Origin of the sequence: Acinetobacter sp. YH12218 (assembly GCF_013417925.1) — a bacterium.
Taxonomy (GTDB): Bacteria; Pseudomonadota; Gammaproteobacteria; order Pseudomonadales; family Moraxellaceae; genus Acinetobacter; species Acinetobacter amyesii.
Genome location: NZ_VPDB01000018.1, coordinates 1 through 54,083, shown reverse-complemented (window position 1 = coordinate 54,083; position 54,083 = coordinate 1). Strand labels below are relative to the sequence as shown.

Annotated in this window: 51 protein-coding genes, 4 tRNA genes, 1 other RNA gene and 1 pseudogene; 29 read left to right on the top strand and 28 right to left on the bottom strand. The window is 40.7% G+C overall.

Annotation, left to right across the window (positions count from 1 at the left end; all coding sequences use genetic code 11):
• The 7 genes and pseudogenes from FTV03_RS07275 to FTV03_RS07245 all read left to right on the top strand — a co-directional run.
• Positions 1-121 (top strand): annotated as a pseudogene (locus FTV03_RS07275) (IS30 family transposase); the annotation flags it as partial.
• A gap of 403 nt (positions 122-524) precedes the next feature.
• A tRNA-Glu gene (locus FTV03_RS07270) sits at positions 525-600 on the top strand.
• A gap of 125 nt (positions 601-725) precedes the next feature.
• The gene (locus FTV03_RS07265; protein ID WP_180040731.1) at positions 726-2,144 is read left to right on the top strand and encodes an amino acid permease; all 1,419 of its coding nucleotides are present in this window, start codon (positions 726-728) and stop codon (positions 2,142-2,144) included.
• A gap of 109 nt (positions 2,145-2,253) precedes the next feature.
• Complete coding sequence (locus tag FTV03_RS07260) at positions 2,254-3,159, top strand: alpha/beta fold hydrolase (RefSeq protein WP_180040730.1); 906 nt, start codon at positions 2,254-2,256, stop codon at positions 3,157-3,159.
• Between the two features lie 132 nt (positions 3,160-3,291).
• Positions 3,292-3,367, top strand: a tRNA-Glu gene (locus FTV03_RS07255).
• Between the two features lie 24 nt (positions 3,368-3,391).
• Positions 3,392-3,467 (top strand) — tRNA-Glu (locus FTV03_RS07250).
• 58 nt (positions 3,468-3,525) lie between these two features.
• Positions 3,526-3,601, top strand: a tRNA-Glu gene (locus FTV03_RS07245).
• 66 nt (positions 3,602-3,667) lie between these two features.
• Here the strand turns inward: FTV03_RS07245 and FTV03_RS07240 are convergent.
• From FTV03_RS07240 to FTV03_RS07210, 7 genes are all read right to left on the bottom strand, one after another.
• Positions 3,668-4,267 (bottom strand): YiiX family permuted papain-like enzyme, encoded by a 600-nt coding sequence (locus FTV03_RS07240; RefSeq protein ID WP_180040728.1) that lies wholly within the window; start codon positions 4,265-4,267, stop codon positions 3,668-3,670.
• Between the two features lie 88 nt (positions 4,268-4,355).
• Complete coding sequence (locus FTV03_RS07235; protein ID WP_180040726.1) at positions 4,356-5,600, bottom strand: NADH:flavin oxidoreductase/NADH oxidase family protein; 1,245 nt, start codon at positions 5,598-5,600, stop codon at positions 4,356-4,358.
• A 112-nt stretch (positions 5,601-5,712) separates the two neighbouring features.
• On the bottom strand, positions 5,713-7,314 hold the full coding sequence (locus FTV03_RS07230; RefSeq protein WP_180040735.1) for an ABC transporter ATP-binding protein: 1,602 nt from the start codon (positions 7,312-7,314) through the stop codon (positions 5,713-5,715).
• Positions 7,289-8,302 carry an ABC transporter permease gene (locus FTV03_RS07225; protein WP_180004178.1) on the bottom strand — a complete coding sequence of 338 codons (1,014 nt, stop codon included), beginning with the start codon at positions 8,300-8,302 and terminating at the stop codon, positions 7,289-7,291. Before FTV03_RS07225 ends, FTV03_RS07230 begins: the two co-directional genes overlap by 26 nt.
• Positions 8,302-9,369 (bottom strand): microcin C ABC transporter permease YejB, encoded by a 1,068-nt coding sequence (locus FTV03_RS07220; protein ID WP_180004177.1) that lies wholly within the window; start codon positions 9,367-9,369, stop codon positions 8,302-8,304. The genes FTV03_RS07225 and FTV03_RS07220 overlap by 1 nt, the downstream gene beginning before the upstream one ends.
• A gap of 33 nt (positions 9,370-9,402) precedes the next feature.
• Positions 9,403-11,247: an extracellular solute-binding protein gene (locus FTV03_RS07215; protein ID WP_180004175.1), complete on the bottom strand. Its 1,845-nt coding sequence runs from the start codon at positions 11,245-11,247 to the stop codon at positions 9,403-9,405.
• 26 nt (positions 11,248-11,273) lie between these two features.
• Entirely contained in the window at positions 11,274-14,600 is a 3,327-nt protein-coding gene (locus FTV03_RS07210; RefSeq protein WP_180004172.1) for a LysM peptidoglycan-binding domain-containing protein, read from the bottom strand.
• A 206-nt stretch (positions 14,601-14,806) separates the two neighbouring features.
• Between FTV03_RS07210 and dnaQ the strand changes: the two genes are divergently transcribed.
• From dnaQ to nudC, 3 genes are all read left to right on the top strand, one after another.
• Positions 14,807-16,210 carry a DNA polymerase III subunit epsilon gene (dnaQ, locus tag FTV03_RS07205; RefSeq protein WP_180040724.1) on the top strand — a complete coding sequence of 468 codons (1,404 nt, stop codon included), beginning with the start codon at positions 14,807-14,809 and terminating at the stop codon, positions 16,208-16,210.
• A gap of 128 nt (positions 16,211-16,338) precedes the next feature.
• Entirely contained in the window at positions 16,339-17,985 is a 1,647-nt protein-coding gene (locus tag FTV03_RS07200) for a chemotaxis protein (RefSeq protein WP_180040722.1), read from the top strand.
• On the top strand, positions 17,985-18,758 hold the full coding sequence (nudC, locus tag FTV03_RS07195) for an NAD(+) diphosphatase (protein ID WP_078192931.1): 774 nt from the start codon (positions 17,985-17,987) through the stop codon (positions 18,756-18,758). The genes FTV03_RS07200 and nudC overlap by 1 nt, the downstream gene beginning before the upstream one ends.
• Before the next feature lie 84 nt (positions 18,759-18,842).
• Here nudC and FTV03_RS07190 read toward each other — a convergent pair whose 3' ends face one another.
• Genes FTV03_RS07190 through FTV03_RS07175 form a run of 4 tightly spaced genes read right to left on the bottom strand, consistent with a single transcriptional unit; the run spans position 18,843 to position 21,898 of the window.
• A complete protein-coding gene (locus FTV03_RS07190) occupies positions 18,843-19,715 on the bottom strand; it encodes an alpha/beta hydrolase (protein WP_180040720.1) in 873 nt (290 codons plus the stop codon).
• A 25-nt stretch (positions 19,716-19,740) separates the two neighbouring features.
• Positions 19,741-20,439, bottom strand: a complete 699-nt coding sequence (locus FTV03_RS07185; protein WP_180004165.1) for a BON domain-containing protein — start codon at positions 20,437-20,439, stop codon at positions 19,741-19,743.
• 60 nt (positions 20,440-20,499) lie between these two features.
• Positions 20,500-20,907 carry a YraN family protein gene (locus tag FTV03_RS07180; protein ID WP_180040734.1) on the bottom strand — a complete coding sequence of 136 codons (408 nt, stop codon included), beginning with the start codon at positions 20,905-20,907 and terminating at the stop codon, positions 20,500-20,502.
• Positions 20,908-20,953: 46 nt separating this feature from the next.
• Positions 20,954-21,898: a penicillin-binding protein activator gene (locus FTV03_RS07175; protein WP_180024160.1), complete on the bottom strand. Its 945-nt coding sequence runs from the start codon at positions 21,896-21,898 to the stop codon at positions 20,954-20,956.
• A 10-nt stretch (positions 21,899-21,908) separates the two neighbouring features.
• Here FTV03_RS07175 and rsmI point away from each other — a divergent pair, with 10 nt between their 5' ends.
• Complete coding sequence (gene rsmI / locus FTV03_RS07170) at positions 21,909-22,751, top strand: 16S rRNA (cytidine(1402)-2'-O)-methyltransferase (RefSeq protein WP_078189168.1); 843 nt, start codon at positions 21,909-21,911, stop codon at positions 22,749-22,751.
• A 104-nt stretch (positions 22,752-22,855) separates the two neighbouring features.
• Complete coding sequence (locus FTV03_RS07165) at positions 22,856-23,278, top strand: hypothetical protein (protein ID WP_180040718.1); 423 nt, start codon at positions 22,856-22,858, stop codon at positions 23,276-23,278.
• Between the two features lie 133 nt (positions 23,279-23,411).
• On the opposite strand, the gene FTV03_RS07160 is transcribed toward FTV03_RS07165, so the two are convergent.
• From FTV03_RS07160 to ubiH, 3 genes are all read right to left on the bottom strand, one after another.
• Positions 23,412-23,660 (bottom strand): hypothetical protein, encoded by a 249-nt coding sequence (locus tag FTV03_RS07160; RefSeq protein WP_078189169.1) that lies wholly within the window; start codon positions 23,658-23,660, stop codon positions 23,412-23,414.
• A 174-nt stretch (positions 23,661-23,834) separates the two neighbouring features.
• Complete coding sequence (locus tag FTV03_RS07155; RefSeq protein WP_180040716.1) at positions 23,835-25,079, bottom strand: FAD-dependent monooxygenase; 1,245 nt, start codon at positions 25,077-25,079, stop codon at positions 23,835-23,837.
• Positions 25,076-26,284 (bottom strand): 2-octaprenyl-6-methoxyphenyl hydroxylase, encoded by a 1,209-nt coding sequence (gene ubiH / locus FTV03_RS07150; protein WP_180040714.1) that lies wholly within the window; start codon positions 26,282-26,284, stop codon positions 25,076-25,078. The genes FTV03_RS07155 and ubiH overlap by 4 nt, the downstream gene beginning before the upstream one ends.
• Positions 26,285-26,472: 188 nt before the next feature.
• Here ubiH and FTV03_RS07145 point away from each other — a divergent pair, with 188 nt between their 5' ends.
• Positions 26,473-26,640, top strand: coding sequence for a hypothetical protein (locus FTV03_RS07145; protein ID WP_180040712.1), 168 nt, complete (start codon positions 26,473-26,475; stop codon positions 26,638-26,640).
• 524 nt (positions 26,641-27,164) lie between these two features.
• A complete protein-coding gene (locus FTV03_RS07140; protein ID WP_180040710.1) occupies positions 27,165-27,839 on the top strand; it encodes a HEPN domain-containing protein in 675 nt (224 codons plus the stop codon).
• A gap of 96 nt (positions 27,840-27,935) precedes the next feature.
• On the opposite strand, the gene pepP is transcribed toward FTV03_RS07140, so the two are convergent.
• On the bottom strand, positions 27,936-29,258 hold the full coding sequence (pepP, locus tag FTV03_RS07135; protein ID WP_180040708.1) for a Xaa-Pro aminopeptidase: 1,323 nt from the start codon (positions 29,256-29,258) through the stop codon (positions 27,936-27,938).
• A gap of 102 nt (positions 29,259-29,360) precedes the next feature.
• The gene (locus FTV03_RS07130; protein ID WP_180004153.1) at positions 29,361-29,978 is read right to left on the bottom strand and encodes a UPF0149 family protein; all 618 of its coding nucleotides are present in this window, start codon (positions 29,976-29,978) and stop codon (positions 29,361-29,363) included.
• A gap of 64 nt (positions 29,979-30,042) precedes the next feature.
• Between FTV03_RS07130 and FTV03_RS07125 the strand changes: the two genes are divergently transcribed.
• The 3 genes from FTV03_RS07125 (at position 30,043) to ssrS (ending at position 31,166) form a co-directional block, all read left to right on the top strand.
• On the top strand, positions 30,043-30,594 hold the full coding sequence (locus tag FTV03_RS07125) for a hypothetical protein (protein WP_180012162.1): 552 nt from the start codon (positions 30,043-30,045) through the stop codon (positions 30,592-30,594).
• A gap of 2 nt (positions 30,595-30,596) precedes the next feature.
• On the top strand, positions 30,597-30,884 hold the full coding sequence (locus FTV03_RS07120; protein WP_168378082.1) for a cell division protein ZapA: 288 nt from the start codon (positions 30,597-30,599) through the stop codon (positions 30,882-30,884).
• A 99-nt stretch (positions 30,885-30,983) separates the two neighbouring features.
• Positions 30,984-31,166: non-coding RNA, 6S RNA (gene ssrS, locus FTV03_RS07115), on the top strand.
• A 145-nt stretch (positions 31,167-31,311) separates the two neighbouring features.
• Here the strand turns inward: ssrS and FTV03_RS07110 are convergent.
• The 5 genes from FTV03_RS07110 to FTV03_RS07090 form a co-directional block, all read right to left on the bottom strand.
• The gene (locus FTV03_RS07110) at positions 31,312-31,794 is read right to left on the bottom strand and encodes a hypothetical protein (RefSeq protein ID WP_180040706.1); all 483 of its coding nucleotides are present in this window, start codon (positions 31,792-31,794) and stop codon (positions 31,312-31,314) included.
• An 85-nt stretch (positions 31,795-31,879) separates the two neighbouring features.
• Positions 31,880-33,079 (bottom strand): YncE family protein, encoded by a 1,200-nt coding sequence (locus FTV03_RS07105; protein ID WP_257220712.1) that lies wholly within the window; start codon positions 33,077-33,079, stop codon positions 31,880-31,882.
• A 261-nt stretch (positions 33,080-33,340) separates the two neighbouring features.
• Complete coding sequence (locus FTV03_RS07100; protein ID WP_180012168.1) at positions 33,341-33,685, bottom strand: type I secretion C-terminal target domain-containing protein; 345 nt, start codon at positions 33,683-33,685, stop codon at positions 33,341-33,343.
• Complete coding sequence (locus FTV03_RS07095) at positions 33,666-35,225, bottom strand: hypothetical protein (RefSeq protein ID WP_180012170.1); 1,560 nt, start codon at positions 35,223-35,225, stop codon at positions 33,666-33,668. The genes FTV03_RS07100 and FTV03_RS07095 overlap by 20 nt, the downstream gene beginning before the upstream one ends.
• Positions 35,222-36,022, bottom strand: a complete 801-nt coding sequence (locus FTV03_RS07090) for a cadherin-like domain-containing protein (protein WP_180040702.1) — start codon at positions 36,020-36,022, stop codon at positions 35,222-35,224. Before FTV03_RS07090 ends, FTV03_RS07095 begins: the two co-directional genes overlap by 4 nt.
• On the opposite strand from FTV03_RS07090, the gene FTV03_RS07085 reads away from it, so the two are divergent.
• The 4 genes from FTV03_RS07085 to lon all read left to right on the top strand — a co-directional run bounded on the left by FTV03_RS07085 (position 36,003) and on the right by lon (position 40,187).
• The gene (locus FTV03_RS07085; protein ID WP_180040700.1) at positions 36,003-36,626 is read left to right on the top strand and encodes a hypothetical protein; all 624 of its coding nucleotides are present in this window, start codon (positions 36,003-36,005) and stop codon (positions 36,624-36,626) included. The two genes, FTV03_RS07090 and FTV03_RS07085, sit on opposite strands and share 20 nt — an antisense overlap.
• Before the next feature lies 1 nt (position 36,627).
• Positions 36,628-36,888: an OmpA family protein gene (locus FTV03_RS07080; RefSeq protein ID WP_180040698.1), complete on the top strand. Its 261-nt coding sequence runs from the start codon at positions 36,628-36,630 to the stop codon at positions 36,886-36,888.
• 137 nt (positions 36,889-37,025) lie between these two features.
• Positions 37,026-37,613 (top strand): 5-formyltetrahydrofolate cyclo-ligase, encoded by a 588-nt coding sequence (locus tag FTV03_RS07075; protein ID WP_180040696.1) that lies wholly within the window; start codon positions 37,026-37,028, stop codon positions 37,611-37,613.
• A gap of 147 nt (positions 37,614-37,760) precedes the next feature.
• Positions 37,761-40,187, top strand: a complete 2,427-nt coding sequence (gene lon / locus FTV03_RS07070; protein WP_180020702.1) for an endopeptidase La — start codon at positions 37,761-37,763, stop codon at positions 40,185-40,187.
• 416 nt (positions 40,188-40,603) lie between these two features.
• Here the strand turns inward: lon and FTV03_RS07065 are convergent, their stop codons facing one another.
• Entirely contained in the window at positions 40,604-41,566 is a 963-nt protein-coding gene (locus tag FTV03_RS07065; protein ID WP_373685131.1) for a M20/M25/M40 family metallo-hydrolase, read from the bottom strand.
• Between the two features lie 152 nt (positions 41,567-41,718).
• Between FTV03_RS07065 and rlmH the strand changes: the two genes are divergently transcribed.
• From rlmH to FTV03_RS18165, 4 genes are all read left to right on the top strand, one after another.
• Entirely contained in the window at positions 41,719-42,201 is a 483-nt protein-coding gene (rlmH, locus tag FTV03_RS07060; RefSeq protein WP_180040694.1) for a 23S rRNA (pseudouridine(1915)-N(3))-methyltransferase RlmH, read from the top strand.
• A 136-nt stretch (positions 42,202-42,337) separates the two neighbouring features.
• Positions 42,338-43,114, top strand: coding sequence for a dioxygenase (locus tag FTV03_RS07055; RefSeq protein WP_180040692.1), 777 nt, complete (start codon positions 42,338-42,340; stop codon positions 43,112-43,114).
• A gap of 168 nt (positions 43,115-43,282) precedes the next feature.
• The gene (locus tag FTV03_RS07050; RefSeq protein ID WP_180040690.1) at positions 43,283-44,059 is read left to right on the top strand and encodes an META and DUF4377 domain-containing protein; all 777 of its coding nucleotides are present in this window, start codon (positions 43,283-43,285) and stop codon (positions 44,057-44,059) included.
• Between the two features lie 44 nt (positions 44,060-44,103).
• On the top strand, positions 44,104-44,640 hold the full coding sequence (locus FTV03_RS18165) for an META domain-containing protein (protein WP_180040732.1): 537 nt from the start codon (positions 44,104-44,106) through the stop codon (positions 44,638-44,640).
• Between the two features lie 46 nt (positions 44,641-44,686).
• Here the strand turns inward: FTV03_RS18165 and gdhA are convergent, their stop codons facing one another.
• The gene (gene gdhA, locus FTV03_RS07040; protein ID WP_227591817.1) at positions 44,687-46,033 is read right to left on the bottom strand and encodes an NADP-specific glutamate dehydrogenase; all 1,347 of its coding nucleotides are present in this window, start codon (positions 46,031-46,033) and stop codon (positions 44,687-44,689) included.
• 330 nt (positions 46,034-46,363) lie between these two features.
• Here gdhA and FTV03_RS07035 point away from each other — a divergent pair, with 330 nt between their 5' ends.
• Both FTV03_RS07035 and nth read left to right on the top strand, forming a co-directional pair.
• Positions 46,364-47,158: an RnfABCDGE type electron transport complex subunit B gene (locus tag FTV03_RS07035; RefSeq protein WP_180040687.1), complete on the top strand. Its 795-nt coding sequence runs from the start codon at positions 46,364-46,366 to the stop codon at positions 47,156-47,158.
• A gap of 2 nt (positions 47,159-47,160) precedes the next feature.
• Positions 47,161-47,850, top strand: a complete 690-nt coding sequence (nth, locus tag FTV03_RS07030) for an endonuclease III (RefSeq protein ID WP_180040685.1) — start codon at positions 47,161-47,163, stop codon at positions 47,848-47,850.
• Positions 47,851-47,906: 56 nt separating this feature from the next.
• Here nth and FTV03_RS07025 read toward each other — a convergent pair whose 3' ends face one another.
• From FTV03_RS07025 to FTV03_RS07010, 4 genes are all read right to left on the bottom strand, one after another.
• The gene (locus FTV03_RS07025) at positions 47,907-48,104 is read right to left on the bottom strand and encodes a hypothetical protein (protein ID WP_180003963.1); all 198 of its coding nucleotides are present in this window, start codon (positions 48,102-48,104) and stop codon (positions 47,907-47,909) included.
• Between the two features lie 86 nt (positions 48,105-48,190).
• Complete coding sequence (adk, locus tag FTV03_RS07020; protein WP_078189866.1) at positions 48,191-48,850, bottom strand: adenylate kinase; 660 nt, start codon at positions 48,848-48,850, stop codon at positions 48,191-48,193.
• 84 nt (positions 48,851-48,934) lie between these two features.
• The gene (locus FTV03_RS07015; protein ID WP_078189867.1) at positions 48,935-50,251 is read right to left on the bottom strand and encodes a hypothetical protein; all 1,317 of its coding nucleotides are present in this window, start codon (positions 50,249-50,251) and stop codon (positions 48,935-48,937) included.
• 64 nt (positions 50,252-50,315) lie between these two features.
• Positions 50,316-50,834: a hypothetical protein gene (locus FTV03_RS07010; protein WP_180040683.1), complete on the bottom strand. Its 519-nt coding sequence runs from the start codon at positions 50,832-50,834 to the stop codon at positions 50,316-50,318.
• Between the two features lie 234 nt (positions 50,835-51,068).
• Between FTV03_RS07010 and mrdA the strand changes: the two genes are divergently transcribed.
• Positions 51,069-53,111, top strand: coding sequence for a penicillin-binding protein 2 (mrdA, locus tag FTV03_RS07005; RefSeq protein ID WP_180040681.1), 2,043 nt, complete (start codon positions 51,069-51,071; stop codon positions 53,109-53,111).
• 3 nt (positions 53,112-53,114) lie between these two features.
• Complete coding sequence (gene rsmD, locus FTV03_RS07000; protein ID WP_180040679.1) at positions 53,115-53,666, top strand: 16S rRNA (guanine(966)-N(2))-methyltransferase RsmD; 552 nt, start codon at positions 53,115-53,117, stop codon at positions 53,664-53,666.
• 56 nt (positions 53,667-53,722) lie between these two features.
• Here rsmD and FTV03_RS06995 read toward each other — a convergent pair whose 3' ends face one another.
• Positions 53,723-53,884: a hypothetical protein gene (locus FTV03_RS06995; RefSeq protein ID WP_180040677.1), complete on the bottom strand. Its 162-nt coding sequence runs from the start codon at positions 53,882-53,884 to the stop codon at positions 53,723-53,725.
• Positions 53,885-54,083 lie beyond the last annotated feature (199 nt).

Sequence of the window (54,083 nt, the reverse complement as noted above, 5' to 3'; positions counted from 1 at the left end):
GTCAAACGAACAAATAGAGCAGATAGAATTTGCACTCAACCATCGTCCTAGAAAAACACTAGGTTGGTATACACCGAGTGAAGTTATGGCTGGTTTTTATACTGTTGCACTTGCCGCTTGAATCCGCTATTTAAAAAAGCTCTGGATATCTAAAAAATAATGAGAATCATCTAAAGATTTAAGGTGATTGTACGTAATTCTACTTTCCCCATCTAAATCCCTAAATAAAAGTTAATCAATAATTCTTTCAAACTCTGATTTACTAATATACGAAGAAAAATTATTTGTATAAATTTCAAACCAATGCAAATAATTCAATAAAACTATATAGAATCTTTCATGGACTTTGCCCACATTAAATTGATTGATTTCAAATAAAATTCCAGAAATAAACTCATTAAAATTATTTTTCATTAAAAAAATTCTGTTTTTGTTTTATTTATATACATTTAGAATATAACAATGAAACTCTATTTTGACAAATATAGATGGGCTATGTACTATATATACACCCACCTCAAAACGTCCCTATCGTCTAGAGGCCTAGGACATCGCCCTTTCACGGCGGTAACCGGGGTTCGAATCCCCGTAGGGACGCCAATTCTTCTGTCAGCTCTGAGACAAACTTAAAGTTTATTTATCTATAATTTATATTAATTGATTGCATCATCATTGCATTCTTCTCTACAATTACTCGCTTCATTATTTGATTCTCCTTTTTCTCTATGCAGTCATCACATTCTCCGAATGATGCTTCGCATCAGGGCAATTCTGCGCCGTTAAAACGCGCTATGAGTACTCGACATCTGGTGATGATTTCGCTTGGCGGCGCAATCGGTACTGGTTTATTTCTTGGTTCGGGTGAAGTCATTGCACAAACGGGGCCTGTAGGTGCCATTATTTCGTATTTTTTAGGCGGTATTATCGCCTATATGGTGATGCTTTGCTTAGGCGAGCTCGCTGTACATATGCCAGAATCTGGTTCATTTGGCGCTTATGCTAAACGCTATATCGGACCTGGTACGGGTTATACCATCACTTGGCTCTATTGGCTGACATGGTCAGTAACGCTAGGAACTGAATTTACCGCTGCTGCACTTTTAATGCAGGAATGGTTCCCAGACAGCTCTATGTGGATGTGGACCTTAATCTTTGGTGCTTTTGTATTCTGCTTGAATATGATTTCAACCAAATGGTTTGCTGAATCTGAATTTTGGCTAGCTTTAGTCAAAGTGATTACCGTTGTAGCCTTTATTATTTTAGGTCTATTGGCCATTTTTGGTGTTTTAGGCTATCAAGGCTATGAAGCTGCACCGCTGTTTAGCAACCTCACTGCACAAGGCTGGTTCCCTGAAGGTTTGTTCCCAATCTTCGCTACAATGTTGATTGTTAACTTTGCATTCTCAGGTACTGAACTGATTGGTGTTGCTGCGGGTGAAACCAAAGATCCAGCGAAAAATGTGCCTAAAGCCATTAACACGGCGATTTTCCGCTTATTGATTTTCTTTGTGGGTACCATTGTTGTTATTACTGCACTATTACCACACCAAGAGGCCGGCTTATCTGCCGAAGGTGTAAGTAGTTCACCTTTCGTAACGGTATTCCAGCACATTGGTATTCCTTATGCAGAAGACATTATCCGCTTTGTGATTATCACAGCCCTACTTTCTGCTGCAAACTCAGGTTTATTTGCTGCATCTCGAATGATGTGGTCATTGTCCTATAGTAAGCAATTACCTGCAGTGTTCTCTAAAGTGAACTCGCGCGGTATTCCTTATGTTGCCGTGATCGTGACCATGATCGGTGGTATGCCGGGCTTACTGTCTGAACAATTCGCTCCAGAAACCATCTTCAAAAACTTGTTAGGTGTCGCGGCATTTACCATGGTGGTGGTATGGATGAGTATTTGTTTAAGCCAATTCAACTTCCGCCGTCAGTGGTATAAAGAAGGTAAAACTGCAAAAGATTTAGCTTTTGCTGCACCACTCTTCCCAATTGTGCCGATACTCGGTTTTGTATTCTGTCTTATTACCTGTATTAGTATGGTATTTGACCCAGAAATGTTAACTGGCTTTATCTGCTGTATGATCTTCATTGTGGCGTGTTATATCAGCTACTACACCTTGTATCACAACAAAGATTGATCTGCGTTGTCATACCAAACACGATAAAAGAGTAACTTCGGTTGCTCTTTTTTTATGGCTATATTTTAATAAAAGTAGAATAAAAACTGGTCCGTCGATGAGGTGCAATATGCAGATCATCTTTATCCATGGCATGAATCAACAACAACAAACTGCACGTACGCTCGAACAGCATTGGCTTGCACTGTTGTCTCAAGGCTTAAAGCAAAGCCATCAAGAGACTTTTTTATCGTATATACAGCACCATATGCGCATGCCTTTTTATGGAGACTTACTCACGCGTTATCATTTGCAGAATATGCTTCAAGCCAGCACCTTGACACCTCAAACGTGGCCACATTTTCCGTTTATCCATCGCACTGAACTCCCAGAAAAATCACCAAAAGTACTTGAGCATCATGCTGTACAAAATAATCTACCTGACATCACCCTCAATGATGCTATTGGATTAAGCCAATCATTCAAATCGATCACTGCACTTGGCAAAGATCTTGTCCTACGCGATTTTGCAGTTTTAATGAATTATTTCCCAAAATTACATGCCACACTTTTGCATAAATTTTTGGTCGAAACTTATCTCTATTTATCCAATCCACACTTTATTCAGGCAGTTCATACTCGTCTGCATGAGCAATTACATCAAACGAAACCCACCCTGTTGATTGCACATTCGCTAGGTAGCGTGATTGCGTATCATTTTTTACTGTTACATCCTGAACTCAACATACAGCGCTTTATCACCTTGGGCTCACCTTTGGCTTTTCGTGTCATCCAAGCCCACTTACCTCAGCCTTTACAGCGACCTGATGCAATTTCAGGCGATTGGTTAAACTTTTATTCACATGATGATTTTCTCAGCGCTTTTCCACTGAGTCAGGCACCATTTGATTTTCAACCCGCCATTATCAACCAGCAAATTCAGACATCGATTGAACACCCACACGATATTGCTGGATATTTAACGCATCCAGAAGTTATTGCTACAATCTTACAAGTGTTGAAAAAACCGACATAAATAATGTATTTTTCAAACATTTTTAGCAAATTGTTTTAATTTTATGCACTCAACAACAAAAACTGAATTTATTTATAGAAAAGCGTTTGACACCCCCCGATTTTCACCCTAATATACGCCCACCTCTGAAACGTCCCTATCGTCTAGAGGCCTAGGACATCGCCCTTTCACGGCGGTAACCGGGGTTCGAATCCCCGTAGGGACGCCAATTTTCAGAAGTACATTTTATTAAGTCCCTATCGTCTAGAGGCCTAGGACATCGCCCTTTCACGGCGGTAACCGGGGTTCGAATCCCCGTAGGGACGCCATTATTTAGTCTAAAAACTTAGACTGAAATAAACGGTTTTAAAATTTGCTTTCTGTACTGTCCCTATCGTCTAGAGGCCTAGGACATCGCCCTTTCACGGCGGTAACCGGGGTTCGAATCCCCGTAGGGACGCCATATTCGAGTTGGTTTTAATCACTCATTAAAAAGCTCAAGCATTGCGACTTGGGCTTTTTTATTGCCTTAATTTCTAAATATTTCTTTTAAAAGTTTTGAATCATAAATGGCCTTAGGGGCAATCACCTGCTCATTCAGCGGAATATTTTGACCATAGCGCTGCCGCATTAGACGCTGGACTTCATTTTGTTTTAAATCAAATTGTTTCAGTTGTTGTAATGGAGAAAGTTCGATTCCTAAAGCATGCTGATAAGCTTTCCAAACAATTTCAGAACAGTAAATTGCACGGTCATCCCATTCAAAATATATATCATAGGGTTTGCCCAAGTACTTTTCTGCATGTTGTACCAACTTCGTTTTCTGCGGCACATTTAAGGGTTGTTTGAGCCTTTTTACGACATAGTGAGCATTCTCCCCACGCGTGATCCATTGATTTAAAGCGGTATATTGCACAGGTTGAATAGCTTCGAGCACCCAGGTTTGGTTATTTTTATTTACGATCATGCCCATGTGACTATAGGGCGAATGTGTGGCCTTTTGAATGCTTAAACTTTGCTGTGACTTTGAGATATGAAAAATGATATCCCCCGTCTGAAATACGGACTGGGCATAGAGGGCAGAACTGAGCCCCGAAAGAATGACTATTAATATTAAAATTTTAGACATTTTTATTGTAAGCAATATTGATATGAATAAAGGCAACCATAACATGGATGTATGCCGATTGCCCTTATTCTAATAATTCAATGATTGATTAAGCCGACTTACGTGAATTGACTTGCCCTTTAATGACCGCTGTTAAATTTCCTTTGAGATATTTAAAAAACACTTTTAACGGTGAAAGTTTAGGATTTGGCTGTTTGCCTTCACCAATCGATTTAAACTGAGCGGCATACCAAATAATTTCCATAATCGCCATTTTATCAATCATCGGTATGCCAGTTTTAATTTTGTCCACACCGTAACGAACATCCTGCCCCGCCAATAAACGATCAGCCAAATCGACTTCTACAGCGAAAGGACGTGCAATACCAATAAAATCACAAGCTCCACTGTCTAGTGCAGCATTCATGCCTTGCACGGTTCTAAACCCGCCGGTAACCATTAACGCGCATTTCACTTCTTTACGGATATTGTCCGCAAAATCGAGGAAATAAGCTTCACGAGCAATGGTACTGGCTTTACGTTTTTCTTCTTTAGCACCCGCCATCGCTGGCGCTTCATAGGAACCACCCGAGATTTCAATCATATCAATCCCTGCGGCATCGATTGCCTTAAAGACCTCAATCACATCTGCTTCGCTAATTCCGCCGCGTTGGAAATCAGCAGAATTCAGTTTGACCGAAATGATAAAATCATCGGTCGTCGCTGCGCGAACTGCCTTATAGATTTCAAGCAAAAAGCGCATGCGATTTTCATTTGAACCGCCCCACTGATCTTGACGTTTATTGGTCAGTGGCGACAAAAACTGACTAATTAAATAACCATGCGCACCATGCAATTGCACGCCTTCGAAGCCTGCCTTTTCACAAATGTGTGCGGCACGTGCAAAACGCTGAATGATATCTAAAATTTCATCTTCACGAAGTTCGCGCGGTGTTCCAAACGTTGTGGCTAACATCGGACTAAATGGCACAGCAGACGGTGCAACCGTTTCTTTATTTAAACCTTTAGGACATTGACGACCCGGATGTGAAAGTTGAACCAATTGCACCATGCCGTGCTTCTTGCCTAGCTCAGCCCACTGTGTTAACTGCTCCAAATCTCGCTCTGTTTCAGCGACAACAACCCCCGGCTCATTTTTAGCACGAAAATCCACCATGACATTACCCGTAATGGCACAGCCTAAACCACCTTTCGCCCAAGCTTCATATAATCCAAAATGTAAGTGATTGGGTTGGCCTGCGGTATTGGCCAATGCTTCACTCATTGCACCTTTAATGATGCGATTTTTAAATGTGGTATTACGAATTTTAAAGCTTTCAGCTAAATGGCTCATGGCAATGTCCAAAATGAAATAATAAGTCCTGAGTATTTACTCTAATTATTATTTTCTAAAGGTCAAGGATATTTTGACAATGACACTTGTCAAAATATCCATAAGTTTGATTTTAGTATTGGCTGGCTTCAATTAATTTACGGGTATAGTCCGTTTGTGGTCGCGCAAATAGATCTGCGGTGTCTTGAAACTCCATGACTTTGGCATGTCGCAGTACCAACACTTTTTGGCACAAGGCTTTGACCACGTGTAAATCATGACTGATAAATAAATAACTCATATTAAATTCTTGCTGCAAACGCCGTAGCAGCTTCACGATGGCTTTTTGTGTCGTCCGATCTAGTGCCGATGTGGGTTCATCGAGAATCAGCAGTTTAGGACGTAATACCAACGCACGTGCTAAGGCGACTCTTTGCCGTTGCCCACCGGATAACTCATGTGGATAACGCTGCTTGAATGAGCTTGCTAATTCGACTTTCTGCAAAGCTTCATCTATACGCTGTACAATTTCATTTGCAGATAAATGCTGTAAGGCCAGACCTTCGCCAATGGTTTGCTCTACATTGAGCCGTGGATTTAAACTACTGAATGGATCTTGAAAGACGATTTGAAATTCACGACGTAAAGGTCTGAGCTGTTTTTCTGAAAGTTGATTGATGGCGTGTTGATTTAACATAATTTCGCCATCACTTTCTATGAGCCGAGCAATAGCCAGTGCTAAAGAGCTTTTCCCTGAACCACTCTCTCCAACAATACCGATCGACTCACCTTCAGCCATTGTTAAATCCAAAGCTTCTACCGCAACGACATAATTTTTAATGCGATTCAATAAGCCTTGTTTGACTGGGAACTTCACTCCTAACTGGCGTAATTCTAAAAGTGTTTGAGTTTGCGAAACCTGTATTGCTTTACCAAAATCATGGTCTAATAAATTTTGGGTATACGCCTGCTTCGGCTGCTCAAAAATTTCCTGAACACCACCTTGCTCCACCACTTGCCCACGATTCATCACAATCACATATTCTGCATAGCGCTTGACCAAATTCAGGTCATGGCTAATTAATATCATCGCCATATTACGCTGCTGTTGTAGCGACTTTAATAAATTTAAGATTTGCGCTTGCAATGTGACATCTAAAGCCGTGGTTGGCTCATCAGCGATTAAAATATCAGGATCTAAGGCCAATGCCATGGCAATCATGACACGTTGACGCTGCCCGCCTGATAACTCATGTGGATAGCGTCTTAACTTATCTTCAGCATCAGGAATACCCACATCATTTAATAATTCTATAACGCGCTGTCGTGTTTTTGCCTTCGACCATCCCTGTAACAACAATGACTCACCAACAATCTTTTCCACACGATGTAAGGGATTTAAGGCCGTCATCGGCTCTTGAAAAATCATGGCAATTTTCTGTCCACGAATGTTTCGATGCTGCTCAGGACTCAGTCCAAGAATATTCTGTCCATTCAGGCTGACGCTGCCTGTGACCTGCAGATCACTTGGCAACAAACCGAGTATAGCTAGGCTGCTAATCGATTTACCAGAACCGCTTTCTCCAACAATGGCTATCGTTTCACCTGCATGCAAATTAAAATTCAGGTCTTCAACCAAGACCTGTGCTGCATGGGAAATATGTAAATGTTCAACCGCTAATACGATGGGAGGTACATTAACTTGATGATTATTGACGTCTAGGATCGAATGCATCACGTGTCGCCTCCCCAATGTAAATCAATAAAGACAGCACGATCGCTAAGGTAAAAAACCCCGATAAGGCAAGCCATGGTGCATTCAGATTGTTTTTCCCTTGAAGCAATAACTCACCTAAGGACGCGGCATCAGGCGGTAAGCCATAACCTAAGAAATCTAAGGCTGTCAGTGCCGTAATATTTGCCGTGAGCATGAAAGGTAGCTGTGAAAGACTGGAACTCATCGCATTTGGTAAGATATGCCGAAACATAATGGTGCTATCTGTAACGCCAAGACTCCGTGCTGCACGGACATAATCAAAATTACGAGCACGCAAAAACTCTGCACGAACCAAGCCGACCAAAGTGGGCCAGCCAAACAGCAGCATAATGACAAAGAGCCAATACACACTCGGAGTAAACATGCTGACCAAAATCATCACCATGAATAGCATCGGTAGTCCGCCCCAGACTTCTAAAATCCGTTGACCAATGAGGTCTACCCAGCCACCATAATAGCCCTGTATCGCCCCAACCATGATGCCCAATATGGCTGAAGCAAAAGTTAATGCAAAACCAAACAAGAGCGACACACGTAGTCCATATAAAATACGTGCGAGCACATCACGCCCTTGGTCATCGGTACCGAGCCAATTTTGTGCAGTCGGTGCAGATGGCACAGGCACAGCCAACTCTAAATTCGGTGTTTGATAGGAAAATTTAATCAGTGGCCATACAGCCCATCCTTTATCATCAATCAGTTGCTGTACCACAGGATCTTTATAATCTGCCTCAGTTTCAAATACGCCACCGAAAGCAGTTTCTGGATAACTTTTTAATACGGGAACGTATAAAGAATCATCGTATTTGACCAAGAGCGGTTTATCATTGGCAATAAACTCGACAGCTAATGACAACATAAAAATCAAGGCAAAGCTGATAAAGCATGTAAAGCCTAATTTATTTTCTTTAAAACGTTGAAAACGTGCTTGCATGATCGGAGACATTATTTTGCCCCCTGCGAATCAAAATTAATTCGTGGATCAATCATTTGATACATGACATCACTGATTAATCTTAATATCAGCCCCATCAAGGTAAAAATAAACAAGGTGCCAAAAATCACTGGATAATCACGCTGTACAATGGCTTCAAATCCTAATAACCCCAGACCATCTAGATTGAAAATAATTTCAATAAATAGATTTCCCACAAAGAAGATGCCAATTAATGCTTCTGGTAGACCAGCAATAACAATGAGCATTGCATTACGAAATACATGCCCATACAGCACACGTGATTCGGTCAAACCTTTAGAACGAGCAGCAAGAACATATTGCTTATTTAATTCTTCCATAAAAGAGTATTTGGTCAGATAAGTTAAGCCAGCGAAACCACCAATTACCATAGCAAACAAAGGCAACACCATATGCCAAAAATAATCTGAAATTTTGCCAAATACACTTAACTCAGCAAAATTCTCTGAAACTAAACCTTGTAGAGGAAACCACTGAAAATATGAACCACCTGCAAAAAATACAATGAGTAAAATGGCAAAGGCAAAAGCAGGAATGGCGTAGCCGATAGCCAATAAAATAGACGTACTTTTATCAAATAACAGACCATGTTGACGGGCTTTTTTAATGCCTAATGGAATAGACACCATATAGATCAGCAAGGTACTCCATAAGCCAAGGGATAAGGATACAGGCAGCTTTTCCCAAAGTAGCTGGGTCACAGGCTTATCTTTAAAGAAACTGGTACCAAAATCTAGCGTCACATAGCCCTTTAACATGAGCCAAAAACGTTCGAATAATGGTTTATCGAAACCATATTGCGCTTCGATTTTTGCCACCATTTCTTCACTGAGGCCTTTAGCACCTTGGTATTTACTGCCTGTCGTCGCAGTTTCACCACCACCTGTGTTTCCCATACCTTGAAAGGACTCAGCTTGCTGTATGGCTTGTTCAACAGGTCCTCCCGGTGCAATCTGAATCACGACAAAGTTAATCAGTAAAATGAAAAACAATGTTGGAATAATCAGGAGCAATCTTTTTAAAATATATGTGCCCATGTTGCTTTAACATTCCCTGTCATTCATTAGTATTTATTGTTGGCGCAAATAGTTTGCAACTTTTTTCGATTGCGCTTCATTACTCCACCAATAATCAATACCTGTTGATAATTTTGGTTTTACTTTTGGCTGTTGATACATATTCCAATACGCAAACCATTTTTCACCTTTACCATAGGTTGGAATTTGATAATACCCAGCTCTTAATAATCGATCCAATACTTTGGTACGCACCACCAATTGTTCACGATTTGGTGCCCGAATCACCTGTTGTATGACTTCATCAATGATCGGACTTTTAATGCCAGCATAGTTGTAATTGCCAGGCTGATCTGCCGATGCACTTCCCCAAAATTGCGCTTGCTCATTACCCGGATTGAGCGACTGTGGCATAACATTTGTTGTCATATCAAAGTCTTTCGAACGCATCCGTTCTATATATTGAGGCACGTCCACTTGGCGAATGTTTACAGTCACACCTAAACGTTTCATATTGCGCACAAAAGGCATTAATGTTCGCTGTAAGCCATCTTGGTGAATGAGAAATTCAATACGAATGGCTTGACCATGTCGGTCTAATAATTGACCATTTTTAAATCGATAACCAGCATTTATTAATAGCTGACGAGCAGTCAATAAATTATTTCGATTAAATCCACTAGCATCCGAAACGGGATATTTCCAGTTTGATAACACCCCTTTACGCTCTAAAGGGGTTAATTTCGTTAACAATGGTTTTAAAATTTGCATTTCAGCATCTGAGGGTACCCCTTTAGCTTCTAACTCACTATTTGAAAAATAGCTTTGTAGGCGCTGGTATTGACCATAAAACAGAGCTTTATTTTGCCATTCAAAATCATAAGCATAGGTTAAAGCTTGTCGAAAACGAATATCATTAAACGGCGATCGACGCGTATTAAATACAAAACTTTGAGTTGCAATTGGATTTTCATGCTTATCACGATACTTCACCACCATTCCTGCAGTGATGGACGGAAACTTATATTCCGTCACCCATTTTCGTGCTGTAAATTCCTCATGCAAAGTATATTGGCCAGACTTAAAGCCTTCAAAAGCAACATCTAAATTTCGGTAATAGACATATTTCAAATGATCAAAATTATATCGTCCGCGATTAATCACTAAATCACGTCCCCAATAATTAGGATTGCGCTTAAAACTAATACTACGGCCAGAATCAATTCGATCAAGTAAATACGGGCCAGAACCTAAAATCGGCTGCATAGTAATTTTAGTAAAATCTTTTTTTGCCCAATCTTTTTTGGAATAAATCGGCATTTGCGCCAATATTAATGGCATTTCAGCGTTATTACCCGACTTAAAGGTCATTTTGACTTCATATTTAGATAACACTTGGGTTTTATCTAAATCTGCCAAATACATTTGTAAACCTGGGTTTGACTTGGTCTGAAAAGTATCAAAACTAAATTTAACATCTTCAGCAGTGAGTTCTGAACCATCACTAAATCGTGCTTTTGGATTTAAGTGATAAATGACAAAATTCGTATGATCGGGGTCGAACGTTACCTTCTCAGCTAATAATGGATACATCACGCCAGGTTCATCTAAAGAGCTATCCATAAGGGAGTCAAATAAATAATTTACCCCCTCAGCCGCACTGCCCTTACCATTCATACTGTTTAAATTGTCAAATGTCCCATTTGATGAAGTACTTAAATATCCACCTTTGGGTGCAGAAGCATTGGCATAAGGCATGACTTTGACAGAGTCATATTTGGGTGTGCTATGAATCGCAATATAAGGCGTGGTCTGTATCGCAGACCACACACTTTGACCGAACAGAGTAAGCACACAAATCCCAATAGCTTGATGTGCTGATTTGAACGACACCAACATCACTGACAACTCCCTGTAGTCGTTGCTTAATTCGGTACTTTAATCACGTCACCAATACGTAACTGAGCAGACGGTTGCATATCATTCATTTCAGCGAGTTTTGATGTATCAAGTCCATAACGACTTGCTAAACCAATCAGCGTATCGCCGCGTTTAATACGGTATTCACTAATAGTTTTAGGGACTTGTAAATTTTGACCGACACGCAGTCCTGCACGCGGGTTCAAGTTATTTAATTCAGCCAATGCTGCCACAGTTAAACCTGTCCGACTAGCAATCGAATTTAAAGACTCGCCTGATTTCACAGTATAGCTTTCAGTATTTGTTGGTTTCACATTGCTCGTAGAGGATTTAGCTTCCGTTTTTTTGGTTTCAGTTGCTTTACTAGCTACATCAGCAGGTAGTTCACCATCTACTTTTAAACGCTGCCCTACACGAATCGCACTATTGGTATTTAGGCCATTTAATTCAGCTAAATAACGTAATTGAAGATGATATTTCTTCGCAATCACACCCAATGTTTCACCTGATTTCACCACATGAATATCGGTCGCATCAACGGAATTCGTTCGTGTATTGGTTTTGCTTTCAATTTTGGTCGCCTCAGCTTTGGTTTCTACTTTAACCGGTGCGACATCACCTGTTAATTTTAATTTCTGCCCAACGCGTAGACCAGAACTACGCTCTATACCATTTAAATTTGCGACATAGTCCATGCCTAAATCATAGCGACTAGCAATGCCTGTCAGTGTATCGCCAGACTGCACCACATATGTATCCGGAACAGTTGAACTTGCAGGAACTTTAATGCTTTGCCCAGCCATCAGCCCACTATTTACCGACATATCATTTAGACTCGCCAATTCTGACAAACTGATTTTTGACTGCGTCGCAATGCTGTAAAGCGTATCACCACGCTGCACTTTATAGCTTTCAACTTTATACGCAGGATCAACTTTGACATTTTCAATGCGATTCACGACTTTGCTTTCGAGCTTCTCAACTTCTGCTACAGCTTGTAATGGCACATTAATTTTTTGCCCCACCATCAAGCTACTGCCAGCCGTTAAGCCAGTTGTTAAATCTGCCAACTCTTGATTTGACAGCGCATAACGATCTGCAATGAGTTTTAGATATTCACCACGTTTTACCGTGTAGGATTTGGTTTGAACTTTTGCAGGTTTTTCGACAACTTGAGCGGCTTTCTTATCAGCTTCCAATTTTGCTTTCGATGCAGGCGTTTCTTTTAGGGATAATTTCTGTCCAACATATAAACCACTCGTGGTGGTTAAACCATTGTAGTCGGCGAGTTGCTTCGTACTTAAACCAAATTGACTCGCAACAGCTGTAAGACTGTCATTTGCTTTCACCACATAGCTATCTGCGATAGGCTTAGCTTTCGATTCTTCATTATTTTGCACAATCGGTTTCGCATCATATAAATAGATGGTCGTACCGACATACAAGGTCGAATCTGGCGAAATTTGGTTCCAAGCTGCAATATCACGCCAATTCACGCCATTTTTCATCGCGATCAACGCTAATGTGTCGCCCGCTAAAACTGTATAAGTACTGCGTTTACCTTTAGGTGGTACAACTACAATTTCAGAATCTGTACGAATGACATTTTTACCTTGGTTGCGTTTGGCTTCTTCGGAATCTGCACCTGTATTTTCAGCCACGCTTTTCGGGTAAGAGAACCCTTTGGTCAGTTCTTTACCTTGTTGATCTGCAATCGACTGGCTGGTCTGAATCGCAGTCAACTTAATCTTGCCATCATAAGGATCGACAATTTCAGTGCCTTTCGGCGCAATAGCTTTAATTTCCTGAACGACTTCTTCTTGTTCTGCTTTAGTCGCTACTGGTTTTAATACCTCATCGACTGTTTTGGTCTCACCTTCAGCTTTAATAGCCGCCATGATTTGCTCACGCTCATTTGCGCTGAGTGGTGGCTCGACAGATACGGCTTTCACAGGCGTCGAAGGTGTTACAGCGACTGGAATACGCGGCGCACTTGGAATATCACTATTCGATGCAAATGCAGCCAAAGCAGATGATCCTATTGGCGTTTTGCCTTTCGTTCCTGATGGAACACTCGGCGTTACCGTTGTAGCGACTACAGGTGGTTTGGCAGAAGCTGTCACTGTCGGCTGTGTTTTAAGCGTAGGTGGCGTCACTTTAGCGGGCTGAATAGTTTTACTATTTAATTCCGGCGGAGTAACACGTGACGGTGTTATTTCAACATTATTTTTTGGTAAGTTATAAGTTGAATTACTTGCCCAATAACCTGATGAACCACCTGATTGTAATTTTTTCAAACGTGCATCAACTGATGGACTCACATCCGCAGGAATTAAAATCCGCATTGGGCTGCTGCTATCAATCACATCGCCACGATGACCAGGGTTTAGTGCATAGAGTTCTGCACGGCTTAAACCGGTAATAGATGCAATTTCATTTAAATTTGCAGGCCCTACAGCCACTTCACGAAAGTGTGGACGGTTGGCAATTGGTGGCAAACTTACGCCATAGGCACTTGGATTTTTAATAATTTGAGCAACAGCCAAGAAACGTGGGACATAGTTCATGGTTTCTTGGGGCAGTTTTAGCGACCAATAATCCGTTGGCAAACCTGCCGCACGGTTACGGTTAATCGCCTGTTGAATGCGGCCCGGCCCTGCATTATATGCAGCCAAAGCCAATTCCCACGAACCGAACTGGTTATGTAGCGCACCTAAAAACTCATAAGCTGCACGCGTTGATTCCACTACGTCACGACGACCATCATACATTGAGGTTTGTTTTAAGCCGTAAATACGTCCAGTACTTGGAATAAATTGCCATAAGCCCGCTGCGGCTGCACTTGAGGTTGCTGCTGGGTCATAAGAACTTTCAATCACTGGTAATAACGCCAACTCAGTCGGCAAACCACGACGTTCTGCTTCTTTAACCGTGTGATATAAATAACGGGACGCACGCGCACTTAAACGATCAATATATGGTTGACGTGAAATAAACCAACCACGCTGCGCTTCAATTCGCGTATCCCAGTGGTTCAAATCCATTTTGAAACCCACAGTCATACGCTTCCAGACATCACCATGCTTCAGTACTAAAAGGCGATCGCCTTCTACGGCACGCATGTCTGTTGCAGAAAGTAAATCTTCGAGTGAATCTAAACTATTGGCATCGAGAAAGTTTGAGCCAACTTGTTTACTTGCTGAGTTCTGCTTAGTCGTTTGCGATGAAGAACAGCCCGTCAGACCAAGAGCTGCGAGCGCAGAACCCAAGACTGTAAATTTAAAAATTTGTGGTAACGTAGGCTGCCAGACAGTCGCAGTTGATTTATACATAAAAAAATCCAGACAACTCATATAAAATTTATTTTTTAGATATGCCATTGTAGTGAAGCAGAACACAGACACAAGGCGTTAATTTAACGCTATTTCAGTATAAATGTTACAAGAAATTAAAAAAATCGCCAGAAATGGATTTCTCTCTGTCATTTGCGTTATACAATATACGGTTCTGAATGCTTGTTTTTCTCCGGATTTGATTTATGTCTCAAACAATCACGCTTTATGTTGATGGTGCATGTAAAGGCAACCCTGGCTTAGGGGGTTGGGGGGCGTATATCATCCGTGAAACTGGAGAAGAAAAACTCTGCGGTGGTGAAGCTGAAACCACCAATAACCGTATGGAATTGACTGCGGCAATTGAAGGTATTCAACACTGTCCGACCGATGCAAAACTGATCATTTGGACAGACTCTAACTATGTCAAACAAGGCATTACCGAATGGATTCATGGTTGGAAAAAGAAAAACTGGAAAGATGTTAAAAATCCAGATCTGTGGAAATTACTGGATGCAACTTGTCAGGGTCGGGAAATTGAATGGAACTGGATTAAAGGACATGCAGGCCATCCGGGAAATGAAATGGCTGATCAATTGGCCAATCTAGGCGCTGAAAAAACCCTCGAACACATCAAACAAGCGGCATCATCTACAGCTGAAGTACCTAAAAAAAAAGCTGAACCTGACTGGCTATTAAATGATCCATTTGGACTTGAATTTGCTGATAGCGAGGATGAAGCAGAAGAAATCTCAGCCGAGTCAGCTATTGACGCAGAGCAGATTGATGACATTACGATAGAACAACAAGCAACAAACACGGCATCAACGTTGAATGAAGCTGCCCCTATACAGTCTAAGCAAGCTGCTGAAATCCATCCAATGATTGTCATTACACCAGCAACCGTCGATGTATCTGGCCCACGACAATTAATTTTGGATACGGAAACCACAGGTTTCTATTTCCAAGATGGCGACCGTATTATTGAAGTCGGTGCAGTGGAAATGATTAACCGCAAACTGACCGGTAGCTCAATTCATATTTATATCAACCCGCAAAAACCTGTCGGTGAATCTGAAAATATTCACGGAATCAGTGATGACTTTCTAAAAGACAAACCACTGTATGCTGACATTGCTGATGTATTATTTGACTATCTAAAAGGCGCAGAAATCATTGCGCATAACGCAACCTTCGATATGAACTTCCTAGATATGGAGTTTAAACGTGCAGGTTTTGTTGCCTTATCGGAGGTATGTGAAGTCACCGATACCTTGGCTATGGCCAAAGCCAAGCATCCAGGCCAGAAAAACTCACTCGATGCATTAGTGCGTCGTTATGAAATTCCACAACGTGACCGTACCTTCCATGGTGCGTTACTCGATGCGGAAATTCTGTCTGACGTATACCTAGCAATGACGGGCGGTCAGGTTTCCTTTGATATCGATGCCCTGACCCACTCGCAAAATGAAGATGGTTCGCAAACCCGCGCCGCTGTTGAAATAGAATTACCTGTGATTTTACCTTCAGCAGATGAACTTGAAGCCCATGAGACATGGATCAAACAATTTGAAGAAAAACATGGTACACCTTGCCTTTTTGCGAAATAAAATCTAAATTTCGTGTTACTTTTTGTATATAAACAATTCTTACATACGCTATAGTAAAACCATAAACATGGACCGCCTTAAGGGGCGGTTAATAAACAAGATAAAACATCTAGGAAAGGTGCAGATACATGTCTTACCAAACCTCTATCCATTTTGATCCAACGGCTTTGCTGATAATAAAAAATGAGGTTGATAACTCAATCAAGTTAGTCGAATCAGCAGTCAGCACCTTAGTTGAAGATCAAACTTTACCTTTCGGGATTGATGATGCACTGATTCAATTTGAACAATGTGCTCAAGTACTAGCTTTAGTTGATATGCCAAGTTTGGCAAAAATCGCTCAATATTCAGCAGAGTTAATGCGCAAGATCATGGGGAATCCTGCGCAAATTAACACTCAAGAGGTCATCGCACTGAGCGAAGGCACGACCATGCTGAAACGCTACATCGAATTTATCTGCCTACGTGAAGTTAAAATTCCACAATTCCTGCTGGACAGTCTTAATCGTCTAGAACTATCTTTAGGTAAACCTCTAACGTCGGAAGGCCAACACATTGAGTCCCTACTCGATTGTATTACTCCTGACTTTGACTTACCTCAAGCTCCTGCACTTGAAAAATCAAAATACGTTCACCGTCTGTATAAGTTGGCGTTGAATAAATTGATTAAACAAGAAGAAACTGAGCTGGATTTGCAAGCGATTAAATTGGTCGGTGCGTATTTAGCAGGCCTTTCAGACAAACATCCAAGTAAACAATATTGGAACTTGGTTTTTGTTGCGTTTAATCAAATTGATCAAATCTTAATTACCGATGCTCGTTTACGTACCTTGGTAAGCATTGAACGCAATATGGCTCAATATTTTGCAGGAACTGAGCGCTTTAAAGCATCCATTTCTGATTTAGCCAATGTCTTAAGTCTAAACATTAGCCAAGAAGATGACATTTCTTATCATATTCGTGGCAAATTAAATATCGGTGAAGACCTTCTTACCGACACCCAATTGCAAGTTTTCAGTCGTCATTTATATGGTCCTGACTTCGACACCATGCATACCATTGGTGAATTGGTTACGACTGAAATGACGCAAATTCGTAATGATATTGAATTTAACTATCAAAATATGACGCCTGAAAAAACCCAAGAACTTCAAGCGAAATTAAACGAATTGGCAAATATTTTCAAAGTCTTGAACTTAAATGAAGCGTATAACGACCTGTCGCGTCAAGCTGCGTCATTAGGTAATGCTGAGATTTTACAAGATGAAAGCTTTGCCCAGCAGTTGATGAACAATATCTTGTCTGCCATGAACTCGATTGGTGTGCTTGAGCGTCATCACACTTCTAGCCGCTTACAACTTCGTGTGAATAATATGAATATTTCACTCGATCGTTTAGATGAAGCACACGCTGCCCTGTTAAATGAGACCAAGGTTTTAATTGATGCTGCTAGCCAATCTTTGGTTCAGTATTTACAAAACCAAGATTTGACACAACTTGAAGCGACTGCAACTCAATTCCGTGAAATTGGTGGTGCAATGTTGTTCCTCAATGCAGATGCAGCTCAAAATGCGCTGAATTCAACAGCTCAATTCATTGTGAAACGAGTTGAATCTTCAACAGCGATTGATGCAAATGAAGTGAATCAAGCATTAGATTCATTGGCAAGCGCAGATATGTTGATTGACAATTTAAAGAACAAACAACCTGTTTTACAGGGCATGTTTAAGGTAGCATTGGACAGTAGCGAAAAACTGAAATCAGCAGCGGCCTAATGTCTAAATTATCACTTGCGTATATCTTCAAACAACAGCAATTGCTGGTCGATGAAAACTTTCAACTTCCCGAAGTTGAGCAACTCGCAAGTGATTTAAATATTGGCACGGGTGATCGAGTGATTGCCCGTGATCTACTTGAAAATGAGCCAATTCCTGAAGGCTTACAACTCATCCCTATTCGTCAGCTTTTACAACTTTGGAATGTTCAGCAATTTGAACAAGCCAGCCGTGCTATTCAACTTTTAGAATGGCGCCGTAATCATAAATTTTGTAGCCACTGCGGTACTGCAACTCAAGTCCACGCCACAGAATATGCTATGGTTTGCCCTGCTTGCGGTTATCACCAATACCCTCGTGTCAATCCTTGTGTCATTACCGTCATTACCCGTGGTGAAGATGAAATTTTATTGGCAAAAAATGCAAAAAATGTCCGTGCTATGTATGGACTGATCGCAGGTTTTGTTGAAGTGGGTGAAACTCTAGAAGAAGCGGTTCGTCGTGAAACTGAAGAAGAAGTTGGGCTGAAGGTCAAAAATATTCAATATCTGGCAAGCCAACCTTGGCCTTTCCCAAGTAATTTAATGATCGCCTTTAAAGCAGAATATGCTTCAGGTGAGCTTCAATTACAAGAAGAAGAAATAAGTGATGCGGCTTTCTTTAAATTTGATGCATTACCTGAAATTCCGTTCAAAGGAAGTATCGCCCATTCGATGATTATGCATGTCATCCATGGGTCTGCTGTTGCAGATGACACTGAAGCATGGTTATAAGTAGCTATTTTTAGTAAATAAATCATGCAATAAAAAAACCGCCATACTTGGCGGTTTTTATTCTCAATCATTTAACCAAAGACATTAAGGTGGACTAATTTCATCGAGTACACGCATGATTTCAGCTTTGGTTTTAAAGAAGCGACTAAATAAACTCGAAACTGAACCAATCATCGTGATGTGCCCAACACGTGGGATTTGAATCAACTGACTATGGTTGCCTGAGGCTTTTAATCGACGATCAAAATCTTCACTATTGCTATGGCCAACGATATTGTCTTTATCCGCAGTGAATAGATAATGCTTCACTTGATTGTGCTCAACAAAATAATACGGCATCACTTGTTGATACGGTACATTTTGATCAAAGGCATCTGCACAAATCGGATCACCTTTATAATCAAAATGATATGGCCCTGCCAATCCCACAATTGCACGAATATTCTCTTTCACTTGTAGCTGATAAGGCGTCGGATGATACAGTGCAGACATGACATTAAATGCCCCTGCCGAATGTCCCATTAACACCACATTTTCCACTTCAATCTGCAACTTATGCTGAGACTGCGTCAAATAGTTTAATGCAAGGCTAAGATCATCAATTGAAACCGGAAAAATATATTCAGGTGCGAGATGGTAATTAATGACAGCAACATCGAAGCCTTCTTTGGCAAAAGCTTCACCAATGAATCCATAGTCCTTTTTGTCACCATGCATCCACGCTCCACCATGTACAAACACGATGAGTGGACGTTGCTGACGAGGTGCTGACGTGCGATACAAATCTAGGCGATGGCGCACTTTTAGACCATAAGGGATATTGTTTTGAACATGATATCCTTGTTTGGGTGTCAGTCGATTTAATGCATAACTGCCAAAATCATATAACCGAAAATTTCGATATAAAGATTTAGCCAAATCCATTTTTTGCTGAAGCCGCAGAGACCATTGATTCATATTTTACAGCATCATTTCCGACATTTTATTGAGCATTTGGATCGACAGCATCCGGATCTATCGCTACAGGCGTTTGTACTTCAGGTTGCACATTACCTACAGCAGGTGTGGTGTAACTTGAGTTAATTGAACGTGCCTGTGGATTTGGGTTCTGATCAATATTATCGATTAAAGTGATAATTCGCGTTACATTACCCACTTGTTGCAAGATTTGATTTAAGTCTGTGATTTCCGCACTGTTTAAACGGCCCATCACATAAAGAACAGCATCTTCAGTATGAATGTGTACTTTGCTGTCAGATACCACAGGCGCTTTCATAATCAAACCACGGGTATTCGCAGTGACCGCAGTATCTTGCATGATGGTGCTATAGCTGATCTGATTACCCACTGTAATATAGTTATGTACAGTTTTGACATCACTCATTGAACGGACATTTTCTTCTGCCAATTCTTTTAAATGATTATCTGGCACTTGCCCAGTCAATAAGACATTGCCATGAAAACTTTCAATATTGACACGTGACTGTTTAAAACGAGTATCTAATTTATATAAGTTAATTTTTGCTGTTCGAACAATGGAAGAGTCAATAAAAACTTGTCCCAATGAGCGTGCGCCGCTTTCAGTTCCTACAGGTGCTGATCCTGTTCCATTCGAAATAAAACTCGCACAGCCAGATAAACTTGCGACACAAAGCATCGTTATTGCAATACGCTTAACCACTCAGCACGACTCCTCAAATTTCCACACGTATTTTTCTATGCGTTTACACAGTTTGTTTTATCAAAGATTAATCAACTCTTGATCAAAAGTAAAAGCATTTTCAATCCATTGCTGATGATACGGGTATTTAGAAAAGTCTTGCTGTAGTGTTTTTGCAAAGTGTTGATAAAAATCAAAACAAATTGCATCAAAGCGACAATAATAATTTTGATAATGTGACTGTTCATTTAAAAAATGCAACGCAGTCTTCATCATCTTACGTTGTTTATGAATAGAGATACTTTCGATGGCTTGGGCATAACGGGTATGCGAACGAGCTTTAACTTCAATAAACACCAATTCTTGACCACGTGCAACGATCAAATCAATTTCACCATAACGACTATGATAATTCTGTTGCACCTGTACATAGCCTTGCTGCTCAACCAAACGCAGCGCTTGCCGTTCTGCCCACTGCCCCAGATTCATCTGTCCCAAATTCATCTGCTCTAAGTTTAGCTGCATCGTTTCATCCCTAAAGTGAGATCGCCACGATACCTTTTTTACTTCGCTCATAGCAGTGGGGAACACGCTGAATATTGTTTTGACTAATTTTGATTAGTCCTGTTCGCCCCTGAAACTCAATACTTTTTAATTTCGGTTCTTGCAAATATTGTTTTGCAATATGCCATGTGTCCCCACCAAAAGCTAAAAGACGTTGATATGGCATATCTACTGGATTTTCCTCATAAGCTCGGATCAGGTCAGGCCAACGTGCATCATGTAAGGCAGGTGCATCACAAAATTTCAGTCCTATAGGAATGGGCTTAGTAGCCTCAATCGCATTGGCTACGCTATATAGTTTCGCTTTGGGCAGTTTTGTTTGACTGTTTATCCATTCATTATTGCCTAACAACAACACCCCTTGATTTTTGTCCAGCTTCGTTGGGAGTTGTTCAACCACTTGTATCGGCACTGAACTTTGACTAATTAAGGACATGAGCAATAATTCATGTTCTGCCTCAGTTGCAGGCTGACGTAACACTAACACTTGCGCTAGTTTGTCTTTTTCGAAGACTTTTTGGAGTGCTAAAGCATCATCACGTTTTGATAGACTGTACTGCCAGACGTTTGGAATTTGGCTCGTCGTTTCATTTAAAGCCAACACGCGGACTTTAGGCTTTGCTTTTACAAGTGCTTCTACATCTTGACGTGCTAAAGGACCAATCACCAATTGAGTTTTTTTATTGACCTGTTGCTTCAATATCGCTGCAATTTGCTTTTGATTTGAATCTACAAACTTAATGGGCACTTTGTAGTCTGACGATTGATATGCGCTATTGAAACCTTGCTTAATACTGGATGCGGCTCGCGCCATAGGGCCAGATTCAGGTAGAATGACCAAGACGTCTGCCTGTGCAGCAGTAAACAGACTGCTTAAAAGGCAAAGACCCAAAATTTTGTTCTTATTATCCAACATGGAGAAACCTATGAGTGCTCAGTTATTTGTTGTTGCAACTCCAATCGGGCACTTAGATGATATTAGTTATCGTGCAATTGAGGTATTGAAGTCGGTTAAAATTATTGCCGCCGAGGATACACGAACTTCCGCACAATTACTTAAACATTTTAGTATCAATACACCTTTAACCGCCTGCCACGACCATAACGAAAGTAACAAAATAGACCAGCTGATTGAACGCCTCGAAAAGGGTGAAAATATGGCGCTAATCAGTGATGCAGGCACGCCATTGATCAGTGATCCTGGCTTTAAATTGGTTCGAGCTGCACAAGAAAAAAATATTCGTGTCATTCCTGTGCCAGGTGCCTGTGCTGCCATTGCTGCTCTCAGTGCTGTCGGCCTACCCAGTGACCGTTTTAGTTTCGAAGGCTTTTTACCTTCTAAACAGTCACAACGTCTTTTAGCATTGGAAAAACTGAAAGACGAAACTCAAACCATGATTATTTATGAAGCGCCGCACCGTATTGTGGATTGCCTAAAAGATATGTCGAATGTCTTTGGTGCAGATCGTCCTGTGGGCTTTGCACGTGAAATTACCAAAACATTTGAAACTATTAAAAAAATGTCTTTGGGTGAATTGGTTCATTTTGTCGAATCTGATCACAATCAGCAAAAAGGCGAAATCGTTTTGGTGATTGGTGGTGCGACCGAAGAAAAAGACCTAGAGCAAGAAAAGTTAGACAAATTGCTAACACGTTTACTTCAAGATTTGTCCGTGAAAGCTGCCTCTCAATTGGCTGCAGATTTAACTGGGATTAAAAAGAAAGTGGCCTATCAACGTGCTTTAGAGTTAACCCAAGCGAACGATTAAGCTTAATTTTTTTTATTTTTAATTTGAACCGCTTATGGGACCTACGGGTTCCATAAGCTATCCCATACAATAATTTAAATAGAATGAAAAAAGTTGCTTATAACATGTCCATAAATCTGTCTGTCAAAAAACCGCTGATGTTCATTCTCTTTAATCTGGTTTGGCTCACCGCCCTTGCACATATTATTTATACTGGCATTCAACCCTATCCGCACTATATTAGTGGCGAGCAAATGACGGCCGATCATAGCGCGATTGCGATGGTCTGTGGATATTGTTCCCTCTATTTTGTAGTCGGTAATTTACTCAAACTGAGCCAATTTTGGGATAGGCATCGCTATTGGGCTTATGTCGTTTTGAGTGCGGTATTACTTTTTCAATCTTTTGTCGCTGCTGTGGCGGCCATGCATGCACCGCCGTATATTGCTGCATTTATTATTAATTGTATGTTTTTGCTTTTACTGCATTTTGTGTTCTATCCTATTTACGCGATCAGTCGTAAATATATGAAGCCAAAGACGGCTTGAAGCGACTTCACATCTTATTAACGACTTAACTTCTTGAGCAAACATGCTACAGAGTTAAAAAATGAATGACGTTCATCATCGCACAAGCGAATGAAGCAAAAAAAACACCACATGACGTGGTGTTTTTTCACTTTTAATCTTTTGCCGATTCGTCTGGAGGGACTTCGGTAATACGACCACCACGCGCTAAGAACGCCGCAACTTCATCTTCAAGCGCCTGACGTTGTTTTAGTTTTGCAGTCACTGTTAATGTTTCAGCTTCAGAGGTGTCACCATCAGAGGCAGAATCAGCTGCGTCACCTGCACCTTTTTCAGCTGCTTGTGCTTCATCTTCATCAACTACAGAATCTTCTGGATCATCATAATCGTTCATATCAGTCATTGTGTTCTCCCCGCGAATGACTTCTGTTTGCCAGCGAATGGCTGGTTTTAAATTAACAGAAATTTAGCAATCTCTGAGCATTTCGACTAGTACCCACAACCAAAAAATCGTATCTTTTTTAATCAAAATCGTAACCTTGTTTATACGACTGTCTAAAAAATATCAGACTTTGACCTAAGCTGCGTAGATTGTCTCTTTTAAAATACTCAGACCATTGGCTTGAGCCATAAACGCATCTTTTAGAACAGTCTGATTTTCCACTTGTTTTAAACCAAAGTTTCGCGCCCACACCACAGGTGAAAAAGTGGTGGTTTCTAACCAACCAATCGCGGACATACTATGCATCATGGCATCGTTTTGCCCTTTACGGCGGTGCTCATAGCGCTTCAAACTTTGTTCATGTGCCCACACACCTCGTTTTTTATCGGTCAAAAGCACATCGCAAAGCACCGCTGCATCTAAACAGCCAATATTCACGCCTTGTCCTGCAAGCGGATGAATCACATGGGCCGCATCTCCAATCAGCGCTAGACCATCATGAACATATTGCTGTGCAGCTCGTGCCTTCAATGGAAATTTAGCACGTGGCGTTGCTTCTAAGACTTCGCCGAGCATGTGATGGCTTTCTCGAGTGAGCAACGCAGTAAATTCAACATCGGATAAAGCCACATATTCATCGGCATAATCATCTGGTAAGGTCCACACAATCGATTGCCAATAACCGCTTTCTTCTTTTTTCAGACTCGCCATCGGCAAAAATGCCAAAGGTCCTGTTTCTAAGAAAATTTGACGCGCTACATGCTGATGCGTTTGGGCGGTTTTAATTGCACAGCTCACACCAGCTTGTTTATAGTCCAGCACATCTAGATCAATGAAAGCTTGCTCACGGACAAATGAGTTTGCACCATCTGCACCAATCACCAGTTTTGTTTTGAGCTGGGTACCATCTGCGAGGTGAATGATCCACACACCAACGCCACGCTCAACTCGACTGACCTTGACTTGGGTTCGGTAGTCTTCGAGTTGTTCTAGCATTTTTTCTTGAATGGCTAAATTCAAAACACTTGGTTCGACCATTGAACCTAAAGCTTGCTCAACTGATGGCGTTTGCTCTGTAGCATGGCCAAAATTGATTTCGCCATAGCCATTTTTATTCCACACCTGCATGCCTGTATAAGGCTGCTGACGGGCAAGCTTTTCCCAAATGCCCACGGTCTTGAGTAAATGAATAGTGGCCTGACTAAGCGCCAAAACCCGAGGATTCGCAATACTTTTGGTTTTTTCTGCATCCAAAATAGGTGCCGCATCCAATACCGTAGCCTGCACACCTCCCTGCGCCAATAACAATGCCGTTAAACCACCAACCAAACCACCGCCGACAATTACGGCATCCAATACATCTGTTTGATTTAAACTCATGCTTTTAGCCCCATTGCATAATTCGCGACCAAAGGCTTGATACCCGGAATGGTGTCAAAGGCAACTAACCCAGTATTGCGGATCAATTTTAAAATTGGGTTTTGGTTGCTAAAACCACGAACAACTGAATCACAGAATTTAATCACCCGCTGCTGATCGGTCAGGCGCGATTTTTCATAATCCAGCAACATAGCTGCATCACCCAAATCGGCATTTTTTTCAACTTGCTCTGTTAAATAACGGCGCAGTACATAGGCATCACGCATACACAAGTTAAAGCCCTGACCCGCGACAGGATGAATAGTATGCGCAGCATTGCCCATCAGCACCACACGGCCGACAGCTTGTTTTTCTGCAAGCACTTGGGACAATGGGAAGCTGAAACGTTTACCTGTTTTTTTGAATTTACCTGCACGGTCGCCATAGGTTTCTTGCAAGGCATCTAAGAAATGCTGATCATTTTCATCACCCATCCACTCGCCTTCAGTTCCTTTCGGCACAGGCCAAACCACTGAGCGGCGGTATTCCCCCGGAAGTGGCAACAGCGCTAACGGGCCAAGTGGACTAAAGCGCTCAAAGCCGACATGAGCATGCGGTTTAGAGGTTTGTACCGTCGTTACAATCGCCACTTGATCATAATCATGTTCTGATGCGCCGACACCTAGGGCTTTACGGCAGAATGAGTCACGGCCATCTGCGGCAATCACAATTTTAGATTGTAGTTTGAGCTGTTCTTCAGCACGCTGTGCTTCTAAATATGCAAAGTCTGCATCCTGCGTCAGTGAAGTCACTTGTACGCCATCAATTAATTCAATCAACGGTTCTTTTTTGACTTCTGTGAGCAGCACACGGCCTAACCATGCATTTTCAATGACTTGTCCAAAGCTTTCGACTTTTTCTTGTTCTGCTTTGAGTCTTGCCTTACCAAAACTACCTTGCTCTGTAATATTCACTTCTAAAATAGGTGTGGCGTGTTCCTGCAAAGCATCCCAGAGGCCTAGTTCTTGATAAATTTGCACCGTACGGCGTGACAAGGCGCTGTTTCGTGCATCAAAACTCGAGTGATAAGGCTCAAGGTTTGCATCATCATAATTGGGGTATTTAATGGCTTCTAAAAGTTTTACGCCAATTTTGGCTTTGGCCAACATGAGTGCCAGACTTAAACCGACCATTCCACCACCCACAATGATGACTTCTTGCTGCATGCGTGTTTCCTTATCTGTTGTATTCGATTCGAGTGTCGAAATACGTCATTTATATATTGGATTTATCTTACATCATGACTCAGTTTTTTGACATTGTAATACACGCTCTTGTTGTAGTTTGTGAGGATTGAGCGATGCTTTTAAATCCTGTGTGATTGAGTAACCCCATACGCTCATCACAATCCAGAATGGAATCATTAGAATTGAAAGATACGCACGCCATGTGGCTTTTATGCCATATTGATATGGCTGCGGTCACTATGTTTTTTGCACAGGCAATGGATATTGCTTTAGTCGCACAGTACGTATATTTCGAGGTCAATAAAATAGAAAATGCAGCATTACAAATAAAATAAAGTAAAAATAGTAAAGAAGCCATATAGCACATCAAATTCATGGGGATGACAGAGAAACCAATTTGTGCTCTTCAACCATGGAAAAACCATGAAATGCAATATGCAAATAATGAGCATAGTTAGGCTAAGAAAAATTATCTGTTTAATTTTTTCTGTGCGTGTATAACTTGAGCTGAAGTTTGTCATCTTATTCTCTTCTTTATTATGATGGCTATTCAATCAGACATATTATCTACTTACTTTACCTATCCATGAAATTTAATAAGCCATTGAATTGAGGATATAAATAAACATATAGATCTCAATAAGGAAAAAAACATTTTGGTTTGTACAATTGTTGGTTTTTATGTCGGAGGCTGTGCTCTCCCAATATTGATTTGTCTTTGACTTTTATCATAGTTCGCAAATAGACCCAAAGACTATGAGACATTCAAGAATTCAGACCTTATTATTTTCTCAATGATTATATATGTTATTGTATAGCAATAATATTTAAATAATTCAGTCAAAATATTTGGATCAATATGAGTCAAAAAATATTACAACGCTATGAACAACTACTAAACGATTCTGCTTCTATCAAAGCTATGGCAAAAAAAGCTTATTCAGAATATAGCGGAAGCTATGATACGTTGGGTGATGAGGGTGATGCTCTTTACCTTGAATGGAAAGTTAAAGTTAAAAATCTATTATTGCTATCATGTGGTGAAAAATCTATTCATTACCGTGATTTTTTAGATGCTGAAGAAACTCAAAGCTTTGATACTAACACTAGAATAATCAGTAGATTAATTCCAATTTTGAAAGCAGCATATGATGATTTTAAAAATGGTTTTTTAACTTCTTTCAAACAAATCGTTCAAGCTGAAGTTTTTGATAGTGAATTAGAGCAAGCACGGTCGCTCTTAAATAGTGGTTATAAAAATTCAGCTGCTGTGATTGCTGGTGTAGTTCTAGAAACCGCAATTAAAGAACTATGTTTAAATAATGAAATAGAATTAGAGAAGAAAAAATTAACACGATTAAATGAAGACTTAGCAAAAGCAGGAGTTTATAACCCTCTCCAACAAAAACTCATCACAGCTATGGCTGATATTCGAAATAATGCAGCCCATGGTAACTATGATCAGTTTACAGAGGAAAATGTTCACAGAATGATTGAGGATATCGAGAGGTTTTTACTAGCTTACTCTTCATAAAACTATCAGATTTACATAGAAAAAAATTAATTAACATAAAAAACTCTTGTACACAAAAAAGCCGATCATCTGACCGGCTTATTCTCTTACAGTAAATTACTTCGCCATCAAGGCTTCAATGTCTTCCACCGACTTGACCACTGCAGCTGTTAAAACACGTGGACCTGCTTTAGTTACAGCCACATCATCTTCAATACGAATACCGATACCACGCCATTTCGCATCAACGCTTTCATCATCAGGCGCAATATAGAGCCCCGGTTCAACCGTTACAACCATGCCTTCTTCATAGGCACGCCATTCACCGTCTTGCTTGTATGAACCGACGTCATGCACATCCATACCAAGCCAATGACCCGTACCATGCATATAGAATTGGCGGTAACTTTCTTTTGCGATGATTTCGTCAATATCTCCTTGCATAATGCCAAGATCCAATAAACCTTGAACTAAAATACGCACTGCAACGTTATGTGGTTCTTTATAAGAGTTGCCGATACGCACCGCATCAATCGCCGCAATTTGCGCATCGAGTACGATATTATAAAGTGCTTTTTGTTCAGGGCTGAATTTACCGTTGACTGGGAAAGTACGGGTAATGTCTGAGGCATACAGCTGATATTCACATGCTGCATCAATCAGTACCAAATCACCATCTTTGAGTTCTTTGTCATTTTCCACATAGTGCAAAATACAGCCATTTTCACCGCCGCCGACAATGCTGTTATAGGAAGGCACACAGCCATTTTTACCAAAGACATAATTCAGTTCTGCTTCTAGTGCATATTCCATCATGCCTGGTTTAACCGTTTGCATGGCACGAGTATGCGCTTCTGCTGAAATATCCGAAGCAATCTGCATCAATTCAAGTTCATCATTAGACTTATGCAAACGCATTTCATCAATGATGCGATCTAGTTGAATGACTTGAGCAGGCGCACTTGCACCCTTACGTGATTCACCACTTGCAGCCGAAATCCACTGCGCCACACGAGCATCAAAATCTGGTTGCTGCCCAATACGGTAGAATAATTTATCTTTATTTTGTAATTTTTCTAAAATTTCTTCGTCTAATAAATCAATGGCATAAGCCTCATCAGCTTCATAATTTTCTACAGCCCCATCTACACCCGCACGGTAGCCATTCCAAATTTCCATTTCACGGTCACGTTCACGGCAGAACAAACTATAGCTATAACCTTCTTCTTCGCTATCAAAGGTTTCAATCACTGCAACCGCTTCAGGTTCAGCAAAACCTGTTAAATAAAAGAAACTACTATCAGCTCGAAATTTATAATCTGCGTCGCGATTACGCATGGCTTCTTTGCTCGTGGCAATAATTGCAATACTACGTAGTCCCATTTCACCCGCAAGGATGTCTCGACGTTCTTGAAAATCCGCTTGAGTTAATTTCTTCATTGATATGCTTCTTATACGCTTGGACTATGATTGATTTAATAGGATGATGAACTCCTTAGATAAAGCCCATCATCTATTAATTATTAATGCAAAAAGAATGCCTTAACTTGGACGATGTGGAGTGAACATTTCAACCACATTGCCCGCTTGAGCCGATGAGTTTTTAGCGCTCAGCTGTAACAACGGTGTTTCTGAAACATCTACTTTGGTACGTCCCATCGATAGGCTTACTGGGATTAAACGTACAAATTCGTATAATTCCTGATAGCTTTCTTCACCTTCTTCATCATCATCTGAATCTTCAAATTCTACTGAAGCGACATCTTGTAAATGCTCAATCAATTCTTGCTCATTGGTACGCAGATGACCTGCCGCTAAACCAAAACCAAGAACAACACCTGCACACCAATCTGCCAAGGCTTGCACACGCTCACCTAGCAAGTGATCATCATCTGGTAATAAAGGAAGATAGTCGAGTTCATCATCTGAAAGTGAATGAGCTACATCTTCTGCTTCTTCAGTCAACAATGCCACCGCATCTTCGTCTAATTCAGCTACATCAAGCGTTGCTAAAATTTGTTGCCACTCTTCACGACTCGGGGGTTGTGACACACAAACTATACCAGTGAGTAGACCGTGTAACTCACTTGGGCTTGAAATTTCTTCAATTTTAGAAAAATTCTGGGACCAATCTGACCAACCTGAAATATCGTCTTGCATTCGCTTATCCAATCTCTATACTTCGTATATATTACCTTTGTTTGCAAGACTGTGCGACTACGTTATGTTAGAAGAATTACAGCGTCTCCAAGCGCATATTAGCGTTTTAAAAACGCGACTGGCGCAATTTGAAAGCGAAAATGGTGCCTTACAAGATGAGAAAAACTCATCTAATGAGCAGCATCATGCTCAAATTGTACATAAGAACGGCATTATCACCTCGAAACAAGAAGAAATTGAAACACTGAATGAGCAATTAACTGATTCACGTGCTCAACTTCAACAGCTCAATACTGATGCAACTGCTTTGGCTGACCGATACAGCCGCCTCGAAAAAAGCTGTACTGATCTAAAAAATCGTTTTCAGGAAATTTTGGCAGAGCGTAATGAGTTACGTATCGTCAAAGAAAAAATGCAAAATGAACAACGTCATGCTCAGCAAGAAATTCAAGGTTTAAAGCAAGAACGTGAACGTCTGCTTCAAAAAAATGAACATGCCAAAGCCAAAGTTGAAGCGATTATTCAACGTTTAGCCATTTTAGGTACTGCTCAAGATCAACATGCACAAGAAATTCAACAATTGGCGCATCCGGCTGAAAGCAATGAGGAAGTTTGATCATGAGTGAACAAATTGCAGTTGATTTAAAAGTTCTAGGTCATAGTTTCCGTTTAGCGACGACCTCTGACCAACAAGCAGATTTAGAACGCGCAGCACAATTACTGAATGACAAATACGATGAATTTCGTCGTAAAGCACCACGTATGGAACCGAGTAAACTGATCATTATGGTCGCACTTGAGTTAATGCAAGAAGTCCTGTCGATGAATAAGAGTTTGCAAGAATATGCAAACTGCGAACTTTTGTTGCAAAATATTTTGGAACAAGTGGAAGAATTGACTGATTAATCGGTGGTTTAGTGATTATACTTTACCCGATTGCTTCATTTTAAACACTTTGTCCGCGTTTGGTGATTTGCCAATAACGCTGAATTCGTTATACTGAGCACATCTCTGAGGTGTTCGCCAGCTAGGTCTAATCCCCTGCCGATACTTAAACTTATGGATGTGTTCTGTATATTCTGAGCGTATGCCCTCCTTGTGTGGGAAACCCAGCGAGTGTACGTCGCGTCCACCTTGAACTCATCGGGTTCAGGGTCACGACATTTGCAGCGGCATCTTCGGAGTGTTTATTTTCCAAATCATTAAATGAATTTTAAACATTCATCTCAATTCAAAAATACTCTAAAAAATTCACTATTCTATTTCTGTTCTATTCAACTTCTGTTCCTCGCTTAAATATTTCATTCAAGTTTGTTCATTTTCAAAAGCTTATTTAGTCCGCCTTATTCAATCTTTGAGTTGTTTCCAGTTTGGCTTGCTGCTCATCTAAAGATCTGTCCATTTCAGGGAGTATTTGGCGTAAATATTGAATAGATGAAATGGCTTCATCTACTTGCACGACACCTTTTTCAACCAATCTATATTGTTGCTCGAGTAAAGCGAGTACTTGATTTTGATTCGGCTGCTGCCCCTGACTCATCTGCGTATTTATTTGCTGAAATTCTTGAAATACTTGTTCACGTTGCTGTAATAACTGGGTGTGCATTTCCTTATCTTCTCTTTCTTGTTTTTGTTTTGAACTTTGATCATTTAAAGCATTTTTAGTGGTTTGCACTGTAAGCGGGCTAAGAACTATTTGTGTATCCAGTTGAGTCTGTTGCTGCTTTATGTGCTGTTGCCGTGGTTTTAAAAACTGAATCATAAACAATAAAATCAAGCCAACCACTAACCCGATAACAATCCATTTCTTATACATGATTCAATCTCTAAATATTCTTCAATTAAAAAATTCAGAGCCGATTTGACTCTGATTTTTCCATTTTCTTTTGATTTAAACTGTTTTACTGACTGCCCCATCCTGCTGGTGCATAACCTAAACGAACACGCTGTGGGTGATTGCCAACTGGAACTGTGATGACTTTTTCACCTGTTGCAAAATCAATCACGGTTACTGCATCTGTGGCACTTTCAGAAATGACACAACGTTTACCATCTGGACTTTGCGTTGCCCAATACGGTTTGCCTGCAGCAATCAATTTCGCCGCGGTCAAAGTTTTACGATCGACGATGGTGGCATAATCATCCATCGTTCCTGCGACACATAGTTTTTCACCATCTCCACTGATCGAAAGCCCATGATGGCGTGAGTCATTCACCCATTTGGTGCGATCAGAGGGAATAGTTGTACTTCCTGGAAGCTGTGCAATGCGTGTGACTTTGCCTTGATTGAGATCATATTCGACCAAGCCATTAAAAAATGAGACTTGCGCATAGATTTTGGATTCATCTTTGCTAAACACAATTGGACGCACAGCGTTTGATAGGTCTTTACGACCAAAGGCATCCAATGCAGGACGAAAATCAATTTTCTTCAAGACTTTAAAATTATTAGCATCGGCAATGGTGATATAGCGTTTGCCTTTAGTGAAATCCTGCCACGCTGCATCCATTGAGGTTTCCACATTACCTATGGCTGAGTTAAGAATTTTTGTGCCGCCATCAAAGTAAATATTTTCATGTGGCTTATCTCCTGTGGCAAAGCGCCCGACTTCCTTGCCTGTGTTGATATCGAGTATATGTACGACATTTCCTGAAGACGCTGATACTGCAACCTGTTGCCCATCAGGGGATACTGCCATATGGTCTGCTCGAAATCCCTCAACGGGTGTGCGCCAATTAATTTTCCCTGTTGCAATATTAATCGAGACAACATCTGCATAGCTTGGGCGTGATGCAACCACCGATTTGCCATCTGGTGTGGAATACATATCATCGACCAATTGATCATTTCCCTCTCCTGCTGTATTACGAATATAGCTATAGGCAATCAATTTTACTGGGTTGAGGTAAATCTCAGTGAGCCGTTCCTTTTTGTCGGGCACCATATTGATAACACCAACTTTTTGATAGTTTTTTGCAGGATTGATGACTGTAACCGTACCATCCCAGTTATTACCCACAAAAAAAACTTGCTGGCTATTGGGTGGAATGGGTGCAGTGCTGGTCGCTGCGAAAGTGAGTGGAGACACCATGATTGTCATCGAAAGAAGTGTCCTAATCCAGAGATTCTTTTTCATTTTTATTGTCCATTAATTTGTTTTTATGCATACCTTTTGAGCTACGTCATCAGATAAGTGTCGCTTTTTAAGCGCAAAGAAAGCTTATTCAATATACAAGTGTAGATATAGCGTATTTGTTTTAATTCCGATGAGTTGTTGATTAAAACCAAGTCTTCAATCTGCATTCACTTTTTGGGAAGCAAAAAAAAGCACCCGAAGGTGCTTTTTTAGTTCATCAAATGATTAGTAAATAATTTGATTATTGTTGATTAGGTCATCTAGTTCGACTTTGCTCGTTTGATTGAGCAAGACCACGAGATCTTGTGATTCGTATTTCAGACCTGATGTGCCATCACGGTCAATTGAAATCACAGCTGAATCAGTTTCTTCGTCATATGCTACTGTTACAAACTCTGCGAGATTCGCTTCAGTTGCATCGTCAGAAAGTAATGAAGAGATATCGATTTGGTCAGCAATAGAAAAATCATTTACTGTTGTTAATGTATTACCGCCCAAATTGTCATCTGCAAGAAGGTCAAAAACAATATCATCACCAATAAGTAAACTTTCACTTTCTAATGAGAACATCGCAAACGATGCTGTCGCAGTCACTGTTTCCTAACTCTGTTTCGAGCTGGGTTGTAAGTACATTTACATCTTGAATTGAGGTTTCAGGGACTGTAACTTTCACTACAAAATCTTCAACTTGACTACTTGAAGTGCCTTGATAAGCATAATACCCATCTGAATCTTTGCTTACTGATATACCATTTACCGAAACTTTGGCATCAACTAAAGCATCAAGAGCAGCAGATTTAAATTTCACACCATTTACATTCACATTTGCCTCTGCATCATTTAGAACTTCTGCATGTAAAGTAAATTGTAAAACTTTCTCTGGAACGCCTGCTTCCGGAGCTATTACACCAAGTTGATCCTGTCCATTTTGATTTTTCTCATCTGTCTTAGCAATTTGAGTTCCATCCGCAAATAGCACACCTTCCAACATATTAATTTGGAAACCACTTACATTTTGGACACCCGTAATACTCAAGTTAAAACCATCATTATAGTTGGTTGTATCAGAGTTGTTTAAAATCATTGAATTGACAGGATATTTTTCACCTGAATACGCTTCATCAAATACAATCCAGTCACTCGGAGTACCTTTTTCACCTCCAAAGTCTTTAGGGAAACTATTTGAGAAATTAAGCCCAAGCTCATTCTGAGTCAGAACTTTGTCAATTTTCTCCCAATTGATAATAATAATTTCAGAAACGTTAATTTCACTTTTCAAATTAGTAAAGATTCTTAGCGCTTCGTTAATTTTATTGAAATCATTACCATACTGTGGATCATTGATAATAGCTTGCATCTGTGCAGCAATATCTACAATTTTCGCACCCGCAACAAGATCATCAGAAACATAATTACCTTGTGCATCTTTATAAATCGTACCTAGGTTTGGAACGTTAATCACTGAACTTGACGCACCACCACCAGTTCCACCTGATGTTGACCCTGATACCGAAATTTCACTTGTTAATGTTGCTTTTAACTCAATGAGTTCAGCATTGCCAGTTACAGGAGTTGTAACTTTACCATCAGTAACTTGAAGACTTATCGAAGGCAATACAGCACCTGAATTTAGCTGATCCGCACCTTTCTGAGTTAAGGTTACAGATTGATCAGCCAATGATAATTGATAGAAACCGTCGGCACTAACTGTCGAGCCATTAGCAAATGTCACAGTCAGACTATCATTATCTGCATCCGATGCAGCATAAGCAGCAATTTTTTGACCGGCAACAGCTGCACCAACAGTGACTACTTCTGGTTCAATTTCAATTTCAGGTGCTACGTTTGTTACAGAAGCAGGATACAAAATTACACCGAACTCTAATTCTGAACTTGCAGTTGAACCATTCGATTTTTCAGTTGCAAGAGATTCAAGCTTCACGTTCAACTGTAAAGAATTACCCGTAACAGCCAAACTTGGTGGTGCAATCGCCACTAAGTTTGAACCTTCGATACTCATTCCATCAGCGACAAAACTTAAATTGCCATTTGTATCCGCAGTTCCAAGCAATACTCGAGTTCCGTCCTCTGTAATAGCATAAATTTTCATACCTTAATATCAGCATAAGATAGTGTTTGACCCGCGATGATTGGTGTTTTATTCCCAGCAGCATCTACGATTGTCAATACACCGTCTTTTGGCAGATTTGTTACCGTAATAACAAGCTGATCATTTGCTGTATTTGCATCTGAAATACCAAAATGCGCCCATGTTAATGTCACACTTTGATCTTCTATCGTAACCACTTGGGTTGTCTCAACTTCAGGAGCGATATTGTCCACTGGGACAGTTTTATCTACTTCCTCACCCGGATTACCTGATTCATCTTCATAGCTATCTGTAGGGACAGTTACTGTAACGTTACCATCAACACCTGGAGGTACTTCACCAGTCACAATATAAGAGCCGTCAGGTTGTTCCACTGGCGGCGTAAATGGTACTTCGATTGGACCATTTGGACCTTCAACAACGATTTTATCTTCTGTAATCGTCGATGGATCAACATCATCAGGATAAGTTACAGTAATCTTACCATCTGGTGTAATCGTCACTTCTGCTACAAGCGGAACCATATTGATGTTTTCGTTGCCTGTACCTGGTAGACCCAGGTTACCCGAAGTGTCTTCATATGAACCTTCTGGTACATTAACCGTAACTTTGCCTTCAACGTCCTCTGGCACTTTACCCGTTACCGTAATTGAACCGTCTGGTTGAGTCTCAGGTGTACCAAACTCAACCACGATGTCTTTGCCATTTGGATCTTTAACCGTAATTTGGTCAGGCGTAATTGTGGATGGATCAGTGTCATCAGGGTAAGTCTGTACGATGTCACCATTCGGTGTCACAGTCACTTCAACTTGTGGACGCTCAGTTGTCGCATGTTCAACTTTTCCTGGCGTAAATAAATATGCAAAACCAGATAATTTATTGTTTCAAAACAATATGATTGATGCATACAAAATACATGTGCAACGTGATGAAAAATTATGCGCAGATGATCAAGCTAAGAACCAAAAATGTGCAACTAAACTCTATATAGATGAATTTAAAGCGGGTGATTTTTATATTAATAATTCTGCTGATTTTTATTTAAAAGAAGGCGAATACCAATTTAAGGTGAAAAATTGTACAACTCATTGTAAAAATTATTCAGTTAGCTATTGTGTAAACGAAAAGTCACTTTTGAATAACTTATTACTTACAGTTGATAATAATGGCAAACCTATTATATTAAATAATGATGGCACTACGATTAATAATTGCCCGATTAGAGAAAATGCTCTAAATAATGTGATAAAACCAATTGAACCTAGTTTAGATAATATAAATTTAGCTGCCGATTCTTTATTTAAATTTAATGGTGGCAAACTAAATGATTTACTTCCTGCAGGTAAATCAAGCTTGAATGAACTAGCAACTAAACTTAATAACCAATATGCACGTGATTGATATGATTAAGCTTACCGGCCATACCGACCGTTTAGGCAGTGAACAATATAATCAGCAACTTGCATTGCAACGTGCACAGACTGTCAAAAATTACTTAATGAACCAAGGGATTGCTGGAAACAAATTAAGTTTCGCTTCAGCAGGTGAAACTCAGCCTGTAACCAATGGTTGTTTTGATGTGCAAGATCGAAATGCCTTAAAAGCTTGCTTACAAGCAGATCGTCGTGTTGACGTCCAAATTCTTGGTATTAAAAAGCCTTAAATAAGTCCGCGTTCCTTAAGCCGACTAGTGTTTTAAGGAACGCTTTATATAAAAAAGATAAAATCTATTTCTTCGGACTTTTAAGCTTGAACGCGTTAAAATGCCTTTGAGAATTTTGTGCTACTTTGAAATGAATCATGACTTTGAGCACCACCAGCCTTCGTAAACAACTCCGTAAGCAGCGTCGTAACCTAAACCTATGGGAGCAACGACAAGCTGAACAACAAGTCCTACAGCGTTTAATCAGACTCAGTTATTTTAAGCGCAGTCAGCATATAGGCGTTTATTTACATGCATTTGGTGAAATTCACACTCAAAAGCTTATCCACTACTGTTTTTCGCATCAAAAACACGTGTATTTACCCATGATTTGCAACATGAATCAGCAACTGGTTTGGGTTGAAATCTCACGTCATCAATACATTAGTAAACGTTTTTCTCATCACCCACTCGGCATGAAAGAGCCTATGGCGAGTCGTGGGAAGCATGTTTCTCATCTTGACCTTTTAATCATGCCCTTGCTCGCTTGCGACAAGTACGGCACACGTATTGGCATGGGGGGTGGCTTCTACGATAAAACATTAGCAACAGCTCACTCTATACCCTACCGTTTAGGACTTGGTCACGATTTTCAACTCATCCAAGACCCCTTAGTCCGAGAAGCATGGGATCAACCGCTAGATGGCTTTATCAGCCCATCTCAAACTTTAAGTTTCAAACGTTAATTTGATATTTTTGACGCTGAGTTACACTTAAAAATCACATATTTAGTCATTTTTTATACATTTTAATTGGCATGACCCTTGTAATTTAAAAAATACACATCACTATAAAAAACATGGCAACACCGTTGTCACTCATTAGGAGTGCCCATGTCTGAGATTATTATGAATGAAGAAAGCTTGGAAACTACAATTCCGAGCGTATTACCGCTTTTAGCGCTACGAGATGTGGTTGTATATCCTCACATGCAAATTGCACTGTTTGTGGGTCGCGAAAAGTCGATCAATGCAGTCAATGTCGCACGTGACAGTGACAATCTTGTATTCGTAGTTGCACAAAAAGATTCGCTTACAGAAGAAATTGATCACGACAATTTATATCAATACGGTACTGTCGCGAAGATTGTGCAAGTTGTGAATCATGAGAATGATGAAAACTGTATAAAAGTACTGATTGAAGGCTTATATCGTGCCAAGCTAGAAAAAATTATCGATGCCGATGATTACCTGACTGCCGAGCATTCATTAAGCCCAATGACGGTTTCTGTAGACTCAGAAACTCAGAATAACCGTGTCGAAGAATTACGTACCTTATTTGCTCAATATGCAGAAGCAAAACTGCGTAATGCACGTGAATTGATTGCAGCAGCCAATAAAATTGATGATTTACTGCAATTATTATTCTTCGTAGCAACACGCGTGCCTCTGAATATTGATGTCAAACAAAAATTCTTAGAGCATGATGAATTTGAAGCACATTTAGCTGAACTCATGACCTACTTATTACAACAGTCAGAAGAACAGCAAATTGAGCAAACCTTACATGATTCTGTAAAACGCCAAATGGAAAAGAATCAGCGTGAATACTTCTTAAATGAAAAAATGAAGGTCATTCAACGCGAACTTTCTGACATGAATGGCGGTGCTGAAGATGACGTTGCAGAAATTGAAAAACGTCTAGCTGAAGCCGATTTACCTGAACATGTACGTAAAAAAGCTGAAAATGAGTTCCGCAAGCTAAAAGCGATGCAACCTGCTTCAAGCGAAGCTGCTGTCGTGCGTAACTACCTAGAAGTTATTTTAGATACGCCTTGGAACAAAGCTAGCAAAGTCAGCATTAACCTTGCGAAAGCTCAAGATATTCTTGATGCCGATCACTATGGTTTAGACGACGTGAAAGACCGCATCGTGGAATACCTTGCTGTTCAATCACGTGTGAAAAAACTTCGTGGTCCAATCCTGTGCTTAGTTGGTCCTCCAGGTGTTGGTAAAACTTCACTCGGTGAATCTGTTGCCAAAGCGACTGGTCGTGAATTTGTCCGTATGGCGCTTGGCGGCGTGCGTGATGAAGCTGAAATCCGTGGTCACCGTCGTACTTATATTGGTGCGATGCCAGGTAAAATTGTACAGTCTTTGACAAAAGTTGGCGTAAAGAACCCACTGTTCTTACTCGATGAAATTGACAAAATGGCGCAAGACTACCGTGGAGACCCTGCTTCAGCATTGCTTGAAGTCCTAGATCCATCACAAAACAGCAAGTTCAATGATCACTATTTAGATCTTGATCTAGACCTTTCTGAAGTGATGTTCATCTGTACTGCAAACAGCATGAATATTCCAGAAGCTTTGCTTGACCGTATGGAAGTGATTCGTCTACCGGGTTACACCGAAGATGAAAAAGTGAATATTGCTGAACGTTACCTTGTTCCAAAAGCCATCAAGAACAACGGTCTACGTGCGAAAGAATTAACCGTTCACGAAGAAGCCATCCGCGATATCGTACAACGTTATACACGTGAAGCCGGTGTCCGTAGCTTAGAACGTGAAGTGTCTAAAATTGCACGTAAAGTGGTAAAAGAAGCAGTGAGCAAGAAAGCGAAAAATCTTCAAATTGAAGTGAATTCGAAAAATCTTCCTGACTACTTAGGTCCACACAAATTCGACTTCGGTATGGCCGAAGAAGAAGCTGAAGTGGGTCGTGTAAACGGCTTGGCTTGGACATCTGTTGGTGGTGAACTACTAACAATTGAAGTTGCAGCAGTGAAAGGTAAAGGCAAGTTCATTACCACCGGTTCTCTTGGCGATGTCATGAAAGAATCGATCACAACAGCGATGACCGTTGTACGTACCCGTGCAGATGAACTAGGTATTGAAGCGATTCGCTTTGAAGAAACAGATGTACACGTGCATTTACCAGAAGGTGCAACACCGAAAGATGGTCCATCTGCTGGTTTAGCCCTAACTACCGCTCTTGTTTCAGCGTTTACAGGCATTGCAATTCGTCCAGATATTGCGATGACCGGTGAAACCAGTCTTGGTGGCCGTGCAATGCGCATTGGTGGTTTAAAAGAGAAACTTCTCGCTGCTCACCGTGGTGGCATCAAGCTTGTCTTTATCCCACAAGACAACGTTCGTGACTTGGCTGAGATTCCAGACAATGTCAAAGAAGGTCTAGAAATTAAACCAGTGAAATCGATTGATGAGATTTTACCACTAGCCTTGGTTGATATGCCTAAACCTCTTGCAAAGACACCGATTGTCAAAGCAACTGAAGGTGGCAAAGCTGCACGTCACTAAGCGCTAGCAACTCGCAATAAAAGAAAAAAGCCCTGTTTCGACAGGGCTTTTTTATATCCATTATTTCATACTGTATATTCGAAACTTTTCATTCAAATTCTTCACAACCACCTGATTCAAGCCAACAGCTACAACTATGGATTGGATAACTATTTCAAATTCGACATCAAGATCAATAATAGCCAATAAGAAAGTCTTACAAAATTTGAATGCTATTACTTGAAATATCGCCCTCTATCCCACATATATAGTAGAGAGATATACGCGCTGTATGTTTCTTTATTGGTTCCAATCACGTGTAAAAGCGTGATGATCATTGGAACAAGATGGTCATCTACATCTCCAGGTAGATGACCTTTTATCGCAGTCCACAGGCTTTCGGGGCTGCGTTTTTTATGTCATGCTTTTAAAGACACTCATTTCAAATTTAAGATGGTTTTTACTAAACCATCAATCACTTGAGCCATTTTGTCTAAGTTTAATTTATCCAGGGTATCTTGCTCAGTGTGATAGTGCTTATTACGATAAAATGCCGTATCAGTGATCATCATCGCCGGCATATCAAATTGCCAATAATTCATATGGTCTGAAAAATCCACACCCTGAATAAATGAAGGTGAAATCAAGCGCTCACATTGTAGTTGCTTCAAAGACTCCATCGCCGCACAATACGATGAGGTTAAGTCACGAGACTGAATATTCCCCACCGATGCAATAAAATTCGTATGAGATGGATAAATCCATTTCAGTCCAACTGGATAATCTTGAGTGACTTTGGGATCAAAATAACCAATCATTTCCAGAATATACACACCTGAAATTTTATCCTTTTCCTTTGCTACCGATTTTGCGTGAATAAAACTGCCCATCGACTCTGTTCTAAAATACGGCGGCTCTTCAAGGGTATAAAATACAAATTCAATATTTTGTTTTAATCGCGCTTTTTCAGCCGAAAGAATCCGAGCAGCTTCGAGTACACCTGCAACGCCAGAAGCATTATCATCGGCGCCATGCTGCTCCTCAAATACATCGTAGTGCGCGCCAATGATCACTCGGTTGCTATGCCCTGCATTTAAGGGACAGACCACATTACGGTATGGTTGGCTGTTTACAGTATAGGTTTGAAAACGACAATTCACACCAAATAAACGCATCTGCTCACGAATCCAAGCAGACACCCGGTTTAACTCTTGAATATTCTTATAGTTACGATATTCAGCTTCATTACCAATAATTTGCTCTAAATAGACTTTTAAATTATCCGGTTCAGCTGTTCTAATATTGTTGGCATACGCCGCAAATGAACACCATCCAAAAATTGAAAGCATTGCTGCTTGCTTGAGCAAAAATAATTTACCGTCCTGCCATGTTTTTTTCATTGTTATTATTCCAATTTTCATCTTTGATCTAATCTGTTTATGCTGCGTATTTAAACAGCAAGCAGAACACGATTTCAATTGCAAATTGTGTCTGAACATACAAAGTGCAAGCGAACCGTTATAATGCTCTTTTGTATACTTTCAGGCGCTGTATGAAAATTCGTATTCTGACAATCGGTCAAAAAATGCCAGCATGGGTTCTGACGGGTTTTGAAGATTATTTCAAACGTATTCAGCCTTTTGTTCAAACGCAGATCATTGAACTGCCTATGGCCAAACGTGGCAAAAACGATTCAGAAGCCGACATTTTAAAATACCGTCAAATTGAAGGTGAAAGCATTTTAAATGCCATGAAATCGAATGAAGTACTGATCGCCTTAGAAGTCGGTGGTCGAGAGTTCAGTACCGAAAAACTGGCTGAAACCATGAAAGGTTGGATGCTTGAAGGCAATGATGTGGTTTTAGCCATTGGTGGGCCAGATGGACATTCTGAGGCGGTACGTAAAGCTGCAGCGTGGCATTGGTCTTTATCTAAACTGACTTTGCCACATCCAATGGTTCGTGTCATGCTCATCGAACAGCTATACCGCGCAATGAGTATTAACCATAATCACCCTTACCATCGTGCGGGTTAATCTAAACGGACATCCAGCATCAACAGCAAGCAAGCGTTGCAACAATGAAACAAACCGTTGAAATTATCCGAATTGTTACGCTGAATAATTTAGTGCATGATCATCATATTCCTTTAAACAACCAACGGCGACCGCGATGAATTTACAAACACTTCCAGGTTTATTTATTTCCCATGGCTCACCTATGCTTGCCATCAATCCTGAGCAAGTCGGTCCTGCGTTGGAACGTTTAAGCCTGAATCTTCCAAAACCGGAAGCCATTATTATCATGTCCGCACATTGGGAAAGTAACGCACTAGAAGTAAGTACCAGTGCCCGTCCTGAAACTTGGCATGACTTCCGTGGCTTCCCTGCGGAACTTTATGATATTCGCTATCCAGCACCGGGTAACCCAGAGCTCGCAGAAGAAATTCTCCATTTGCTTGCCAATGCAGGATTATCTGCACACGCCAACAGCACCCGTCCACGCGATCATGGCGTTTGGATGCCGTTATTGCATATGTATCCTGATGCCGACATTCCTGTAATTGAAATATCACTGCCGATGACCATGTCTGCGCAAGAGATCTATAAAATTGGACAAACGCTTGCACCTTTACGTGACAAGCAAATCCTGTTGATTGGATCGGGCAGTATTACTCATAACTTACGTGAATTGGCTTGGGATGGACGTGCAGCAGCCGTGCCTGAATGGGCGTCTACATTCCGTAATTTTGTGGTCAATAAGCTCACTCATCAAGATTTTGATGAAGTTCTCGATTGGCAAAATATTCCGTTTGTACAACGCAACCATCCGACCATTGAACATTTTGCACCTATCTTCTTTGCGATGGGTGCAGGCCCCCGCTTCTCTATTGTTCACAGTAGTTTTAGTATGGGTTCACTAGGTATGGATATTTATCGTTTTGATTAAACGTGAAATAAACTTGGTAGTTTGACTTATTCATAATTTATATTAATAAGTTAACAAATTATTATTCATGGATACATTTTGCTACTTATTTGAGCTGAATGTATTCATATTTTTTTAAAATGAATGGGTTATGCTACAGGCTGAAATTCACTTAGAACAGTTAGCGTAATGAAATTAAAATATTTAGCGATCGCCCTCTTCCCTTTAGTCCTTGCAGCATGTCAATCAAGCGATATCCAAAAAGCTGGAGATTTAGCCGTGAGCGTATTACAACAACAAAATGCTGATAAAACTTTAGCTTCATATCAATGGAGCACCACCACTGAAAATGCGCCAAAACCTTTGGTTTTAAATTTTCTAGAAAATGGCACTTTGGGTATTTCAACCAGCTGTAATAGCATGTCAACCCAATGGAAAGTGGAACACAATACACTTGTAACAGGCAACATTGCATCTACCATGATGGCATGTCCTGATAATGCGATGAAACAAGAAGGACTTGCATCTTCACTCTTTAGTGACCGTAAAGCACCTTTTGTCTTAAATACCACAGATCCACAAAATCCAACGTTAACGATTATTTCTGCAACAGGTGAGAAACTGGTTTTCACTGGAAAATTAACACCTGAAACCCAGTACAACTCACAAGGCGAAACAATTTTCCTTGAAGTCAGCCCTGAAACCAAACAATGTACAGGTGTTGCTCCACAAACTTGTTTGCAAGTGCGTGAAGTGAAGTACGATGAAAAAGGCTTAAAAACACAAGTTGATAAAGACTGGACTTTATTTTACGATCAAATTGAAGGCTTTAAGCACACTCCTGCAGAACGCCAAATTATTCGCGTAAAACGTTTTGAACGTAAAAACCCTGCAGCTGATCAATCAAAATATGCCTATATTTTTGATATGTCAGTCGAACGTGAAGCTGTAAAAGGTACGTTGTAAGTTACAGCCTATAAAAAAACCGAGATCAACGCCTCGGTTTTTTTATATCTTCACAACTGGAAACGCTGATCAGCCGTGCAAAGTTTTCAAATCACGATGTACTGTTCAGCCAATGCTTTAGCGATGTAAATTTAAAGCTACTACAAAAGCAAAATGCCCTGCCTGAATTCATCCTGAAGAATCGCAATCAACAGACCTATATTTTTAAAGGCATACAGCGAATTGCTGATTTACGTGATTTTGAAGCAGAACAATTAACTCAAAAGACGTGGGTTCTCGTAGAGAATAAGGCTCTACCCGCCCCAATAACTCTCACATTCAACAATGGCCGTATAACATTTTTTAGTGGCTGTAATCGCATTGGCCGCAATTATGATGTAGAAAAGCATACTTTGCGTTTTACAGGAGATGTAGGGAGTACCCTGAAGTTCTGCCCACAATTACATCAGCAAGAGCTTCATATAAAACGTTTGCTCAGCCAATCCTTAAATTTTCACTTCAACGTTATAGATAGCAAAATCCAACTTAGGCTCATGAACACTGAGCAACAATTCTATATATTCCAAGCCATTCAGCCATAAAAAACCGAGGCAGAAGCCTCGGTTTTCAGTTCAACTTACGTAGAACTTAGTAAACGCCTTGAGCAAGCATTGCGTCAGCAACTTTTACGAAGCCTGCAATGTTCGCACCGTTTACGTAGTTCACAGTACCATCTTCTTCAGTACCGTATTTCACGCAGTTGCGGTGAATTTCTTTCATGATCGCGTGTAGACGCTCGTCAACTTCTTCGAAAGTCCAACCCAAACGAATTGCGTTTTGAGACATTTCAAGACCAGAAGTCGCAACACCACCCGCATTCGATGCTTTACCTGGTGCATAAAGAATTTTCGCTTCAACGAATTTCTCAACTGCAGCCAAAGTTGAAGGCATGTTCGCACCTTCAGCAACACAGATTACGCCATTAGCAAGAAGAGCTTCAGCATCAGCTTCATCTAATTCATTTTGAGTTGCACATGGCAGCGCGATATCACATTTGATAGACCAAGGACGTTGACCTTCTAAATATTCAAAACCGTGCTTAGATGCAAATTCAGAAATACGGCCACGCTTAACGTTTTTCAATTCCATTACTTCAGCAAGAAGTTCCGTTGTGAAACCGTCTTTTACGTATACAGTACCTGCTGAGTCAGAAAGTGAAACCACTTTCGCACCTAAGTACATTGCTTTTTCAGCAGCGTATTGTGCAACGTTACCAGAACCCGAAATCGTTACGACTTTATCTTTAAAGCTGTCGCCACGAGTTTTCAGCATTTCCTCAGCGAAATACACAGTACCGTAACCAGTTGCTTCAGGACGCGCAAGTGAACCACCGAAAGTTAAACCTTTACCAGTGAACACACATGCTGTGTCGTTGCTTAATTTTTTCATCATACCAGCCATGTAGCCAACTTCACGGCCACCTACCCCGATGTCACCCGCAGGGATGTCAGTGTTAGAACCAAGATGACGGTATAACTCGATCATTAATGCTTGACAGAAACGCATAATTTCGCCTTCAGATTTACCTTTAGGGTCAAAATCTGAACCACCTTTACCACCACCCATAGGAAGTGTAGTTAAAGCATTTTTGAAAGTTTGTTCAAAACCTAAGAATTTAAGAATTGAAAGGTTCACTGATGGGTGGAAACGCATACCACCTTTGAATGGACCAATTGCTGAGTTGTATTGAACACGGAAAGCACGGTTAACTTGAGTTTGACCTTTGTCATCTACCCATGAAACACGGAACTGAATTGCACGCTCAGGCTCAACAAGACGTTCTAGCAAACCGTAGTCAGCATATTGTGGGTTCTTTTCGATGAATGGCCAAAGGCTCGTCATCACTTCTTCAACAGCTTGAAGAAATTCAGGTTGATGTTCATCACGTGTTTTAACGTAGTCTAGGAAGTCGTTAAGGCTGTTATATTTCAACACTTAATCCTCAGCAGATGTATGGATCAAAATTGATCACAATTTTGATCAAAGATATATTTTGGCGCAAAATATTAAATATCTTTTGTAACTAATCAGCAATAGTTTTTTTAAAAAATCTTTAAATTCTTTATAGAACAGCGATTTAAATTGATTAATCAGATATTTTAGTTATAAATACTATTACTTTTAGGAATATTTTAATGAATTATTTTGCTCATTTATGATGCATCTATAGACCCATTTTTGCGCACAGCAATTCATACTGAAACATGCTAGAATTCAACGTCCTCTTTGGTTTTTCTCTGCCTTCATTTGTACTCGCGACTACCCATGACTTCTGAAATTTCCCTCATCCAACAAATTGATGCCCTATTGCCACAAACTCAATGTGGACTTTGTGGACACCGAGACGGCTGCTTACCCTATGCCAAAGCCATCAGTGAAGGAGAAGAAGCCAATAAATGTATACCCGGTGGTCAACCTGTGGCAGATTCACTAGCAGCGTTATTAAATCGTCCACACTTAACAGCAGAAGCCAGCGTTTGGCCAATCCAAAGTGATGGGCGCCCGCAACGGGTTAAAGCTGTGATTCGTGAGGATGAATGTATTGGTTGTACCAAATGTATCAGTGCCTGCCCTGTCGATGCCATTATTGGCTCAGGCAAATTGATGCATACCGTCTTGATGGATTTATGTACGGGCTGCGAACTCTGCATTCCACCTTGTCCAGTGGATTGTATCGACCTTATCGAAGAGCTTGATCAAGTGCCATCTGAAGCCGTTCGAATCGCAGAACAGAATGATTTACGTCGCCGCTACTATGCACATATTCAACGTGAGGAAAAGCGCCGAATTCATCGTAAAGGCCCTGTTGTACGCGCAGAAATTGATACGGAACTTTTTGCCCAATTTTCGACCCAGACAGACTCGGTACCGGTCATTGAAGTCGTAGAAAAACCAACTACACCAGTCGTGCAGCTCGATGCAAAAACCACCATTGAACTTGCTAAAATTCGAACACAAATCAAAAAGTTAGAAAAACAGCTGAGTGTACGAGACGATGCAAAAAAACGTGAGTTACTCCATACGCTCACGCAACAATTAACACAACTGCAAGGGGCTTAATCATGGCTGTTAAAAACATGACTAAGAAGCAAATTCAAACTTTTTTTGAACGCTTACGTGAGCAACGCCCCAACCCGAAAACCGAACTCAATTATAGTAGTGCATTTGAACTTTTAGTGGCTGTTACCCTATCTGCTCAGGCCACTGATGTTAGCGTCAATAAAGCCACAGATAAACTTTTTCCAATAGCAAATACTCCTGAAGCTATTTATGCGTTAGGTGTTGACGGACTGAAGGAATATATCAAGACCATTGGCCTGTATAACTCAAAAGCGGAAAATGTCATTAAAGCCTGCAAGATGCTCATTGAGAAGCATAACAGTATCGTTCCGAATAATCGTGCAGATTTGGAAGCCTTACCCGGTGTCGGTCGTAAAACTGCAAATGTGGTGCTGAATACTGCTTTTGGACAACCAACCATGGCAGTCGATACGCATATTTTTCGTTTAGGGAATCGAACAGGATTGGCTGTCGGCAAAAATGTTCTGGAAGTCGAACACCGACTCGTCAAAGTCATCCCCAAAGAGTTTATTGTTGATTCACATCATTGGCTGATTTTACATGGACGCTATTGCTGCATTGCCCGCAAACCCAAATGTGATGAATGTATCGTGTCTGATGTGTGTAATTGGCCCGACCGTTTTGACTTTGGCGCATTAAGACCGATTAAAACCACCCAAATTGAAGATTAATCTCTTCAATTTCGGGGCAGATGGAATTTGTAAGAATCAATTGATCGAGTTGATGCTTAATTTTTATCTTGTTCTTTTTGTTTTTTATCAAGCTCTTGCTGCAGCTTTGGATGTAAGCGATATTGCTTCGGGCTCAGTTTAGCTTGCTCTGCTTCTTCCACTTGCACCTTACGCAACATTTTAAAGCTGACAAATAATAAGCCCAATAACACCGCCACAGCGATGATGACCATTATAACCAAAGCAAATTTCATAACAGATTCGCCCTAAAAGCCACATAAAAAAAGAGCCCCACTATGCAGTAGGACTCTTTGATTGTCAAAAATTCAAAAAAGTTGAATTATTTAGACTGATCTAATATCGCGAACAAATCAGTTTGAACTTGATCGATTGGACGAAGACCATTTAATTTGTCATAAGTCGGTGCGTTTTCGCCAGAAGCTGCACGACCTTGGTAGAAACCAACCAATTGCTCAGTTTCAGCGTGGTAAGAACCTAAACGCTTGCGAATTGTTGCTTCTTGGTCATCTGGACGTTGAACAAGGTCTTCACCAGTTTCGTCATCTTTACCTTCCACTTTTGGTGGGTTGTAAACGGTGTGATATACACGACCAGATGCTGGGTGTTGACGACGACCAGATAAACGTTGAACGATTTCTTCGTCAGGTACATCAATTTCAATTACGTGATCGATGCTGATACCTTCGTTTTCAAGCGCTTCAGCTTGTGGAATCGTACGCGGGAAACCGTCAAAAATGCAGCCGTTGACACAGTCAGGTTGAGCAATGCGTTCTTTTACAAGACCAATAATAAGCTCATCAGATACAAGGCCGCCATTGTCCATGACGCTTTTAGCTTGTAGACCTAATTCAGTACCTTCACGAATCGCAGCACGGAGCATATCACCGGTTGAAATTTGTGGGATATCGTAGCGCTTACAGATCAACTGAGCTTGTGTACCTTTACCTGCTCCAGGTGGTCCGAGTAATATAATGCGCATAAAAAAACATCCTCATTTTAAACATTGTATATGACGCTATGTAGTGATCTGAACCCAAGATTCAGATCGTCTTCCAGCATCTAATTATAAGAAAGCCACAAACAAATGTATTGTACCCGCGATAAAACCGGTTACACCACCCAAGACAATTAAAATCCATTCGTCTTCCTGAAATGCAGGACGTAATAGATTTTGAAATTCTTTCGGTGTTAGCTCACGAATACGGTCTCTAAACATTTGAAAGATTTTCTGTGCACGGCTCGCATTAAACGCAGGGTCGCATACAGGCACCATCGTAATTTCAATTGAGCGATCGATCAAGTCTGTCTTGAGTTTTGCGTACTCTTTTGGACCTAAAGACAACTGTAATGAGGTACGAACCAGTGGAGATTCCATAATTTCATTAATATGACGTTTCACAATGCGACGGGTCTTATCTTTCTTCCCGCCATACATCATTTCGGTCATGATAGATTTTAACGTAATTAGGTCTTCTGTGACTACACTTGCGAATACATCCGAAACTTCTTCTTGGCGTTTCATAAACGCGCCTTGAACATTGTACGTTCCAATACGTGGAATCACAGGTTTAATCCAAGGGAATTTACGATCTTTAGTTAATTCAAATAATTGCAAATACTTAACAGGGTGCGGCTCAATGGGATTAAATACCATCCAGATGGCAATCCAGTTGGTCAAAAAGCCCCAAATTGCTGCCCAAAATGGAACTGTCCAATGCCATGGCACCACAAACCAAACAACCATCTGGAAGATACCAAAGAACATCCCAATCAAGGCACTAATATGCCAAATAAAGTTGATTTCTTTCTGGCCAACTTTAAGGAACATCCGCACCATCAAGAGACGATCCGCTTCCATTTGACTCACCACCATTTCACGCATGTCAACAAGTGACTCTACGTTCATGGTCAGTTCGGTCACGAGTTCTTTTAAGGTATTTGGTAGCTGTTTATGTGCTTGGGCATAAATACGGCGTTTAATCGAATACGGTAGGTTTTCCCAAAGCACCGCATTTCGGTCTAGCATGACTTCATCAATCAAATGCTCAAGCTCAAAGCCAACTTGTTCACCAATGATGCGCGCCATATCCTCAGGATCCATTGCATCCAAAAACTCGCGTAAGGAACCCAATTTAGACAATGTGTTATCCGTAATAATGCCAGAAATACGTCCAGCTTTTCTTGGCACAATCCCCTGCCATCCCACGGGTAATGGACCTAAATGGAATCCCCAGAAAGTAATCGGGTAAAACACCATTTTCAGTGCCATCCAAACGTGTGCCCAGGTAACGAATGCGGTAACGGGGATAATACTCAGCACAGCCCAAAAATCGGGACGTTGCAAAAAGGTTTGCCACAATTCGTTAACGTACTCAAGCATGCATAACTTCCATATTTAATTTTATTCAGTGAGTGCGGTTATAAAATAAAGTTGATTATTTTCACTACAAACCAAAACTTAAAGTATATGAGATTTGTAGTCTCGGTTCGGTTTCCACAATCACATTACCTGATTTGTCTTCTAATTTTTCACCCGCACCCATGCCTACACTAAACGTACTAATACGCTCGGCACTCAACATCACATAAGCAAGATCGATACCACCACCTAAACGCGCTTCATCTTCACCATCTACTTTCTTGGAGTCGATGTGGCCCGCATAAGCTCCGATATAATAACCATTTTTATCTTTGCCAGTGAGATGAACTGGGTGACGAAAGCCGACTTGCCCACCAGGTGTTTTATCATCGTTCAAGAAAACACCAGCTTTTGCATAGGCAATGCCATATGTGTTTACCCACTCACCATTCACGTGAATAATTTTTTGAGTAAAACCTGCTCCAACATTCCATGGTTGATAACCCTCACCTGTTAATTTTGCCTCAGGTAAAAATGAATTGTCATTGGCATGTGCGATGCTTCCAAGCATCATAAATGCAAGCAATGGATATAATTTATTCATTGTTTTCACAAACTTCCTTAGTATTATTTTTTGGATTATTCCTTTTTTATACGTTTCGACTTTAGCAGAATAATATGAACTGTTATACACAAAGCCCTATATTTTTCATGTCTGCAAAGTCAAAATATAGACTGCAATCACAGCAGAGTCGTTTTTATTTATCAAAAAAATGTCAGTTGCGCTAGAATATGCCTCTTCCGTTATTTTAGCTCTCAGTCTTTAAGTCGAACGCGTATGAAGCAGCATTATCCTTTAAAAAATGTCCAGCAAGAAAAGCGGATTTATCGTAATCGCGTGGTGATTTCGATAGGGATTGTCTCCTTCTTTATGCTGTTACTCGTAGCACGTTATGCATATTTGCAAATCAAAAGTTATGAGACCTTTTCGACTGCTGCAGATCAAAACCGAATTCGACTGCAACCGCTTGCACCTTCTCGCGGTTATATCTATGACCGTAATGGCGTGTTATTAGCGGATAATTATCCAGTTTTCTCAGCAACCATGAGCCGAGCGGATGTTGAAGATATTGATGATACGGTAGAGCGCCTAACGCCTCTGTTAGAACTGACAGATGAGGATATCGAACGCTTTAAAAGTCGAATTAAAACCTCTAAAAAGACTGAACGTGTTTCGATAAAATTGAATTTAAATGAAAATGATATCGCCCGTTTTAGTGAGGTAAAATATCAATTTCCGGGTGTCAATATAGAGACCCAGATGACTCGCTACTATCCACATGGTGAACTGTTTGCCCATGTGATTGGCTACGTGGGTCGTATTAATGACAAAGAACTAAAATCGATTGATAAAGATTTATACGCTGGCTCAAACCTGATCGGTAAAATTGGCGTTGAAAAATCATACGAAGAACTTTTACACGGTATGCCGGGAAATGAGTCGGTTGAAGCCGATGCCTTTGGTAATGTGTTACGTCATCTAGGTCGTAAAGATCCGATTCGTGGTAATGACTTATATTTATCCCTAGATTATGGACTGCAAATGGTCGCTTCAGAGCAGCTTGCAGATCGACGTGGTGCGATTGTTGCGATTGACCCACGTACTGGGGAAATTCTTGCTCTCGTTTCTAGTCCAAGTTTTAACCCTAACTTATTTGTTACCGGGATTAGCAGCAAAGATTATTCTGAACTGCGTGATAGTCTCGATCAGCCATTATATAACCGTGCTGTGCAAGGGGCTTATCCTCCGGGTTCAACGATTAAGCCAATGTTTGGTCTAGGTGGTATTCATTATGGTCTAGTGGACTGGAGTACTGCCATTTCCGATCCAGGCTACTTCACGCTTCCGGGTGACAGCCATCGTTTCCGTGACCACAAAAAAACTGGTCATGGTTCAGTTAATTTACACAAAGCTCAAGTCGTTTCCTGCGATACCTACTTCTATGTCTTGTCCTATCGTATGGGCATTGAAAAAATGAATACGTGGATGCGTCAGTTTGGCTTCGGTGAAAAAACCGGTGTTGATTTACCAAGTGAAAGTACGGGGCTATATCCAAATCCTGAATGGAAACTCCGCACACGGAAGTCCAACTGGCTCAAAGGTGAAACCATTTCTGTCAGTATTGGTCAGGGTGCATTTACTGCAACACCATTACAACTGGCGATGGCGACTGCCATTACTGCCAATCAAGGCTCTCATGTTACACCTCACGTTTTGCGTGAAAGTAAAGGCTCTAAAGTCCACAAAGTCCATAACGCCCCTAATGGTCGCATTCAATTTAATGGTAAGCCAGATGATTGGATCAAAATGCGTGATGCCATGATTGATGTGGTACAAACAGGGACCGGTCGTGGTATTCGTACCCCAATGTATCAAATCGCAGGTAAAACAGGAACTGCACAGGTTAAAAGTATTGCCCAAGGTAAACGTTATAACGAGTCCTTATTGACAGAGCGTCAACTTGACCATGGTTTATTTGTTGGTTTTGCCCCTGCGGAAAAACCTGAAATTGCCATTGCCGTCGTTTGGGAAAATGGTCGTCACGGTGGTTCTGCTGCTCAAATTGCGAAACCGATGTTTGACTACTGGTTATTAACACGTAAAAAGAATCCAATTCGTCCTGCAGGCCATCAAATTAGCGGTGGTCTCATGACTGCAGGTCTAAAACCGAGTGAATTACCAAGCGGCTCGAATATTTTATCTGCCGATCCAAATGCAACCCCAACAGCTCAGCAGAACAACAGTGCAACTCAACAATCGAATACTGCAAATACCCCACCTCGTGCTGCCAGTGCCGCACATGCAACCGATGAGGAATAATTCATGAAAAATCAATTAAGAATCATTGGGGGTGAATGGAAACGCCGTCAACTGCCTTTTGCCAGTATTGACGGTTTACGCCCTACACCTGACCGTATCCGTGAGACATTATTTAACTGGCTCATGTGGGATGTTCAAAATGCCAAAGTCCTCGACCTCTGTACAGGTTCAGGTGCTTTGTCATTTGAAGCACTCTCGCGTGGTGCAGCAGAAGCTGTTTTAATTGAACCTGATCGTACCCAAGCGAAGTTCCTCATGGACAATTTAGAACTCCTAAGGGTCAGTAAACAACGTGTGCAACTCAAAAACATGACGGCACAACAAGCCATTCCTAACTTGAAAGACCAATTTGATCTGATTTTCTTAGATCCCCCTTATAGTCTTGATTTATGGCAGGAACTTGCTGAGTTGGTCGATCCCTGCATTGCAGACAATGGTTTAATTTATATCGAAGCTGATCGTGATCTTGCTCAGTTAAAACTGCCGAGCAGTTGGCAGCAAATCAAACAAACCAAAGCAGGTACGGTACGTGCAGGCTTATATAAAAAGGCTTAATGTAAATGCACACAAAAAAGGACGTCAATGCGTCCTTTTTTATTACTTGAAAATCATTAAACCTGTGGTCGAAGTGGACGCTGGCTGTTAAATCCACCCGGGGTTTTAGCTTTATCCACGGGCGTTACTTTAGGACGTTGTTGCTGTGGTTTTTGCTGCTGGGGCTTACTTGTATTGGGTTTAGCTGGCGTCTGAGGCTTTGCGCTTGGACGATGCACATTTGACGGATGCTGAGATGAAGGATTCTGTACATTCGGGTTATGCGCATTTGGTTTATGCGCATTTGGTTTATATAGGACTTACGCATTGACTGATTCAAAAAAGTATTAAAATACTTTATAAAGTATCTGTGATCAGACGAATTAAACATGCTTCTACAGCAACTTGTACATTACCCATTTATATGGGCTTTCTCAT

Excerpts from the sequence above, each read along its gene's own strand:
- FTV03_RS07265 (WP_180040731.1), top strand. The coding sequence starts at position 726 with ATGCAGTCATCACATTCTCCGAATGATGCTTCGCATCAGGGCAATTCT.
- FTV03_RS07260 (WP_180040730.1), top strand. The coding sequence starts at position 2,254 with ATGCAGATCATCTTTATCCATGGCATGAATCAACAACAACAAACTGCA.
- FTV03_RS07240 (WP_180040728.1), bottom strand. The coding sequence starts at position 4,267 with ATGTCTAAAATTTTAATATTAATAGTCATTCTTTCGGGGCTCAGTTCT.
- FTV03_RS07235 (WP_180040726.1), bottom strand. The coding sequence starts at position 5,600 with ATGAGCCATTTAGCTGAAAGCTTTAAAATTCGTAATACCACATTTAAA.
- FTV03_RS07230 (WP_180040735.1), bottom strand. The coding sequence starts at position 7,314 with ATGCATTCGATCCTAGACGTCAATAATCATCAAGTTAATGTACCTCCC.
- FTV03_RS07225 (WP_180004178.1), bottom strand. The coding sequence starts at position 8,302 with ATGTCTCCGATCATGCAAGCACGTTTTCAACGTTTTAAAGAAAATAAA.
- FTV03_RS07220 (WP_180004177.1), bottom strand. The coding sequence starts at position 9,369 with ATGGGCACATATATTTTAAAAAGATTGCTCCTGATTATTCCAACATTG.
- FTV03_RS07215 (WP_180004175.1), bottom strand. The coding sequence starts at position 11,247 with ATGTTGGTGTCGTTCAAATCAGCACATCAAGCTATTGGGATTTGTGTG.
- FTV03_RS07210 (WP_180004172.1), bottom strand. The coding sequence starts at position 14,600 with ATGTATAAATCAACTGCGACTGTCTGGCAGCCTACGTTACCACAAATT.
- dnaQ (WP_180040724.1), top strand. The coding sequence starts at position 14,807 with ATGTCTCAAACAATCACGCTTTATGTTGATGGTGCATGTAAAGGCAAC.
- FTV03_RS07200 (WP_180040722.1), top strand. The coding sequence starts at position 16,339 with ATGTCTTACCAAACCTCTATCCATTTTGATCCAACGGCTTTGCTGATA.
- nudC (WP_078192931.1), top strand. The coding sequence starts at position 17,985 with ATGTCTAAATTATCACTTGCGTATATCTTCAAACAACAGCAATTGCTG.
- FTV03_RS07190 (WP_180040720.1), bottom strand. The coding sequence starts at position 19,715 with ATGAATCAATGGTCTCTGCGGCTTCAGCAAAAAATGGATTTGGCTAAA.
- FTV03_RS07180 (WP_180040734.1), bottom strand. The coding sequence starts at position 20,907 with ATGAATCTGGGGCAGTGGGCAGAACGGCAAGCGCTGCGTTTGGTTGAG.
- FTV03_RS07175 (WP_180024160.1), bottom strand. The coding sequence starts at position 21,898 with ATGTTGGATAATAAGAACAAAATTTTGGGTCTTTGCCTTTTAAGCAGT.
- rsmI (WP_078189168.1), top strand. The coding sequence starts at position 21,909 with ATGAGTGCTCAGTTATTTGTTGTTGCAACTCCAATCGGGCACTTAGAT.
- FTV03_RS07165 (WP_180040718.1), top strand. The coding sequence starts at position 22,856 with ATGTCCATAAATCTGTCTGTCAAAAAACCGCTGATGTTCATTCTCTTT.
- FTV03_RS07160 (WP_078189169.1), bottom strand. The coding sequence starts at position 23,660 with ATGACTGATATGAACGATTATGATGATCCAGAAGATTCTGTAGTTGAT.
- FTV03_RS07155 (WP_180040716.1), bottom strand. The coding sequence starts at position 25,079 with ATGAGTTTAAATCAAACAGATGTATTGGATGCCGTAATTGTCGGCGGT.
- ubiH (WP_180040714.1), bottom strand. The coding sequence starts at position 26,284 with ATGCAGCAAGAAGTCATCATTGTGGGTGGTGGAATGGTCGGTTTAAGT.
- FTV03_RS07145 (WP_180040712.1), top strand. The coding sequence starts at position 26,473 with ATGGAATCATTAGAATTGAAAGATACGCACGCCATGTGGCTTTTATGC.
- FTV03_RS07140 (WP_180040710.1), top strand. The coding sequence starts at position 27,165 with ATGAGTCAAAAAATATTACAACGCTATGAACAACTACTAAACGATTCT.
- pepP (WP_180040708.1), bottom strand. The coding sequence starts at position 29,258 with ATGAAGAAATTAACTCAAGCGGATTTTCAAGAACGTCGAGACATCCTT.
- FTV03_RS07130 (WP_180004153.1), bottom strand. The coding sequence starts at position 29,978 with ATGCAAGACGATATTTCAGGTTGGTCAGATTGGTCCCAGAATTTTTCT.
- FTV03_RS07125 (WP_180012162.1), top strand. The coding sequence starts at position 30,043 with ATGTTAGAAGAATTACAGCGTCTCCAAGCGCATATTAGCGTTTTAAAA.
- FTV03_RS07120 (WP_168378082.1), top strand. The coding sequence starts at position 30,597 with ATGAGTGAACAAATTGCAGTTGATTTAAAAGTTCTAGGTCATAGTTTC.
- FTV03_RS07110 (WP_180040706.1), bottom strand. The coding sequence starts at position 31,794 with ATGTATAAGAAATGGATTGTTATCGGGTTAGTGGTTGGCTTGATTTTA.
- FTV03_RS07105 (WP_257220712.1), bottom strand. The coding sequence starts at position 33,079 with ATGACAATCATGGTGTCTCCACTCACTTTCGCAGCGACCAGCACTGCA.
- FTV03_RS07100 (WP_180012168.1), bottom strand. The coding sequence starts at position 33,685 with ATGTTCTCATTAGAAAGTGAAAGTTTACTTATTGGTGATGATATTGTT.
- FTV03_RS07095 (WP_180012170.1), bottom strand. The coding sequence starts at position 35,225 with ATGAAAATTTATGCTATTACAGAGGACGGAACTCGAGTATTGCTTGGA.
- FTV03_RS07085 (WP_180040700.1), top strand. The coding sequence starts at position 36,003 with ATGTCACCATTCGGTGTCACAGTCACTTCAACTTGTGGACGCTCAGTT.
- FTV03_RS07080 (WP_180040698.1), top strand. The coding sequence starts at position 36,628 with ATGATTAAGCTTACCGGCCATACCGACCGTTTAGGCAGTGAACAATAT.
- FTV03_RS07075 (WP_180040696.1), top strand. The coding sequence starts at position 37,026 with ATGACTTTGAGCACCACCAGCCTTCGTAAACAACTCCGTAAGCAGCGT.
- lon (WP_180020702.1), top strand. The coding sequence starts at position 37,761 with ATGTCTGAGATTATTATGAATGAAGAAAGCTTGGAAACTACAATTCCG.
- FTV03_RS07065 (WP_373685131.1), bottom strand. The coding sequence starts at position 41,566 with ATGAAAAAAACATGGCAGGACGGTAAATTATTTTTGCTCAAGCAAGCA.
- rlmH (WP_180040694.1), top strand. The coding sequence starts at position 41,719 with ATGAAAATTCGTATTCTGACAATCGGTCAAAAAATGCCAGCATGGGTT.
- FTV03_RS07055 (WP_180040692.1), top strand. The coding sequence starts at position 42,338 with ATGAATTTACAAACACTTCCAGGTTTATTTATTTCCCATGGCTCACCT.
- FTV03_RS07050 (WP_180040690.1), top strand. The coding sequence starts at position 43,283 with ATGAAATTAAAATATTTAGCGATCGCCCTCTTCCCTTTAGTCCTTGCA.
- FTV03_RS07035 (WP_180040687.1), top strand. The coding sequence starts at position 46,364 with ATGACTTCTGAAATTTCCCTCATCCAACAAATTGATGCCCTATTGCCA.
- nth (WP_180040685.1), top strand. The coding sequence starts at position 47,161 with ATGGCTGTTAAAAACATGACTAAGAAGCAAATTCAAACTTTTTTTGAA.
- FTV03_RS07025 (WP_180003963.1), bottom strand. The coding sequence starts at position 48,104 with ATGAAATTTGCTTTGGTTATAATGGTCATCATCGCTGTGGCGGTGTTA.
- adk (WP_078189866.1), bottom strand. The coding sequence starts at position 48,850 with ATGCGCATTATATTACTCGGACCACCTGGAGCAGGTAAAGGTACACAA.
- FTV03_RS07015 (WP_078189867.1), bottom strand. The coding sequence starts at position 50,251 with ATGCTTGAGTACGTTAACGAATTGTGGCAAACCTTTTTGCAACGTCCC.
- FTV03_RS07010 (WP_180040683.1), bottom strand. The coding sequence starts at position 50,834 with ATGAATAAATTATATCCATTGCTTGCATTTATGATGCTTGGAAGCATC.
- mrdA (WP_180040681.1), top strand. The coding sequence starts at position 51,069 with ATGAAGCAGCATTATCCTTTAAAAAATGTCCAGCAAGAAAAGCGGATT.
- rsmD (WP_180040679.1), top strand. The coding sequence starts at position 53,115 with ATGAAAAATCAATTAAGAATCATTGGGGGTGAATGGAAACGCCGTCAA.